We start from the raw sequence: 57,671 nt of genomic DNA, 5'->3' as shown, positions 1-57,671 counted from the left end.
CTCCCTTTGCCTCATCAGCCCTATCTGATGTAAGTCTAACAATCGAGGATGGTTCTTACACGGCTGTGATTGGGCATACAGGAAGTGGAAAATCAACTATTCTTCAACTCTTAAATGGTTTGTTGGTTCCTACTGAGGGTAGTGTGAAGGTCTTTAATACCCTTATCACTCCAACATCTGTCAATAAAGAAATTCGCCAAATTCGTAAACAAGTTGGATTGGTATTTCAGTTTGCAGAAAATCAAATTTTTGAAGAAACTGTCCTAAAAGATGTGGCTTTTGGTCCTCAGAATTTTGGTATCTCTTCGGAAGAAGCAGAAGCGATCGCTCGTGAAAAACTAGCCATGGTAGGCATTGATTCTTCATTGTTTGAACGTAGCCCCTTTGAATTATCTGGTGGTCAGATGAGACGGGTAGCTATTGCAGGGATTTTAGCCATGGAACCAAGCATTTTGGTCTTAGATGAGCCAACAGCAGGGCTTGATCCGGTTGGTAGAAAAGAGTTGATGGCTCTGTTTAAAAAACTTCATCAAGATGGGATAACGATTGTCTTGGTGACACATCTTATGGACGATGTAGCTGAATTTGCAGACCAGGTCTATGTGATGGAAAAAGGGAAACTAGTCAAGAGCGGGAAGCCAAGTCTGGTTTTTCAAGATATTGAGTTTATGGAAAACGTTCAATTAGGTGTTCCTAGAATTACAAGATTTGCCTACAAATTAGTCAAACGAGGTCTTTCATTTAAACAATTGCCAATAAGAATAGAGGAGTTTAAGGAGTTCATAAATGGATAACATGATTTTAGGTCGTTATATACCTGGGGACTCTATTATCCATAGATTGGATCCTCGAAGTAAATTATTAGGCATGATTTTGTTGATTGTTATCAGTTTTTGGGCTAATAATCCTCTCACAAATGTCATTCTTTTTACTGTATCAGGGGTTTTTATCCTCTTATCTAAAATACCTCTGACCTTTTTTATAAAAGGTTTGCAGTCCATGTTCTTTTTGATTGCTTTTACGACTATTTTTCAGCTCTTCTTTATAACTGGTGGAGAGGTCTTGTATGAAATTGGTTTTATTAAAATTACGACCTACGGACTGGAGCAAGCAGGGATTATTTTCTGTCGTTTTGTATTGATTATTATTTTCTCAACTCTCCTAACCTTGACAACTATGCCACTTAGTTTGGCGACAGCTGTCGAATCATTGCTGGGACCTCTGAAAAGATTTAAAGTCCCCGTTCATGAAATCGGACTTATGCTGTCAATGAGTTTGCGTTTTGTACCAACCTTGATGGATGATACTATTCGAATCATGAATGCCCAAAAGGCGCGTGGTGTTGATTTTGGAGAAGGCAATATTGTGCAGAAGGTCAAAGCTATGATTCCAATCTTGATACCTCTATTCGCAACTAGTTTGAAAAGAGCAGATTCCTTGGCGACAGCCATGGAAGCTAGAGGCTATCAAGGTGGTCATGGGCGTAGTCAGTATCGACAATTAAGTTGGATGAGGAAAGATAGCGTTGCCCTGGTGCTAGTTGGTATTTTGGGTCTGGTCCTATTTTTATTGAAATCCTAAAGTCTAGTAGATAAAGAAAAGGAAAGGGTATGAACCGTTTTAAAAAATCAAAATACTTCATTGTTTTATTTGTTGTCATATTAGTCGTGTCAGTCTTTTTATTAACGACAAAATCAAATGCAATTGTGACAAAAGCGGGAGACAGTATTTCTCTTTTAGATAGGATAGTCCAAAAACCTTTTCAATGGCTGTCTTCCACAAAATCTGATTTAGGACATTTAACTAGAGCTTACAATGAAAATGAGACTTTAAAACAAGGACTTTATAAGTTGAAGAAAGAATCTAACCAGGCTGATAGTCTCAAAGAAGAAAATGAACAATTACGCCAATTACTAGATATGAAGTCAAAATTGAATGCCAATAAGCTCATTGCCACAGACGTCATTATGCGAACACCAGCAACTTGGAAACAAGAATTAACAGTAGACGCTGGCTCTGCAAAAGGGGTGACAACTGGTATGTTGGCGGTAGCTGGTGGTGGCTTGGTTGGAAGTGTTGAAAAAGTGGAAGATAACTCGACAGTGATCACCTTATTGACTAACACCGAAAACACTGAAAAAATCTCTGTTAAAATCCAGCATGATTCTACCACAATTTATGGAATTATCATTGGCTATGATAAGGAAAAAGGTTTACTAAAGATTAGTCAGCTAAATAGCAATAGCGACATTAGTCAAGGGGATAAAGTTGTGACTGGAGGTTTGGGTACTTTCAATGCTGCGGATATTCCAGTTGGAGAGGTTGTGTCTGTAACACATAGCAATGACTATCTGACTATAGAAGTGTTGGTCAAACTGGATGTTGATTCAACTAATCTTAGAGTCGTAGAGTTAGTGGGGAATCCATCATGAGACTATTTAAGCAGATAGGGATGTTTATACTCTTGCCTTTAATTGTACTCATAGATAGTCACCTAGGGCAATTTGTCACTAGCTTTTTCCCTCATTTCCAACTAATTAGCCATTTTATTTTCATAGTTCTCTTGTTTGAAACGATTGAGGTATCAGAGTATCTATTCTTGGCTTATTGTCTTGTTGCAGGACTCTTGTATGATATCTATTTCTTCCATTTGATTGGTATTGCTAGTCTTCTTTTTGTTATTATTGGTGCAATTGTTTATAAAATTAATTCGATTATACTCACTAATAGATGGACAAGATTGCTAGCAATCGTAATGATGACTTTCTTATTTGAATTTGGGTGTTTTGTCATTGTACAAGCAGTTGGTTTAACACATGAAAATCTGGCAGTCTTTATGGTTTATAGCCTTGTTCCTTCAATGATCTTAAATTTTTTATGGATGCTTGTATTTCAATTTGTTTTTGAAAAAATTTATCTATAAGAAAGAAACAAAAATGTAATAAAGGCGTAATATTTATTATGTCTTTTTTTGATATACTAGTATTGTTCTAAAAGAAGGAGTATATACCAATATGAAGAAAAAAATCCTAGCATCGCTTTTATTAAGTACAATCTTAGTTTCACAAGGAGCAGTCCTTTCTACAGTTAAAGCTAATAGTACAGATGACAAAATTGCTGCTCAAGATAATAAAATTAATGAATTGACAGCGCAACAAGCAGATGCTCAAAAACAAGTTGATGCGATCCAAAAGCAAGTTTCAGCAATTCAAACAGAGCAAGAAAAATTACAAGCTGAAAACGAAAGACTTCAAGTTGAATCAAAACAACTCGAAGGAGAAATTACAGAGCTTTCAAAAAATATTGTAGCTCGTAACACATCTCTTGAAAATCAAGCTCGTAGTGCGCAAACTAATGGAGCTGCGACAAGCTATATCAATACGATTATCAATTCGAAATCAATCACAGAAGCTATTTCTCGTGTAGCAGCTATGAGTGAAATCGTATCAGCCAATAATAAAATGTTGGCACAACAAAAAGAAGATAAAAAAGCAATTGCTGAAAAACAAGTTGCTAATAATGAAGCAATTAACACAGTTATTGCTAATCAACAAACACTTGCTGATGATGCTCAAGTTTTGACAACAAAACAAGCAGAGTTGAAAGTTGCTGAATTGAACCTTGCTGCTGAGAAAGCTACAGCTGAAGGAGAAAAAGCTAATTTGTTGGAACAAAAAGCAGCGGCAGAAGCAGAAGCGCGTGCAGCAGCTGAAGCAGAAGCTGCATACAAAGCTCAACAAGCTAGCCAACGTCAAACACTTGCTGCATCGGCAAATACAAGTTTTGTATCACAAGTACAAGCAACATCTACATCTTCATCATCTGACACAGAAGAATCAAGCTATACACCAACACCAACTGTATCGAAACCACGTCCAACTTATAACACAAGTGCTTCAACTTATCCTGTTGGACAGTGTACTTGGGGGGCTAAAACACTATGCCCTTGGGCTGGAGATTTCTGGGGTAATGGTGGACAATGGGCAACAAGTGCAGCAGCAGCCGGATTCCGCACAGGATCAACTCCACAAGTTGGAGCAATTATTTGTTGGAATGATGGTGGATATGGACACGTAGCGGTTGTTACAGCTGTTGAATCAGCAACTCGTATTCAAGTTTCAGAGGCAAATTATGATGGTAGCGGTACTCAACCAATTGGTAATTATCGTGGTTGGTTCAATCCACATGCTTCTCGAGGATCAGTAAGCTATATTTATCCTAATTAATATATATGACTTTATTTTTAATATTTTAAGGTGAGATTGATTCAATCTCACCTTTTCTATAGCATTGTTAAAAGCAAACATAGTGACAAATTTATTTAGACTTGTGACTGATGAATGACTAAAAATAAAACTCTGGAAGCATGTGATAAAAATTGTATCAAAGTTATTATATGTTGTAAGAGAGTGAAAATTGTAGTAAACTAAAGTATAGACTACTTTTTGAAATAGTGAGAAGGGGAGTTATGTATAATTATAAAATTGCTGTTGATACTACAGAATGGGATTCTTTTTTAAAAAATAATTCTAAAGGAAGCTTATTGCAGAGTAGTGACTGGGCTAAAATAAAAGAAACTTGGGACAATGAGCGAATTGGATTTTATAAAGATAACCAATTGGTTGGAGTAGCAAATGTTTTAATTCAACCTCTTCCGTTGGGGTTTTCTATTTTTTATATTCCAAGAGGTCCGGTTATTGATTTTGAAGATAAAGAACTGCTGAAATTTGTACTGGTAACGTTGAAAAAACTTGCTAAAAAGCGACATGCAATAATGGTTAAATTTGATCCAAATCTATTTATAAGTCAGAATCTTATTGGACAAGAAATGATCCAAAATTCCAAGACCTTAGAGATTATTGAGGAATTGCAAACAAATAAGGTTCATTGGACTGGCTTAACAAAGGATATGGCAGAAAATATACAACCACGTTTTCAAGCTAATATTTATAAAGAGAATTTCTCGTTGGATCAACTTTCCAAGTCTACTAGACAGGCAATACGAACTGCAAGAAATAAAGGGTTGGAAGTGAAATTTGGTGGACTTGATTTATTAGATGAATTTTCATTCCTAATGAAGAAAACAGAGTCCCGTAAGCATATCAGTTTACGAGGAAAAGATTATTATCAGAAGTTATTGACTACTTATCCTGATCATTCCTTTATCACACTGAGCTATTTAGATTTACCTAATAGACTGAAAGAAGTTGAGCAGCAACTGGAAAAAAATCTTAAAATAGCGCAGAAGTTTACAGATCAAACAAGAGAAGGTAAAGTAAAGGATAATCAGCAAGAGAGGAAACGATTAGAGGAAGAGATTTCTTTTCTTAAGAGCCGTATTGATAGAGGGGACAGTGTTGTTCCCTTGTCTGGGACTTTAACTATTGAATTTGGGAAAACTTCTGAAAATTTATATGCCGGAATGAATGAGGAATTTAGACACTATCAACCTGCGATTCCTACATGGTTTGAGACTGCACAACATTCATTTGAACGTGGTGCAGAAACTCACAATATGGGAGGAATTGAAAATAACTTAAAAGGTGGATTGTTTAATTTTAAATCTAAGTTTAATCCAACTATTGAAGAATTTGCTGGAGAATTTAACTATCCAACTAGTTCATTGTATTACTTATTTAACATAGCCTATAAACTTCGTAAGAAACTTCGTAGTAGGAAGTAGATAGGTAAAAGACTTATTGGCAAGTTTAATCTTCAAGAATTGTTTTTTTGCTAACACAAAGTATGAGGATATGATATTTACTATAAAAAATATAATTGACTCTTTTACATCTAAATTTTTAAGTTATTAAATAGAAATATTTTGACATTAACTTGAAAATTTTTATATTTGTGTGGATCTCAACATAAGCTATTATTGCATATTTAGCAGTAACAATTTATGTTGAGATGTTTTTTTATTTAAAGTTAAGAATTTGGTTTAAAAATTTCAGTTGGGAAATTACGTTATGAAGGAAAAACTAGCAAAATTGCTTGAAAAAAAAACTCAACTATGGTACAATTTAATTTGTCGTGTAAACGATAATACTCATTCTTGATGAATTGTGAAACTGTTGCCTTTGGGTTGTTTTGCAAGCTGAAATCAAGAAGAGGAAAAAACAAAAAAGGAGAAATACTCATGGCAGTAATTTCAATGAAACAACTTCTTGAGGCTGGTGTACACTTCGGTCACCAAACTCGTCGCTGGAACCCTAAGATGGCTAAGTACATCTTCACTGAGCGTAACGGAATCCACGTTATCGACTTACAACAAACTGTAAAATACGCTGACCAAGCATACGACTTTATGCGTGATGCTGCAGCTAACGATGCAGTTGTATTGTTCGTTGGTACTAAGAAACAAGCTGCTGACGCTGTTAAAGAAGAAGCAGAACGTTCAGGTCAATACTTCATCAACCACCGTTGGTTGGGTGGTACCCTTACTAACTGGGGAACAATCCAAAAACGTATCGCTCGTTTGAAAGAAATCAAACGCATGGAAGAAGAAGGAATCTTCGACGTTCTTCCTAAGAAAGAAGTTGCACTTCTTAACAAACAACGCGCTCGTCTTGAGAAATTCTTGGGTGGTATCGAAGACATGCCTCGCATCCCGGATGTAATGTACGTAGTTGATCCACATAAAGAGCAAATCGCTGTTAAAGAAGCTAAAAAATTGGGTATCCCAGTTGTAGCGATGGTTGACACAAACACTGATCCAGATGATATCGATGTAATCATCCCAGCTAACGATGACGCTATCCGCGCAGTTAAACTGATTACAGCTAAATTGGCAGACGCTATCATTGAAGGTCGCCAAGGTGAAGATGCTGTAGCAGCAGTTGAAGCAGAATTTGCAGCTTCAGAAGCTCAAGCAGATTCAATCGAAGAAATCGTTGAAGTTGTTGAAGGCGACAACGCTTAATTCGTATAAATAGTAATTACCTAGGAGGGCGGGGCTTAGCCCGGCTCTCCTTTTTTAAAAAATATAGGAGAATCAAAATGGCAGAAATTACAGCTAAACTTGTTAAAGAGTTGCGTGAAAAATCTGGTGCTGGTGTTATGGACGCTAAAAAAGCATTGGTTGAAGTGGAAGGCGATATCGAAAAAGCGATTGAATTGCTTCGCGAAAAAGGTATGGCAAAAGCAGCTAAGAAAGCTGACCGTGTTGCTGCAGAAGGTTTGACTGGTGTTTATGTTGACGGTAACGTTGCAGCAGTTGTTGAAGTAAATGCTGAAACTGACTTCGTTGCGAAAAATGCTCAATTTGTTGAGTTGGTAAACGCAACAGCTAAAGCAATCGCTGAAGGAAAACCAGCCAATAACGAAGAAGCTCTTGCTTTGACAATGCCTTCAGGTGAAACTCTTGAAGCAGCTTATGTGTCTGCAACAGCGACTATCGGAGAAAAAATCTCATTCCGTCGCTTTGCTTTGATTGAAAAAACAGATGCACAACACTTCGGAGCATACCAACACAACGGTGGACGTATCGGTGTTATCTCTGTAATCGAAGGTGGAGACGAAGCACTTGCTAAACAAATTTCAATGCACATCGCTGCTATGAAACCAACAGTTCTTTCATACAAAGAATTGGATGAGCAATTTGTTAAAGATGAGTTGGCTCAATTGAACCACGTAATCGACCAAGATAACGAAAGCCGTGCAATGGTTGGTAAACCAGCTCTTCCACACTTGGCATACGGATCTAAAGCTCAATTGACTGATGAAGTAATCGCTCAAGCTGAAGAAGCTATCAAAGCTGAATTGGCTGCAGAAGGTAAACCAGAAAAAATCTGGGATAAAATCATCCCAGGTAAAATGGATCGCTTCATGCTTGACAACACTAAAGTTGACCAAGCTTACACACTTCTTGCACAAGTTTACATCATGGATGACAGCAAGACAGTTGAAGCATACCTTGAATCAGTTAACGCTTCAGTAGTTGAGTTCGCTCGCTTTGAAGTTGGTGAAGGTATCGAAAAAGCTGCAAATGATTTTGAAGCTGAAGTTGCAGCTACAATGGCAGCAGCTTTGAATAACTAATAATATAAAGAGGAAGCAGGTTTGCTTCCTTTTTTCTTTTGTAGAAAATTAAAAAGCCCTTTAACAAGGACTTTGTGTATTTAGGAGACTAGACTTCAAACTCATAGAGTGCTGTAGATAGGTAACGTTCTCCATTATCTGGTGCAAGTGCTAGAACTTTTTTACCAGTTCCTAGTTCTTTTGCAACTTTGATAGCAGCAAAGATAGCTGCTGCAGAAGAAATACCTACCAAGAAGCCTTCTTTTCCACCGATTTCACGGCCGAGTGCAAGAGCATTGTCTGATGTCACACGAACGATACCATCGTAAGCTTGAGTATCAAGTGTATCTGGAATGAATCCAGCAGAGATACCTTGAATTTTGTGAGGACCTGGTTTTTCACCTGACAAGATAGCTGACTCGTCTGCCTCAACTGCAAAAACTTGAATGTTTGAGTTAGCAGTTTTAAGAGTATGAGAAACACCAGAAATAGTTCCTCCAGTACCAACACCAGCAACAAAGGCATCTAAACCATCAGCTCCGAAATCAGCTAGAATTTCAGCTCCTGTTGTTCTTTCGTGAACTTCTGGGTTAGCTTGGTTATTAAACTGTAATGGTAGGAAACCATCGCGTTCAGCAGCAATTTCTTGCGCTTTTGCAATCGCACCTTTCATTCCTTCACTACCAGGAGTGAGGACTAGTTCAGCTCCATAAGCTTGGATAATTTTACGACGTTCAACACTCATGGTTTCAGGCATAACGATAACAACTTTATAGCCTTTAGCAGCACCCACCCATGAAAGTCCGATACCAGTATTTCCACTTGTTGCTTCCACAATAGTAGAACCTGGTTTAAGTTTACCTTCTTGTTCTGCTTTTTCAATCATACTTAGGGCGATGCGGTCTTTAACGGATGAACCTGGGTTAAAAGCTTCTAGTTTTACGTAAACGTCTGCTGCACCTTCTGGTACAATGTTATTCAATTTAACAATCGGTGTTTTTCCGATAAGTTCTGTGATATTGTTATAAATAGCCATGTGAATACCTCTTTTTGTAAGTTATACCTAGTATAACCCTATTCAGATTGTTTGTAAAATATAGAAATCCTATCGAAGCGATAGGATTTTTTTATATCAATGATCCCAACCGTTAATGTGTAAACGATTATGATAAGCCAATTCTAGTAAATAGGTGTAGAGAGGAGCGATATCTACTTTCTTTGGAAATTCAAATTTGAGAGAGTTCGAGTGCTCACGATGAGCCTTTAAGAAGGCGTTCTCTAGATAGGTAATGGTCATTTCACTATCATCAATCCCTAGACCAGCAGTTTCCAGTTCAACATTGACAATGTTCATGAGGAAAATTGATTTTACAGACATCTTAAGGCCAGTTGCCCCTTGTTTGTCTGTAAAGATGATACGAATATTGGTAAAGATGATTGAGTCTCGAATAAGCTTATAACCAGACTGAATTTCTTCGTTTTCGAGTAAATATTGACCATACTCTTTCGTTAGAGTTTCTTTGTTTTGTTCGCTAAAATTTCCAGCGAGTCCATTGATTAATTTTCCGAATACCATATTTTTCTCCTTTTTAAGCTAAGTCAACAGGAACTTCAACTTCTCGTAAACCTTTATCTACTAAAATTACCTTTCCATTATAAAATTCTATGAGTTCTGATTTTATATGTTCTTTATTTTCTTTATCTACAAAAATCATGGTTTCAACTTGATCCGTAAAGTTGGTTTCAAGCTCCACAAGATTATGTTCTTTAAGAAAGTTCCCATATTCTTGATATTGAGCATAAGTCATTTGAATCTGGATACCAGCTTGTTCTTTGATTTCAACTATTCCGATTTCTTTGACAGCCAAGACAACACTTCCAGCGTAAGCGCGAATGAGGCCTCCGGCACCCAGCTTAATACCGCCAAAGTAACGAGTAACAACTACGCAGACATTGGTAAGGTTGTGATTTTCCAGAACGCCTAGCATAGGAACACCGGCAGTACCACTTGGTTCTCCGTCGTCACTGGTTCGTTTGATTTCACTACGTTCACCGATAATAAAGGCAGAGCAGTTGTGGGTTGCTTTATAGTGTTCCTTTTTGATAGCAGTGATAAAGTCACGCGCTTCTTCCTCGCCATAGACACGTTTTGTATGGCAGATGAAGCGAGATTTTTTGATTTCTTCTTGGACCTGTCCGTCTTCTTTAATTGTTCTAAATTCCATGGTTTAATTGTACTAAAAAATAGAATAAAGCGCTAGTTTTTCCGAATATATAAGTATGAAAGTAAATCCAAATTATCTCGGTCGTTTGTTTACCGAGCATGAATTGACCGAGGAAGAAAGGCAGTTAGCCCAAAGAATTCCTACTATGAAAGAGGACAAGGGCCAGCTATTCTGTCAGCGATGCAACAGTCCTGTTTTAGAAGAATGGTCTTTGCCAATCGGTGCTTACTACTGTCGGGAATGCTTGGTATTAAAGCGGGTTAGAAGTGATCAAGACTTGTATTATTTCCCACAAGAGAGATTTCCTCAGCAAGAAGTGCTTAAATGGTCTGGACAATTAACTCCTTTTCAAGAGAAGGTATCAAGGGGATTGATCCAAGCTGTCGAAAAGAAAGAACCAACCTTGGTCCATGCTGTAACTGGAGCTGGTAAGACAGAGATGATCTATCAAGTTGTTGCTAAGGTGATTGATGTTGGAGGTGCTGTGTGTTTAGCCAGTCCTCGTATTGATGTTTGCTTGGAGCTATATAAGCGACTGCAAAATGATTTTGCTTGCCAGATATCGCTCTTACACGGAGAATCCGAATCGTATTTTCGAACGCCACTAGTAGTTGCGACAACTCATCAGCTGCTGAAGTTCTACCAGGCTTTTGATTTATTGATAGTCGATGAAGTGGACGCTTTTCCCTATGTTGACAATCCCATGCTTTATCATGCAGTAGACAACTGTGTTAAAGAAAGTGGTCTACAGATTTTCTTGACTGCGACCTCTACAGATGAACTGGATAAGAAGGTCAAAGGTGGTCAGCTAAAGCGTTTAAGCCTACCCCGGCGTTTTCACGGCAATCCCCTCATTATCCCAAGTCCTGTTTGGTTGTCTGGATTTGATAAGGCCTTAGAGAAACATAGTCTACCTTATAAATTAAGGCAGTATATCGAAAAGCAGAGAAAAACGAAGTACCCCTTACTTTTATTTGTTTCAGAAATTCAGAAAGGAGAAAGACTAAAGGATATCTTACAGCATACTTTTCCCAATGAGAAAATTGGCTTTGTATCCTCGATATCAGAAGATAGATTGGACCAGGTTCAAGCCTTTCGAGATAGAGATTTGACCATATTAATCAGCACAACAATCTTAGAACGTGGAGTTACCTTTCCTTGTGTAGATGTTTTTGTCGTTGATGCCAATCATCGCCTCTTCACCAAGTCTAGTCTGGTTCAGATTGGAGGTCGAGTCGGTAGAAGTATGGAGCGGCCGACAGGTCAACTGATTTTCTTTCATGATGGACTAAACTCTTCTATAAGGAAGGCTATAAAGGAAATCAAACAGATGAATCAGGAGGCTGGTTTATGAAATGTTATTTGTGTAGCCAAGAGTTACAAATGGACTTGACCTTCACCAGCTTGTTACTCTTAAAAAGAGATGAGCCCTCGACTTGTCCGACTTGCTTTGCTTCTTTTGAAAAAATCAGGGAGCACCATTGTCAAACTTGCTTTAAAGAAGGAGAAGAAGCTTTTTGTCAAGATTGCCACTTTTGGTATAAAGAAGGGATTCAAGTAGATCATGAAGCCATTTTTACCTATAATGATGCTATGAAAGACTACTTTAGTCGTTACAAATTTGATGGAGATTATCTATTAAGAAAGGTATTTGCAAAGATTCTCCGTCAGGCATTGCAAAAATACAGTGAATATCAGATTGTCATTATTCCTCTTAGCCAAGAACGCCTTAAGAGTAGAGGCTTCAATCAAGTAGAAGGTTTGATAAAGGAGACAGGTTTACCTTATCAAGATATTTTGATAAAAAAAGAAGTAGATGCTAGCTCTAACAAGAATCGTTCTGAACGATTACTAACTGAATTTCCCTTTGTCGTAAGAGACGGGGCCATCATTCCCAAATGCATCCTGCTAGTTGATGATATCTACACTACTGGTACTACCGTAAATCGTACTAAGAAGCTTTTGCTGGAATCTGGTTGTCAGAAAATTAAAACATTTTCCCTCGTAAGATGAGGAAAAGTTTGCAAAAAGATTATGAAAGCGTTATAATAAATATAGAAAAACAAATACGTTTAGAAAGAAGGTACTTATATGATTAAATATAGTATCCGTGGTGAAAACCTAGAAGTAACAGAAGCAATTCGTAATTATGTAGTTTCTAAACTCGAAAAGATCGAAAAGTACTTCCAAGCAGACCAAGAACTAGATGCACGTGTCAACTTAAAAGTCTATCGTGAAAAAACTGCTAAGGTCGAAGTGACGATTCCACTTGGGTCTATTACGCTTCGCGCAGAAGATATTTCTCAAGATATGTATGGTTCGATCGATCTTGTAACAGATAAAATTGAACGTCAGATCCGTAAAAACAAGACAAAAATCGAACGTAAGAATAAAAATAAGGTTGCAACTAGCCAGCTCTTTACAGATGTTCTAGTTGAAGATTTAAATGTGGTTCAACCTAAAGTTGTCCGTTCAAAACAAATTGATTTGAAACCAATGGATTTAGAAGAGGCGCTTCTTCAAATGGATTTATTGGGTCATGATTTCTTCATCTATGTGGATGTAGAAGATCAAACAACTAATGTTTTGTATCGTCGCGAAGATGGAGATGTCGGTCTTCTCGAAGTCAAAGAATCTTAAAATGATATTAATTAATATAAAAGTAAGATAAAACGGCTATAGATTTGATATGTACCCTCTTTACTAGATAACTAGTAAGGAGGGTACTTTTTATGTTAGAAAAAACTGTAGGAGAGATTGATGGAATGTTTCGGTCGTCTGCTACTATTCCAAGGCTATATAGAATTAAATTTAAGAGAGATATTTTTAAGGACTTGTCAAGGTTAGAGAAAATATTAAAAATAAACGAGGAGGTTTTTGAAATCAATAAACTTGAGATATTTTCTATTGATAAGATCATGCCTGTATGTCTTGAACTTTGGGGAGCAAGTCGAGAAACAGACGTTCAGTCTAAAAAGTAATAAGGAGATGACAACGGACCTATTTTTTCTAAGGTAGGTAGAAATAGGAATAATCATCTTTGAACTTGATTTATTAACCATAGGGATAGTACTTGATATTTGGATTGAAAAATTAAATGATGGAGTAAAATACAGTAAGGTAGCAGGTCAGGTCGAATTTGATAAATTCAAGAGTTTTTGAAAGTTTGAATCAATGGTATAATTAATGCAACATAATGTTAATTTAAGTTGCTTGTTGCAACGAAGATATAAATGATAAAATGTCAGTGAAAGGAGGTTTCCGATAATGCTAAATGAAAATATAAAATTAATGCGAAAATCAAAAGGGCTTTCACAAGATGAACTTGCAGTAAAGTTAAATGTAGTACGACAAACAGTATCAAAGTGGGAAAGAGGTCTATCTGTTCCTGATTCGGAAATGTTGCTTACTCTATCAGAAATACTTGAAACCCCTGTAAGTAACTTATTAGGGGAAAATATTATTGAAAATAAGAGTGATGATTTAAAAATTATTTCTGAAAAACTTGAGGTGATTAATCTTCAGTTTGCAAGAAGGGAAGAGTCGAAAAGAAAAATTGCCCATTGGACTTTTGTTACAATAGCTTGTGTAATAATATTTACTTTCATAGGACTTAGTTTGGGAAATAGTTCATATTTAAATTGGGACTATAGAAATCCTGAAACAGCTGTTATGGGAGTGGCGTTTCATGCAATAGAATGGGTATTTGTTAGAGTGGCACCTATTATGTTAGTAGGACTGATTATCGGTATTGTTGTAACAAGACGAAAATCAAAATAAAAAGGCATAAGGTATGTTAAATAACAAAAAAATAAGACATGTACTCTATGAAAGTCCGCTTTTTTACTCCTAAGAAAGATATAAGTTATAGCATTAACTAAACTTATAGGGGCGTTTACTTTAATTAAGTAGACAAAGATAGCGTTTTCAAGTTAAAATAGTCTTGTCAACAAATACTGAGCGTAAAAATGTAAGCGCTCTAAAAAAATAATTTATTACAAAGGAGTCCACAGATGGCAACTAAAGAAGAAATCTTGCGCGAATTATATCCAGAGGATCTTTTCCACTATGCAGATGGTTTAACATTGGGAGAAGCAGAAGTTTTACAAGAAACTCGTCGTTTGATTGAAAAACACCTTCGTCCAGTAATTAATGAATATTGGGAAGCACCTGATTTCCCATTCGAACAGTTTTACGCTGTAGCAAAAGGCGCACAAATCATGAACAACCCTAAATTGTTCGAAGGAAGAGAAGGAAACTATAAACCATCAGAACTTTACATCGCATTCTTGTACCTTGAATTAGGTCGTTTCGATGCTTCTATGGCAACATTCTTCACAGTACATGGTGGACTTTGCTACAACACAATCTTGCTTGGTGGTGATGAGCGTCAACAAAAAGAATTCCTTCCTAAATTGGCTGCATTTGACTGGCAAGGATGTTTCGCTTTGACTGAGCCATTGTCAGGTTCTGACATCGCTGGTGGTCTTGCTACAACAGCTGAGCGCGTTGGAGACAAATGGATCTTGAACGGTGAAAAACGTTGGATCGGTGGATCAGACACAGCTGACGTTGTTCCAGTATTCGCTCGCGACGTTGAAGATGGACGCGTGAAATGTTTCATCGTTCGTAAAGGTGCACCAGGATACCACGCTGAGCCAATCCCTCACAAAACTGCTCTTCGTTGCGTACGTAATGGTCACATTACTATGAAGAACGTTGAAGTTCCAGATTCAGACCGTTTGGTAAACATCAACGGATTTGCTGATGTAGCTCGTATCTTGACATTTACTCGTGCTGACGTTGCTCACATTGCAACTGCAATCACTTGTGGTTCATTTGTTGCAGCTCTTAAATATGCTAAAGACCGTCAACAATTCAAACGTCCAATTGCTTCATTCCAGATCGTTCAAGAAAAATTGGCTAGAATGCAAGCTAACGCAGTAGCAGCACTTTCTTACTCAGCTCGTATCGCAGAAATGCAAGAAGCTGGTAACGAATTGATGCTTAACTCTGCACTTGCTAAAATGCATAACTCATTGGTAATGCGTGAAACAGTTGCCCTTGCACGTGAAACATGTGGTGGTAACGGAATCACTCTTGAAACTGACGTAGCTCGCTTCTTCGCAGATGCTGAAGCAATCTACACTTACGAAGGTTCTCACGAAGTGAACGCATTGATCGTTGGTCGTGAACTTACTGGTATCGGTGCATTCGTATAATAATGAATTTGGAACGGTTGCTTAGCATTTGCTGAAAGACCGTTCCGATTCTTTCTTTATAAACTTTATATATTAAAATGAAGAGGAGAAAATAATGAGTATTTCTAAAGTAATGATCATTGGATCTGGTCAAATGGGTAGCGGTATTGCGCAAGTCTTTGCTCAATCAGGATTCACAGTATATCTTAATGACATTAAAGAAGAATTCGTACAAAGAGGGATTGATAACATCTCTAAACAATTGGCTCGTGCAGTTGAAAAAGGACGTTTGTCTGAAGAAGAAAAAGGAAAAATCTTGGGTAACTTGATTCCTTCAACTTCTTACGAAGATGCTAAACACGTTCAATTGGTTATTGAAGCAGCTACAGAAAACAGAGATATCAAACTCAGTATCTTCAAACAATTGGATGAAATCACTGCTCCTGAAACAATTTTGGCTTCTAACACTTCATCTCTATCTATTACTGATATTGCTGCGGCTACAGTTCATCAAGAACGTGTAATTGGTATGCACTTCTTCAACCCAGCACCAGTTATGAAGTTAGTTGAAGTTATTCGTGCTCTTCAAACTTCAGATGAAGTTGTAAAAGCAGTCCGTGAATTGACTGAAAAAATTGGAAAAACTGCAGTTGACGTTAAAGACTCTTATGGATTTGTTGTTAACCGTGTGTTGATTCCAATGATTAATGAAGCTATCTTTATCCTTGGTGAAGGTGTTGCTTCTGCAGAAGAAATTGATGAAGCTATGAAATTGGGTGCAAACCATCCAATTGGACCATTGGCACTTGCTGACTTGATCGGATTGGATGTATGTTTGGCAATCATGGGAGTATTGAATAACGGCTTCGGTGATCCTAAATACCGTCCAGCACCTCTATTGAAGAAAATGGTTGAAGCTGGTAAACTAGGTCGTAAGACTAAAGAAGGATTCTTTAAATACTAAGATAATAAGGAGCAAATAATGAAAGAAGCAGTTATTGTTGCAGCGGTTCGTACACCTCTAGGTGCCTTCGGTGGAAGTTTGAAAGATGTTTCAGCTGTTGATTTAGGTAGTCTAGTTATTAAGAGCGCTATTGAAAGAGCTAACTTGAAACCAGAACAAGTTGATGAAGTTATCATGGGTAACGTTCTTGGTGCTGGTCTAGGACAAAACGTAGCTCGTCAAATGAGCGTTAACGCAGGTATTCCAGTTGCATCTCCAGCTTTCACAATTAACAAAGTTTGTGGATCTGGTTTGAAAGCAGTTCAATTGGCAGCTCAAGCAGTTCTTTGTGGAGATGCTGACATTGTTGTTGCTGGTGGTGCTGAAAACATGAGCCAAGCTCCATATGTTCTTCAAAACCAACGTTGGGGATCTCGTATGGGAGACTCTAAAGTAGTTGATACTATGCTTCGTGATGGTTTGACAGACGGTTTTGAAGGATTCCACATGGGAATTACAGCTGAAAACGTTGCTGAACAATACGGAATCACTCGTGAAGACCAAGATAACTTTGCTGTACAATCTCAAAAACGTGCAGTTGCCGCAATCGAAGCTGGTCGCTTTAAAGAAGAGATTGTTCCAGTTGAAATCCCACAACGTCGTGGGGAGCCTGTTGTATTTGATACAGATGAGTTCCCAAGAAAAGACGCTTCATTTGAAGGACTTTCTAAACTTCGTCCAGTATTCAAGAAAGACGGTACTGTAACAGCTGGGAATGCTTCAGGTATCAATGATGGTGCTGCAGCAGTTGTAGTTATGAGTGCTGAAAAAGCTAAAGAATTGGGAGTTCCAGTATTGGCAACTATCAAATCTTACGCAAGCGCTGGTCTTGATCCAAAAGTGATGGGTTGCGGTCCAATCTACGCATCTCGTAAAGCACTTGAAAAAGGTGGATTTACAGTTGCAGATCTTGACTTGGTAGAATCAAACGAAGCATTTGCGGCTCAAGCGTGTGCAGTTGGTAAAGAACTAGGTCTTGACCCAGAAAAAGTAAACGTTAACGGTGGAGCTATCGCTCTTGGACACCCAATCGGTGCTTCAGGATGCCGTATCTTAGTTACACTTCTTCACGAAATGGAAAAACGTGATGCAAAACGTGGTCTTGCTACGCTTTGTATCGGTGGAGGAATGGGTACAGCGGTTATCGTAGAACGTTAATCTACTACCAAATTTAGTTATTAAAACATAGGAATATCCTAGCAGGAGTCTCTTCTGAGCCTTTCTGTTAGGATATTTTTTTATAAAAAAACTATAAGAAAAACAAACTTGACACCTAGATCTATAAGTTGAGCTAATAGTTGAGACCATAAATACTAAGTGGACTGATAGCTATAAATAGGTTATCATTATTATGTAAGCACTTACATAACGTATTGGTATTTGTTGACGCTATACTCAATACTCAAAAAAAACTTAAAGTAGGAGGAGAATAATGAGTAATACAGTTTTATTAGAGGTTAAAGAAGGTATCGGTTACCTCACAATTAACCGTCCAGCAGCTTTGAACGCATTAAGTTCAGAAGTTTTAACGGATTTGAATCTTGTTTTAGAGCAAATTGAAAAGAGTGAAGATATCCGTGTCGTTATTGTGAGTGGCCAAGGTGAAAAAGCATTTGTTGCTGGAGCTGATATCAAAGAAATGGACCAAATGTCTCCAATTCAAGCCCATGAATACATGACTTATGCCAATGATACATTTACCCGTCTGTCTGAACTTACTCAACCGACTATTGCAGTTCTTAATGGATATGCTTTGGGAGGCGGATTAGAGCTCGCTCTTTCAACAGATATTAGAATTGGCTTTGAAAAGACAATGGTAGGATTCCCTGAAGTTGGCTTGGGTATTATTCCTGGATTTGCAGGAACACAAAGAATGTCTCGCTTGATCGGAACTAGCAGAACTAAAGAATTGATTTACACTGCTAGAATTGTCAAAGGAAATGAAGCCTATGACCTAGGAATTTTGAATAAACTTGTTCCTGCTGAAGAATTGATGTCTGCTGCTGAAGAATTGGCTAAGAGCATCATGAAAAACGCTCCATTGGCTGTTGAAAAAGCTAAACATGTCATTCAAGTTGGTTCAGAACTTCCACTACAAAACGCAATTCGTTTGGAGACAGAAGCAGAAGCTCTTCTCTTCTCTACAGAAGATAAAGTTGAAGGAATGCGCGCATTTGTTGAAAAACGTAAAGCCGTATTCAATCGTAAATAAAAGTTGAGGTGTTAGTATGAAAGCTGTTTTATCATTACAAGAAGCTATTTCTAAAGTTAAACCAGGTAATATCGTTGGGATTTCAGGGTTCCTTGCAGTTGGTGAACCTTTGGAATTGATCGAAGAATTGGTTAGACAAAATCAACAAGATTTGACTTTGGTTTCAGTTGTTACTTCACATCCAGGTAAAGAAGTGGGTGTTGGACGCCTTTGTGAAAACCACCAAGTTAAAAAATATGTTGCTGCCCACATTGGTACATCTCCAGCTGCTCAAAAAGCATACTTTAGTGGAGAAATGGAAGTAGAATTCACTCCAATGGGTACTGTTGTTGAACGTCTTCACGCTGCTGGAGCAGGTCTTGGAGGAGTTTTGACACCTACAGGAGTTGGTACTATTTTAGAAAATGAACATGAAAAAGTTGTTCGAAATGGTCGCGAGTACCTCATCTATGATCCTCTAAAACTTGACGTGGCATTGATTAAAGCTACAAAAGCTGACAAGTATGGAAACTTGTACATTGATGGTACAACTAAGAACATTTCATTGCAACTAGCTCTTGCAGCAGATACAGTTATCGTTGAAACAAACGAAATTGTTGAAGTTGGTGAAATTAAACCAGATGATATTTATATTCCAGGTATCCTTGTTGACTATGTAGTCCAAGGCTTAACTCCAGAAGAACACCACAAGATGATGGGTGACCTCTGGACAGAGACTAATAAATTAGCGGGGGTAAAATAATATGAAACCAAAAGAAATTATTGCAAGACGTGTTGCTCTTGAATTTAAAGATGGTGATGTTGTAAACCTTGGATTTGGGATTCCAAATGCTTCTGCAGACTTCATCCCAGAAGGTGTTAACGTAATTCTTCAAGCTGAAAATGGTGCCCTTCGCTTTGGTGAAACACCAACTAAAGATAACTACAATCCAAACCTAGCAAACTCAGGTGGTGCACCAATCACTCTTCTTCCAGGAGCTGCTTTGTTTGATTTGCAAACATCATTTGCAATTATTCGTGGTGGTCACGTTGATGCGACTGTACTTGGAGCTCTTGAAGTAAGCCAAGACGGAAGCATTGCGAACTGGATTATCCCAGGAAAATTTGCACCAGGTATGGGTGGAGCGATGGACCTCTTGGTGGGGGCTAAACGCGTAATTGGAGCAATCCAACATACTACAGGTGGCGAATCTAAACTTTTGAAAGAGTGCACATTGCCTCTATCAGCTAAAGGAGTATTGGATCTTGTCATTACAGAACTAGCTGTTTTTGGATTCAAAGATGGTAAATTCTTGTTGAAAGAAGTGGCACCAGGTGTAACTGTAGAAGAAGTTCTTGAAAAAACAGCCGGTGACGTTATTGTTGCAGAAGATGTGAAGACTATGCCTATTTAAGGTAATACTGGCTATTTTCTTCTGAGCATGATATTATATATGTAAATGATACTATCGCCTTTTTAGGCGGTAGTATCAATTGGTATCTAAACGTAAAAAAACAATAGAAAGTAAGGTGATAACTAAGTGGATATTATACAAATGAACTATTTCATTAACATAGTAGAATGCGGTTGCAATCTTTCGATTGCAGCAAAGAAAATCCATATTAGTCAATCGGCCTTAAGTCAGTTTGTAACAAATTTTGAAGTAGCTGAGGGCATTCAATTATTTAATCGGAAAAATGGTCGATTGGAAAGCTTGACTGAAGCAGGTAGAAAAATTTATCGTTTTGCAACGGAAATTGTCAATCGTCATGAAGAAATGCTATCTATGATTCATATTGAATCTCAAAAGCAGAAGGGAACTATCAATCTAGGGATTCCTTCTTTGATATTAAGAACTTTCTTTTCAAATACTCTACCACATTTCTTGAGACAAAATCCTCATATCTACATTCAAGTTACAGAGGGTGGAGGAAAAGAGATTTACCAAAAAATGATTGAAGGTGATTTAAACCTTGCCTTTTTGATTGAACCAACAAATTTAGATGCACAGAAATTTGAACAACATATTATTCATTTAGACGAGTATGTTGCTTATATGGATAAAGACCATCCATTAGCACAGAAAGAAGCGTTAGATTGGTCTGATCTTGCTGATTATGACTTGGCAACATTTAACAAAACATTTACGACTTATGATTTAGTGACGGAAAAACTTCGTTCACAACGGATAAATATGAAGTTTGCTTATTTATCATCTACTTGGGACTTTTTAATTGAGTCTACTTATCAATCAGATTTGATTACAATTTTACCGAAGTCTGTTGAAACTCTTGTAGATAGTGGTCGCTTCCAAATGGTTCGTTTTCATGATCCGATTCCTTTTAATGTTTGGTTCTGTAGACCGTACAAGGATTCCTACAACGAGGTCGAATCCTATGTGTATGAAGAATTGTTAAAAGGGTATTATCAACCTTTGTCTGAAAATTAGCTTGGGGTGAAGAGTAATGGTCTACAATGATAACCTTGCTAAAAGGTATAATGCAGAGATAAGCAGTCTAATTGCAAGCTATTTTGAGTATAGAAAAGATAAAAATCATTTTCCAAGAGAATTATTCGATCAATTTATCGAATCTTTCGATATTTTTTCATTGATTGTAAGAGAAGAAGATTCGATCTTAAGTGAAGAATTCATGACCTTTATTCGTTTAATCTCAAAAGAATTTGCTGCTTTTTCGACAGTTTTATTAACCCAGGCTTGCTATGGGATTTATCCCATTAACCGCTATGGGAGTCCCAAACAAAAAAGTCTATATCTTGAAAAATTAATAAAAGGAGAGATACTTGCTGGTCTGGGTTTTTCTGAGGGAAGTCTTGGAGAAAATCTAGAATTAATAATGACAACTGCGACTAAAACAAGTAATGGATGGCGTCTTTCAGGTAAGAAATCGATTGTTTCAAATTGCCGTTTTACGGATATACTGTTTATATTTGCCAAAGTAGAAAATGATGAAAAGAAACCGTCGTTTGGATTTTTTATCGTAGACACTAAGGACCCAGGTGTTTACTTTGGAGAAGATATCCCTAAACAAGGACTAAAAGGTTTACCAGTATGTTCAGTTTCTTTTGATGATATTGAATTATCAGAGGATAGTTTATTAGGGATGACTTTAGCTGGTCAAGAACAGTTAAATGACTTTGTTCGAAAGCTTCAATTAGGTTTAAGCGCAGTTTCTATTGGAATTTCCGAAGGAGCTTTTGAAAAAGGTTTATCTTTTCTAAAGGTGAAACGTGGTTTTGGTAAGAGATTGATTGATGCGACGATTTATCAACATCAATTTGCTGATTTATATACAAAACTATGTGCAGCAGAAGCTTATTTTAACTCATATAAGGATCAAGTGTTAGATGATTCTTTGTATGTTTCACAAATAAAACTATATACTACCAAAGTAGCTATTGAAATCTCTGAAGAGATTATCAGATTAATAGGTCCGCTACAAGCACAGGATAAAACTCCGATTGATCGTTATTTAAAAGATGCTAAAACTATTGAAAGTTACGGGAAATCTGGAGACTCAATTCGAAAAAGAATAGCACACCAGTGGCTAAAGGAGTAATAAAATGACAGAACTCAAGTTGCAAGAGTATCAATTTCATGATATGATATTGACATGGCTACGAGGAGCTGATAAATTAACGGATGCAGGTACTTTATTTGGACCTGTTCCAAAAGTTGTTTGGTCTCGTTACTACCCAACCAACGATGCCAATATGATGTCAGAGTTGACAGATCCAATCCTCATTCAATATCAAGGGAAAAATTACCTGATTGATGCTAGTTTTGATACGGATAAATTGTCTGATAAACAAAGACGCAATCTGGGAATCCTATCTGACAGTAGGATAGAGGAAAGCTTAGAACTTTTGGGCTTAACTCCAGAAAAGATTGACTATGTATTGATGACCCATATGCACCATGACCACTCAGGTGGTTTGACAAGAGTTGATTCTACAGGTAACCTTGTTTCTAAGTTTCCCAATGCCAAGATTATTGTCAATGATGTGGAGTGGTATGAAATGAGAAATCCTAATAATCGCACTCGAGGAACTTACCTCAAAGAGAATTGGGAACCGATTCAAGATCAAGTTACAACCTTCTCAGATTCGATTGATATCATTCCAGAAATTCAAATGATTCATACTAGCGGTCATAGTAATGGGCATTGTATCATCTTGCTTAAACAGGGTGAAGACACAATGATCCATATGGGCGACCTCATGCTAACACACGTTCACCGCAATCCGCTTTGGGTTCCAGCTGTAGATGACTACCCTATGAAATCTATTTCAGCTAAAGATAAGTGGCTTCGCCAGGCCTTTGAAAACAACTATAAATTCTTCTTCTATCACGATCAATTCTTTGCAGTTGCAGAGTTTGATAAGGAAGGAAAAGAATTTGTAAACTATGTATTGCGTTCACGTCCACCAGTGATTCCATTTACTGAACAGCAAGATCGTAGACCAGACTTTTTATAATAGTTATGTATAAGGAGACAAATGACTAAATTCTCTTGTTTGTCAGGTACAGGTAAATAATGCCTGCTACATTTCAAACACCAGCTGACATAAAAATAAAGGAGTAAACATATGTCTATTACTAAACTTTTACAAATCAAATACCCTATTTTCCAAGGGGCTATGGCTCAAATTTCTCACTATCAACTAGCTGCTGCTGTATCAGAAGCTGGAGGCCTTGGAATCATCGCTTCTGGTGGCATGACTGGTGAACAACTTCGTGAAGAAATTCGTGAATTGAGAAAATTAACTGACAAACCTTTTGGTGTTAACATCATGTTGATGATGAAAAACATCAAAGATATCGTAACAGTTATTATCGAAGAAAAAGTTCCAGTGGTTACTACTGGTGCAGGAACTCCAAAACACATCATGCCATACTTGAAAGAAGCTGGTGTTAAAGTTATTCCTGTTGTTGCTAGTGTTAAACATGCTCAAAAGATGCAAGAATTAGGGGTTGATGCAGTTGTTGCTGAAGGTTCAGAAGCTGGTGGACACATCGGAGAAACTAACACAATGGCTTTGATTCCACAAATCGTGGATGCAGTTGACATCCCTGTTATCGCTGCTGGTGGTATTGCTGACGGCCGTGGATTGGCTGCAGCTTTCACACTTGGAGCTCAAGGTGTACAAATGGGTACTGTATTCCTTGCTTCAGACGAATGTCCAATTGCAGAAGCATATAAAGAAGCTGTTCTTGCAGCAACTGACACGGCAACTGCTGTTACTGGTCGTATTGCTGGTGCTCCAGTTCGTTGTATCCGTAACGAAATGACAGACCACTATATTGAACTTGAACAAAAAGGTACAAACCGTGAAGAGCTTGAAGAAATTACTATCGGATCACTTTCTAAAGCTGTATACGACGGAGACACTGTACATGGTTCAATGATGAGTGGACAAATTGCAGGTATGGTCAAAGAAATCAAACCATGTAAAGAAATTATTGAAACAATTGTTGCTGAAGCTCAAGAACGACTTAAACATGTTGAAATTGAAGTAGGTTAATAACCGATTTAGAAATATATTCTTTAAGGCAAATATAAAAGTGTATTTTAGGAGGACGAGCCATTCGTCCTCCTTTTCGATTGAAAAATTTTAGAAATACCAACTTCGGTATCCTAGATATCCTTGCTAAAGTTCGCTTTTTGAGTGCATTTGTGGTATAATAATGCGCAAGAGGTTTAGAATGAAAAAAAATGAAATAAATCCTTTTTTAATATACTTGTTTGCTATGGTGGCCTTTATCATCATGTCGATCTTGGTGATTTTCGTGAAAGATAAATTTGTCATACTAGCAAGCCTATTTTTCTTTATCGCAGCTTTTTTACTAGTGTTTTATTTCCTGAAAAAATTCTACCAAAAAACGGAGCTTGAGCAAATTCAGTATGTCAATAATCAGGCTGAAGATAGTCTGAACTCTTTGTTGGAACAAATGCCTGTCGGGGTTATCAAACTCAACATGGCCAATATGGAGATTGAATGGTTTAATCCCTATGCAGAGTTAATCTTAACAACTGAAGATGGAGAAATCAATCCTACTCAGATTCAAGAAATTATCAAAGCTGCCTTTTCTTCTCTTGGAATTTATGCCAATATTGGAGAGAAGCGCTATGCTGTTCATCTGGATAAAACTTCTGGAGTTGTCTACTTTTTTGATGTTTCAGGAGAGTACGAAGCAACGGTTGAGTTGGTTACTAGTCGTCCTGCTATAGGGATTATCTCAGTAGATAATTACGATGATTTGGAAAATGAAACATCCGAGTCAGACATTAGTAATATCAATTCTTTTGTTGCCAACTTTGTTGCTGAATTTGCAGGGCGTTATAAAATGTTTTCTCGCCGCGTAGGTATGGATCGATTTTATTTGTTCACAGATTACACTGTATTGGAACATCTGATGCAGGATAAGTTCTCCATGATTGATTCCTTTCGTGAAGAAGCTAAACAACGCAATCTTCCTCTGACCATGAGTATGGGCTTGTCCTATGGGGACGGAGATCACGAGAGTATTGGTAAGGTTGCCTTGTCTAACCTAAACCTAGCTGAAGTTCGAGGAGGAGACCAAGTCGTTGTTAGAGAGAACGATGAAACTAAGGATCCAATCTACTTTGGTGGTGGTTCAGCAGCTTCGGTTAAACGTACGAGAACCCGAACAAGGGCAATGATGACCGCAATTTCTGAAAAGCTTAAGAGCGTGGACCGTGTATTTATTGTGGGTCACAAGAATTTAGACATGGATGCTTTGGGGTCTGCAGTTGGAATGCAGTTGTTTTCTAGCAATGTCTTGGAAGAAAGCTATGTAGTCTATGATGCTAGTCAAATGTCTCCTGACATTCGTCGAGCTATTGAGCTTTTAGACAAGGAAGGAGTTTCCAGCCTTCTTACTTTAGAAGAGGCTTCAGAGATGGTAACGAGACGTTCTCTGCTTGTCATGGTAGACCACTCTAAGACAGTTTTAACCCTGTCAAAAGATTTTTATAACTTGTTTAATCAAACAATCGTTATTGATCACCACAGACGAGATCAAGACTTCCCAGAGAATGCGGTTATTACTTATATTGAAAGCGGAGCTAGTAGCGCCAGTGAGTTGGTGACTGAGTTGATTCAGTTCCAAAACTCTAAGAAAAAGCGCTTGAGCCGTATTCAAGCTAGCGTTCTAATGGGTGGTATGATGTTGGATACGAAAAACTTCACATCTCGCGTAACCAGCAGAACCTTTGATGTGGCTAGTTATCTCAGAACACGTGGAAGTGATAGTGTTGTTATCCAAGATATCTCGGCAACTGATTTTGAAGAGTATCGCTTGGTCAATGAATTAATCCTCCAAGGACAGATGGTGCAACCGTCTATTCTTGTAGCACAAGCGTTAGAGACTAAGACCTATGATACAGTGGTGATTAGTAAAGCAGCAGATGCTCTGCTTGCCATGTCTGGCATAGAAGCTAGCTTTGTTTTGGCTAAGAACGATCAAGGAGATATTTCAATCTCTGCTCGTAGCCGAAGTAGGATTAACGTGCAACGAATCATGGAAGAATTGGGTGGTGGTGGCCACTTTAACTTGGCAGCAGCACGCTTGACTGGTATGAACCTGCAAGAAGCAGGAGATAAATTGAAAACAGTTATTGTTAATGAAACAGAAGAAAAGGAGACAGAAGAATGAAAGTAATCTTTTTAGCAGATGTAAAAGGTAAAGGTAAAAAAGGCGAAATTAAAGAAGTGCCTACAGGTTATGCACAAAACTTCTTGATCAAGAAAAATCTTGCCAAAGAAGCAACAGCCCAAGCTATTGGTGAATTACGAGGCAAGCAAAAATCTGAAGAAAAAGCACATGCTGAACTTCTGGCTGAAGCTAAAGAAATCAAAGCCAAGCTTGAAGCTGAAGAAACAATCGTTGAGTTTGTAGAGAAAGTTGGACCAGACGGCCGTACCTTTGGTTCAATCACCAACAAAAAAATTGCAGAGGAACTCCAAAAGCAATTTGGTATTAAAATTGATAAGCGTCATATTCAAGTAAAAGCTCCAATTCGAGCAGTTGGTTTAATCGATGTACCTGTTAAAATCTATCAGGATGTAACGAGTGTCATCAACCTTCGTGTAAAAGAAGCTTAAACTCAACTTGGGTAACAATTTTGTAAAAGGAAGGAAAGTCTGATGGCAGAGGTAGAAGAACTACGAGTTCAGCCCCAGGATATTTTGGCAGAACAATCTGTATTGGGAGCTATTTTTATCGATGAGAGTAAACTCGTGTTTGTTCGAGAATATATTGACTCTCGAGACTTCTTTAAGTATGCTCACCGGTTGATTTTTCAGGCTATGGTGGACTTGTCAGATCGTGGGGAGGCCATTGATGCGACAACGGTTCGAACCATTTTAGACAATCAAGGGGATTTGCAAAATATCGGTGGTCTATCCTACCTTGTTGAAATCATCAACTCTGTGCCAACTTCTGCTAATGCTGAGTACTATGCAAAAATTGTAGCAGAAAAGGCTATGCTCCGTCGCTTGATTGCTAAATTGACGGATTCTGTTAATCAAGCTTATGAGGCTTCTAGACCTGTAGATGAAATTATTGCTCAGGCAGAAAAGGGCTTGATTGATGTTAGCGAAAATGCTAATCGCAGTGGCTTTAGAAATATCCGTGATATCCTTAACCTTAACTTTGGTAACTTGGAAACTCGCTCTCAACAAACTTCTGACATCACGGGGATTGCGACTGGTTATCAAGACCTGGATCACATGACAACAGGTCTGCATGAGGAGGAGTTGATTATTCTTGCGGCTCGTCCTGCGGTCGGAAAGACAGCATTTGCCTTGAATATCGCTCAAAATATAGGAACTAAGTTAGATAAGACAGTTGCTATCTTCTCTCTAGAAATGGGGGCTGAGAGCTTGGTTGACCGTATGTTGGCTGCTGAAGGCTTGGTCGAATCTCACTCGATTCGTACAGGACAATTGACTGAGGAAGAGTGGCGTAAATATACGATTGCTCAGGGTAACCTTGCTAAGGCCAGCATCTATATCGATGATACACCAGGAATCCGGATCACAGAAATTCGTTCACGTGCGAGAAAATTAGCCCAAGAAACAGGCAATTTAGGCTTGATTTTGATTGACTACTTGCAGCTAATCACTGGGACTGGACGAGAAAACCGACAGCAAGAAGTTTCTGAGATTTCACGTCAGTTGAAGATTTTAGCCAAGGAGCTTAAAGTTCCAGTCATTGCCCTTAGTCAGTTATCCCGTGGAGTTGAGCAACGTCAAGATAAACGACCAGTTCTGTCTGATATTCGTGAGTCAGGATCTATTGAGCAGGATGCGGATATTGTAGCCTTTCTTTATCGTGAGGACTACTATGATCGAGCTGGTGGAGAAGAGGAAGATCTACCAAATAATAAGGTAGAAGTCATTATTGAAAAGAACCGTAGTGGAGCCCGTGGAACAGTAGAGTTGATTTTCCAGAAAGAATATAACAAGTTTTCAAGTATTTCAAAGAGGGAGGAACAAAGATGACAGATGCATTTACAGATGTAGCCAAGATGAAAAAAATCAAAGAAGAAATCAAGGCGCATGAAGGGCAAGTGGTGGAAATGACCTTAGAAAATGGTCGTAAACGCCAAAAAAATAAGTTAGGTAAATTGATAGAGGTGTATCCTTCACTCTTTATCGTTGAGTTTGGAGATGTTGAAGGCGATAAACAAGCTAATGTTTATGTAGAGTCCTTCACTTACTCAGATATCTTAACTGAAAAGAACTTGATTCGTTACTTGGATCAGGACTAATAGCTACAAAGTGAGATCTTTCTCACTTTTTTCTTTTTCTCCCGAATGAATAGTTGAGGGCGACCTCAAAAATCTATTGAAAAAGGAGATGACATGAACTTTAGTGAAACTAAAAGAAAGAAGGGGAGAACTGTTAGAAAGGGCCTAGTCAGAGCTATTGCACTCCTCACAGGAGGAAGTATTCTTTTTGGAAGCAGTACTGTCCAAGCACAACAGGCTTCCTCTGCTCGAGGAGATGACTATCCTCTTTATTATAAAGATGGAAGTCAAGAAATTGATAAGTGGCGGATGTATTCCAGACAGTGTACATCTTTCGCTGCTTTTCGATTAAGTAGCGTTAACGGGTTTGAGTTACCAGCAGCTTATGGCAATGCTAAAGAGTGGGGTTATCGTGCACGAAGGGAAGGCTATCATGTCGATAAAACTCCTAGCATCGGAGCAATTGCCTGGTATGATATAGGGGATTATGGGCATGTTGCTTGGGTTTCCAATGTCCTTGGAGATATGGTTGAGATTGAGGAATATAATTATGATTATACAGGGAAGTATCATCGTAGAACAGTAAAGGCAAATTCCATTACTGGATTTATCCATTTTAAGGATGCGGGGAGTTCCAGTGGAGGAACTACTCAGCCACAAGCTACAATAGCATCTAGCGGGACTCATCGCTTTACAGAAAAAGTAGCAATTATGGATCAGCCATCATTGGCATCTACTATTTTCGATTACTACGAACCCGGAATGAGTGTTCATTATGATCAAACTTTTGAAAAAGATGGTTTTAGATGGATTACTTATATTGCACGAAGTGGGAACAGACGGTATATCCCCTTAATTAAAACGGAAACCTCTAAGAATGGTTGGCAAAAACAAGGTTCGGTATGGTATTACTATGAAAATGGGAAAGTCGCACTTGGTTGGAAAAAGATAAATGGAAGTTGGTACTATTTCCAAACAAGTGGCGCCATGAGAACAGGTTGGCTAAAAGACGGTTCCAAGTGGTATTACCTGAAATCGTCTGGAGAAATGCAGACGGGTTGGTTGAAGGACAAAGGCATTTGGTATTACCTTGAAAACTCAGGAGCTATGAAAACAGATCAGTGGTTCCAGGTTTCAGGGAAGTACTATTATGTGAATACTTCTGGAGTATTAGCAGTAGATACGACAATCGATGATTTTCAAGTTGACAGCAATGGTGCGCGAATAGAAAAATCATCTCAATAAGCTTTCCCCGATAATCTAACTCTTAGCAATGGTATTTTTCCCTGCTTTCCTTTATAATGGGTGTATGGACAAGAAAAAATTATTATTGATTGATGGATCTTCAGTCGCTTTCCGAGCATTTTTTGCACTTTACCAGCAACTGGATCGTTTTAAAAATGACAATGGACTACATACCAATGCAATCTACGGTTTTCATCTGATGCTAAATCACCTATTGGAACGTGTCCAGCCGAGTCATATTTTGGTTGCTTTTGATGCGGGGAAAACGACCTTCCGTACAGAGATGTATGCTGACTATAAGGGTGGCCGTGCTAAGACTCCGGATGAGTTTCGGGAGCAATTCCCCTTCATTCGTGAGTTGCTAGACCATCTTGGGATTCGCCACTATGAATTAGCCCAGTATGAGGCGGATGATATCATTGGAACTCTTGGTCGCTTGGCTGAAAAGGATTCTTTTGATGTGACGATCGTTAGTGGAGACAAGGACTTGATTCAGTTGACGGATGAACATACAGTGGTTGAGATTTCTAAGAAAGGTGTCGCCGAGTTTGAGGCCTTTACACCAGAATATCTCATGGAAAAGATGGGAATCACACCAACTCAGTTTATTGATCTTAAGGCACTCATGGGGGATAAGTCAGATAATATCCCTGGTGTAACCAAGATTGGTGAAAAGACTGGTATTAAGCTCTTGTTAGAACATGGCTCGCTTGAAGGTATTTATGAAAATATTGACAGCATGAAGGCTTCAAAGATGAAGGAAAATCTTGTCAATGACAAGGAACAAGCCTTTCTGTCTAAAACACTAGCTACCATCGACACGAAAGCGCCAATCGAGATAGGTCTAGATGATTTGGTCTATAGTGGACCAAATGTGGAAAGTTTAAGTAAATTCTACGATGAGATGGGCTTTAAACAACTCAAGCAGGCTTTGAATGCTTCTCAGACTAACCAAGCTGAGACTTTGAATTTTACCATGGTGGACAAAGTGAGTGAAGATATGCTGAGTGCCGACTCTATCTTTCACTTTGAACTTTTTGGTGAAAACTACCATACAGATGACTTGGTTGGTTTTGCTTGGTCTTGTGGAGACAAGCTCTATGCTACAGATAAACTGGAACTTCTGCAAGATCAGATTCTTAAGGATTTTCTAGAAAAAACACCTCTGAAAGTCTATGATTTTAAGAAAGCTAAAGTTCTCTTAAATCGCTTTGGTTTGGACTTGCAGGCTCTTGCTTTTGACAGTCGCTTGGCCAAATACCTTCTATCTACTGTAGAGAATAATGAAATTTCAACCATTGCTAGTCTCTACGGCCAAACTTATTTGGTTGATGATGAGACCTTCTACGGTAAGGGGGTCAAGAAAGCTGTCCCTGAGAGAGAAACCTTCTTGGAGCACTTGGCTCGCAAGGTTGCTGTGCTGGTTGAGACAGAGCCTGTATTGCTTGAAAAGTTAAGTGAAAACGGACAATTAGACCTTCTCTATGACATGGAGCAACCTCTGGCCCTTGTTCTTGCTAAGATGGAAATCGCTGGGATCAAGGTTAAAAAAGAAACCCTACTTGAGATGCAGGCTGAAAATGAAGTTGTCATTGAAAAGCTGACTCAAGAGATTTATGCATTGGCTGGTGAGGAGTTTAACATCAACTCGCCTAAGCAGTTGGGCGAACTACTTTTTGAAAAGCTAGGTCTCCCTATAGAATACACCAAGAAAACCAAGACAGGTTACTCAACAGCAGTGGATGTGTTAGAGCGCTTAGCTCCTATTGCCCCAATCGTCAAGAAAATTTTAGATTATCGTCAGATTGCTAAAATTCAATCCACTTATGTGATTGGTTTACAGGACTGGATTTTAGCGGATGGCAAGATTCACACGCGCTATGTTCAAGATTTGACTCAGACAGGGCGTCTGTCTAGTGTGGATCCAAACTTGCAAAATATCCCTGTTCGTTTGGAACAAGGTCGCCTTATCCGTAAGACTTTCGTACCAGAATGGGAGGACAGTGTCCTCCTCAGCTCGGACTATTCACAGATTGAGTTGCGAGTTTTGGCACATATCTCTAAGGATGAGCACTTAATCAAGGCCTTCCAAGAGGGAGCTGATATCCATACCTCGACAGCCATGCGGGTCTTTGGAATTGAACGTCCTGAGGATGTGACTCCGAACGACCGTCGTAATGCCAAGGCTGTCAACTTTGGAGTGGTTTACGGAATTTCAGACTTTGGTTTATCCAATAACCTAGGTATCAGCCGTAAAGAGGCTAAAGCATACATCGACACTTACTTTGAACGCTTCCCTGGTATCAAAAATTACATGGATGAAGTCGTTCGTGAGGCGCGTGATAAGGGTTATGTAGAGACTCTTTTCAAACGTCGTCGTGAGTTGCCAGATATCAATTCGCGTAACTTTAACGTTCGTGGTTTTGCAGAGCGTACAGCGATCAACTCACCTATTCAAGGATCGGCTGCAGATATTCTCAAAATCGCCATGATTCAGCTAGATAAAGCCTTGCTAGCAGGTGGTTATCAAACTAAGATGCTGTTACAAGTACACGATGAAATTGTTCTTGAAGTGCCTAATTCAGAATTAGCAGCTATTAAAAAACTTGTCAAACAAACCATGGAAGAAGCCATTCAACTCAGTGTTCCCCTCGTCGCAGATGAGAACGAAGGGGTAACCTGGTATGAGGCCAAGTAAGAATTCGTAGTATTAAGAAAAAATTCCCTCAAACATGTTGGGGGAATTTTTTATGTATCTGATGGATAGAACTGATAGTTATCCACAGCTTGTGGAAAACTAATCTAGATAAATCTGCTTTTAATCGTGTTTTGGCAACCAGCTGAGGGTAAAGTTAAGAGTTTGGGCTTTGAGCAATTCCTTATGGCTGATGTTCTGTTTTTCATTTCCATCCAACTGGCAGTTTTGCACAAAGTGGAAGTGTTCATGATTTTGATGCGCGTGAATATCTAACCACTGTTCTTTTTCTGCCAGATAGACACGTAGATGATCAAAGAGTGGAATCCCAAGGTCGTAAGATGCTTTTCCTGGACAGGTTGGATAAAATCCGAGAGCAGACCAGACATACCAGGCGGAGAGACTACCGTTATCCTCATCACCTGGATAGGCATCCCAGCCAGCTCGAAAGGCTTTTTGACGGAGAGTCTTGATTAAGAGACTGGTGTACTGAGGATAATTACTGTAGCGGAAGAGATAAGGAATGTGGAAGCTTGGTTGGTTTGAAATGGCTAATTGACCAAATGGCACTGTTGCCATTTCGCTCATCTCGTGAATTTCATATCCATAACCCGTCGTTTCAAAGAGTGGGAGACTTTGACAAGCTTTTAAGAGATAGTTGCTAAAGGCTTCTTTTCCACCCATAAGTTGACTAAGGCCAGAAATATCATGTAAAACACCGAGACTGGCTTGAATAGCTGAACACTCAGCGTAGTCACGGCCCCAACTATAAGGAGAAAAGTCAGGACGGAAATTGCCATCTACATCACGCGCCCTCATATAGCCTGTTTCAGGATCAAATAGATTCTGATAGTTTTTAGAATAGTGAGCATAGGTTTTTGCTAGATCTTCTTGACCTAATTTTGCTGCACAAGTAGAGATGCAAAAATCACTGTAGGCATAGTCTAGCGTGTGACTGACACTTTCGTGATAGTCTGTGGATAGGTAGCCTAGCTCTTGGTATTGGGCCAGACCGTGTCGTCCGTTGATAGCTTTTGGATCAGCCTTAGTCGCAGTTTCAAGCATAGCTTTGAGAAATTCCTCCTCAAGTTCAGGCGCCATATCTTTACAAGCACTATCTGCAATCAGACCATCAATCAGGGTTCCAGGCATCATTCCTCTTTCGTCAGGTGCAAGCCACTTAGGCAGATATCCAGTATCACGATAGCTATTGAGGAAGCCTTCGAGAAATTGACGATAGTGCTCTGGAATGATCAAGGCAAAGAGTGGAAATGAAGTACGGAAGGTATCCCAAAAGCCATTGTTGGTAAAGAGTAGACCAGGCTTGATAGTTCCTGAAGCTAGGTCTATATGGATGTTTTCACGGTGCTCATTCACCTCATAAAAGGTTTGCGGGAAAAGGAAAAGTCTGTAGAGGCAGTGGTCAAAAAATGTTCGATCTACTGGCCCAGTTTCTACGACATCAAAACGACCTAGAAGATCTTCCCAACTCGCTTTGGCGTTTGTTTTCGTGTCTTCAAAATCTTGTTTAGGAAGATTAAAGAGGGCTTGTTCTTTGGAAATAAAGGAAGTCGCTAGTTGGACCTGAGTTTCCACTCCAGCCAAATCAATACGCCAGTCCTGTCCCTCTTGCTTGATAGATAAGATTTCTACTGAAAATGTGAGGGCAGTGAACATGGCTAGGGGACTTTTGTTTGTTTCCGTTAATCCGCTTTGTCGAATGTCGATAGTACGATGATCCACTTGCTCTAATGTTAAATCATCAGCTGCATGAACATAGAGTGAGAGGTTCTTGCCTTGTGTTTGTCTTAGTTGAATAGAAGCTCCATAGCAAGTAGGACTTAACTGAGTTTCAATCTGGTAACGCTCTGAAAAAATCCTGAGGTAATGAGGATTGAAAATAGCACGCTCAAGATTATAGGAAGACTGACGATGGAAGAGCGAGTCGCCGCTGATTTCTCCTGTTACTGGTGTCAGCAAGAGCCAAGAGTAGTCGCCAATCCAAGGGCTAGGCTGGTGAGTTAGTCGAATACCCTGAAAGATAGGAAGATGGGGATCAAAAAACCAAGATCCTTCCTGGTCACTAGTTTGGGGGACAAAGTAATTCATCCCAAAAGGCACTCCAGTGTATGGTAGGGTATTTCCCCGAGAAAAGACATGCTTGCTCGCGGTGCCAAATCGGGTATCTATGGTTTCAAGTATAGGTTTCATAGCGATTTCCTTCTGTAGTTTTCTACATTATATCAGAAAAAGGATACTTTTAGAAAATGACTTCAAAATATAACAATTTTGTAGAATAATGACTAACATTTGTGTATATATTTTCTGGGCTAAAAGCTATATACTGAAAATGAAAATCTGTTTGAAAGAGGCAAAATAGTTTATGGTTTATTCTAAAGAAATCGTCAGAGAGTGGCTAGATGAGGTAGCGGAGAGAGCCAAGGAACATCCTGAATGGGTGGATGTCTTTGAACGTTGCTACACAGACACTTTAGACAATACAGTTGAAATCTTAGAAGACGGCTCGACCTTTGTACTAACTGGGGATATCCCAGCTATGTGGCTTCGGGACTCGACTGCTCAGCTTAGACCATACCTTCATGTGGCAAAAAGAGACCCTAGTTTGCGCCAGACCATTGCTGGTTTGGTTAAACGCCAGATGACTTTGATTCTCAAGGATCCCTATGCCAACTCTTTCAATATTGAGGAGAACTGGAAGGGTCATCACGAGACAGACCATACAGACCTCAATGGCTGGATTTGGGAACGCAAGTATGAAGTAGATTCGCTTTGCTATCCCTTGCAATTGGCTTACCTTCTTTGGAAGGAAACTGGTGAGACTAGCCAGTTTGATGAAACTTTTGTTACGGCGACTAAGGAGATTCTCCATCTCTGGACGGTGGAGCAAGATCACAATAACTCACCATACCGTTTCGTTCGTGATACTGATCGTAAGGAAGATACCTTGGTAAATGATGGTTTTGGTCCTAATTTTGCCGTGACAGGGATGACCTGGTCAGCCTTTCGTCCGAGTGATGACTGCTGTCAGTATAGCTACTTGATTCCATCAAATATGTTTGCGGTGGTTGTTTTGGGATATGTCCAGGAAATTTTTGCTACATTGAATCTAGCTGATAGTGAGAGTATCATTGCAGATGCAAAACGCCTGCAAGCTGAAATACAAGAAGGGATCGAAAATTACGCCTACACGACTAACAGCAAGGGCGAGAAGATCTATGCCTTTGAAGTAGACGGTTTAGGAAATGCCAGCATCATGGACGACCCTAACGTACCAAGTTTGTTAGCTGCTCCATATCTTGGTTACTGTGATGTCAATGACGAAGTGTATCAAGCAACTCGTCGCACCATTCTCAGCCCTGAAAATCCCTACTTCTACCAAGGAGAATACGCTAGCGGTCTCGGAAGCTCTCATACCTTCTATCGTTATATCTGGCCGATTGCCCTATCTATCCAAGGCTTAACAGCTACAGATAAAGCTGAGAAAAAATACTTGCTAGACCAACTAGTTGCCTGTGATGGCGGAACAGGGGTTATGCACGAAAGCTTCCACGTAGATGATCCGACTCTCTACTCTCGTGAATGGTTCTCTTGGGCCAACATGATGTTCTGCGAATTGGTCTTGGATTACCTAGATATTCGCTAATACTCTTCGAAAATCAAATTCAAACCACGTCAGCTTCACCTTGCCGTACTCAAGTACAGCCTGCGGCTAGCTTCCTAGTTTGCTCTTTGATTTTCATTGAGTATAAGGAGCACGTTTTCGCTCAACTGATTCTAGGAAAGAATCACAAATATATTTTTAAATTTAAGTTAGAATGAGGTTTTACTCATGGAAAATGTTGTTGTACATATCATCTCTCACAGTCACTGGGATCGTGAGTGGTATCTACCTTTTGAAAGTCACCGTATGCAATTGGTGGAACTTTTTGACAATCTGTTTGATCTGTTTGAAAATGATCCTGAGTTCAAGAGCTTCCACCTAGATGGACAAACCATTGTCCTCGATGACTATTTAGAAATTCGCCCTGAAAACCGTGACAAGGTGCAGCGTTATATCGACGAAGGCAAATTGAAGATTGGACCATTCTATATCTTGCAGGATGATTACTTGATTTCCAGTGAAGCTAACGTCCGCAATACCTTGATTGGACAAGCGGAATGTGCTAAATGGGGCAAATCTACTCAAATTGGTTACTTCCCAGACACCTTTGGAAATATGGGGCAGGCTCCTCAAATCCTTCAAAAATCAGGTATTCACGTAGCAGCCTTTGGTCGCGGTGTCAAGCCAATCGGATTTGATAACCAAGTCCTTGAAGATGAACAGTTTACCTCTCAATTTTCTGAGATGTACTGGCAAGGGGCTGATGGTAGCCGTGTCCTCGGTATTCTCTTTGCTAACTGGTACAGTAACGGGAATGAAATTCCAGTGGATAAAGACGAAGCCTTGGCTTTCTGGAAGCAAAAATTAGCAGACGTTCGTGACTATGCATCGACCAACCAATGGTTGATGATGAACGGCTGTGACCACCAGCCTGTTCAGAGAAATCTGAGTGAAGCCATTCGCGTGGCCAACGAACTCTTCCCTGACGTGACCTTTATTCATAGCTCATTTGACGAATATGTCCAAGCAGTGGAAAGTGCCCTTCCTGAACAATTATCAACGGTCACAGGTGAGTTGACTAGCCAGGAAACGGATGGCTGGTACACCCTTGCCAATACCTCTTCTTCACGTGTTTATCTCAAACAAGCCTTCCAAGAAAATAGCAACTTGCTGGAGCAAGTAGTGGAACCATTAACCATTATCACTGGTGGACACAACCACAAGGATCAATTGACCTACGCTTGGAAAGTACTTCTGCAAAATGCACCGCACGATAGTATCTGTGGTTGTAGTATTGACGAAGTTCACCGTGAAATGGAAACTCGTTTTGCCAAGGTTAATCAAGTTGGGAATTTTGTTAAGACTAACCTTCTTAACGAATGGAAGGGTAAATTAGCTACTCAAAATGCGCAAAGCGACCACCTCTTTACCGTTGTCAACACAACCTTACATGACAAGGTTGATACAGTTAGTGTTGTAGTGGATGTTGTGACTTGTGATTTTAAAGAATTGCATCCGACTGAAGGTTACAAGAAGATGGCAGCCGTGACCTTGCCAGATTACCATGTTGAAGATTTGGATGGCCATGTCCTTGAAGCCAAGATTGAAGACTTGGGAGCAAGTTTTGGCTATACTTTGCCTAAGGATAAATTCCGCCAACCATATATTGCACGCCAAGTGCGCGTGACAATCCCAGTCCACCTTGCTCCGCTTTCTTGGGCAAGCTTCCAATTGGTCGAAGGTCAAGTAGAATACAGAGATGGTATTTACCAAAATGGAGTCATTGATACACCATTCGTAACAGTGAGTGTAGATGAAGGAATTACACTCTACGACAAGACTACTAACGAAGCCTACGAAGATTTCATCCAATTCGAGGACCGTGGAGATATTGGTAACGAGTACATTTACTTCCAACCAAAAGGAACTGATCCAATCTATGCTCAACTGAAAGGTTATGAAGTCTTAGAAAATAATGCTCGCTATGCCAAAATCTTGCTCAAACATGACTTGACTATTCCAGTTAGCGCAGATGAAAAATTGGATGCAGAACAAAGAGGTATCATCGAGTTCATGAAACGAGATGCAGGTCGTTCAGAAGAGTTGACAACCATTCCTCTTGAAACAGAAATGACTGTCTTTGTGGACAATCCACAGATTCGCTTTAAAACTCGCTTTACCAACACAGCCAAGGATCATCGCATCCGTCTCTTGGTGAAAACTCATAACACTCGTCCAAGCAATGATTCTGAAAGCATCTATGAAGTTGTGACAAGACCAAATAAACCGGCAGCTTCTTGGGAAAATCCTGAAAATCCACAACACCAACAAGCCTTTGTCAGCTTGTATGATGATGTAAAAGGAGTGACCGTATCCAATAAAGGATTGCACGAATACGAAATCCTTGGAGACGACACCATGGCTGTAACCCTTCTCCGTGCTTCAGGTGAACTCGGTGACTGGGGCTACTTCCCAACGCCGGAAGCTCAGTGCTTGCGTGATATCGAAGTTGAATTTGCAGTAGAATGTCACCAAGCAGGGGAACGCTTCTCAGCCTTCCGTCGTGCCAAAGCCTTCCAGGTGCCATTTACAGCTCTTCAAGTTGCAAAACAAGAGGGTAGCGTTGCAGCAACGGGTAGCCTCTTTAACCATCCGGCACTGAACTTGCCACAAGTCTGCCCAACAGCCTTTAAGGTAGCTGAGAATGAAGAAGGTTATGTCCTCCGTTACTACAATATGAGTCAAGAAAATATCCGTGTGTCTGAAAAACAACAAACCATTCTTGACTTGTTGGAACGCCCATACCCAGTCCATTCAGGACTATTGGCACCACTTGAAATTCGTACAGAATTAATTAAAAAAGAAGAAATTTAATCTATTTTGAATTATACTAGAGAGAACGAGACCTTCTCCTAGGAAGCTTTCAAAGAAAGAATAAAAAGAAAGGAGGGGCGACAAGTGAGAAGAATTGCGGGATCGCCCCTTTTTTGGTGATAATATGACAATCGCAACGATTGATATCGGGGGGACTGGGATTAAGTTTGCTAGTCTGACTCCTGACGGAAAGATTTTGGATAAGGCAAGCGCGCCGACTCCGGAAACGCTAGAAGATTTACTAGTTTGGCTAGACCAACGCTTGTCAGAACAAAACTACCAAGGTATTGCCATGAGCGTTCCAGGTGCGGTCAATCAAGAGACAGGTATTATCGAGGGAATTAGTGCGGTACCTTACATCCATGGTTTTTCTTGGTATGAGGCCCTTAGCTCTTACCAGATTCCAGTCCACCTAGAAAATGATGCCAACTGTGTTGGACTTAGTGAACTGCTAGCTCATCCCGAGATTGAAAATGCAGCCTGTGTTGTGATTGGTACAGGAATCGGTGGAGCTATGATCATCAATGGCAAACTGCATCGTGGTCGCCATGGCTTGGGAGGTGAGTTCGGCTATATGACAACTATTGAACCAGCAGAAAAGCTCAACAACTGGTCGCAACTAGCTTCTACAGGAAACATGGTTCGCTACGTAATTGAAAAATCTGGTCAGACTGACTGGGATGGCCGTAAGGTTTACCAAGAAGCTACAGCAGGCAATACCCTTTGCCAAGAAGCTATTGAACGTATGAACCGCAATCTAGCCCAAGGGCTTCTTAATATCCAGTATCTAATCGACCCAGATGTGATCAGCCTAGGTGGTTCCATCAGTCAAAATCCAAATTTTATCAAAGGTGTGCAAAAAGCGGTAGATACTTTTGTAGAAACTTACGAAGAATATACAATTACTCCAGTTATCCAAGCTTGCACCTATCATGCAGATGCCAATCTCTACGGTGCCCTTGTCAACTGGTTGCAGGAGGAAAATCAATGGTAATTTTTACAGGACTTAGTTCCAAACAAGAGCAAGCTATAGACTTGCTTCAAAAACACATTTCCCTACCAGATGTAGAAGTGGCAGTCGCTCAGTCTGACCAAGCTTCCATCTCTATCAAGGGTGAGGGCGGAGAATATCAATTGACTTATCGCAAACCTCACCAACTCTACCGTGCCTTGTCCGTGCTAGCAACAGCTTTAACAGAAGGTGATCGAGTAGAGATTGAGGAGCAAGCGGCTTATGAAGATTTAGCCTACATGGCGGATTGTTCCCGTAATGCGGTTCTAAATGTTGCATCTGCCAAGCATATGATTGAAGTCTTAGCTCTGATGGGTTATTCAACCTTTGAGCTCTACATGGAAGACACCTATCAGATTGAGGGACAACCTTACTTTGGCTATTTCCGTGGGGCTTATTCAGCTGAAGAATTACAGGAAATCGAAGCCTATGCCCAGCAGTTTGACATGACTTTTGTTCCTTGTATCCAGACCTTGGCCCACTTATCAGCCTTTGTCAAATGGGGTGTCAAAGAAGTCCAGCAACTTCGTGATGTAGAGGACATTCTCCTCATCGGCGAAGAAAAAGTTTACGACCTAATCGACGGCATGTTTGCTACTCTGTCTAAACTGCAGACACGCAAGGTCAATATCGGCATGGACGAAGCCCACTTGGTTGGTTTGGGTCGCTATTTGATTCTCAATGGTGTTGTGGATCGTAGTCTCCTTATGTGCCAACACTTGGAGCGCGTGCTGGATATTGCAGACAAGTATGGTTTCCACTGCCAGATGTGGAGCGATATGTTCTTCAAACTCATGTCAGCAGATGGCCAGTACGACCGTGATGTCGAAATTCCAGAGGAAACACGAGTTTTTCTTGACCGTCTAAAAGACCGTGTGACCTTGGTTTACTGGGATTATTACCAAGACAGCGAAGAAAAATACAACCGTAACTTTAACAACCACCACAAGATTAGTCAGGACATCGCCTTTGCAGGTGGTGCTTGGAAGTGGATTGGCTTTGCCCCTAACAACCATTTTAGCCGACTAATCGCTATCGAGGCTAACAAAGCCTGCCGTGCTAATCAGATCAAAGAAGTTATTGTGACTGGTTGGGGAGATAATGGTGGTGAAACAGCTCAGTTCTCTATTCTGCCAAGTCTACAAATCTGGGCAGAACTCAGCTACAGAAATGATTTGGGACGTTTGTCAGCCCACTTCAAGACCAATACCGGTCTCTTAGCGGAAGATTTCATGCAAATCGACCTAGCCAATCTCTTGCCAGACCTACCAGATAATCTCAGTGGTATCAATCCTAACCGCTATACCTTTTATCAGGACGTGCTTTGTCCGATCCTTGACAAGCACATGACACCTGAACAGGACAAACCACACTTTGCCCAGGCAGCTGAGACTCTTGCTGCCATTAAAGAAAAAGCTGGCATCTACACTTATCTCTTTGAAACTCAGGCTCAGTTGAATGCCATTTTAAGTAGCAAGGTTGATGTGGGACGACGTATCCGTCAAGCCTATCAAGCAGATGATAAAGACAGCTTGCAACAAATCGCCAGAGAAGAATTGCCAAAACTCAGAAGTGCTATCGAAACTTTCCATGCCCTCTTTAGCCAACAATGGTTGAAAGAAAACAAGGTCTTTGGTCTGGATACTGTAGATATCCGTATTGGAGGGCTTTTGCAACGGATTAAGCGCGCTGAAAGCCGTATTGAGAACTACCTAGCAGGTGAAATTTCTCGTATCGACGAACTAGAGGTGGAAATTCTTCCGTTTACCGACTTTTACGCAGACAAGGATTTCGCAGCGACGACTGCTAACCAGTGGCATACTATTGCAACAGCTTCGACTATTTATACAACCTAGATCTAAATAGTGAACAGAATGAGTAGTATGTTTCTCGTGAAACCTACTTCTTACACAAAAAATTCTCCACATAAAATAATTTGTGGAGTTTTTTCTATAATTAGTAGTTTAAACTAACCTTAAAATAGGAGTATACTTATCCTGTAAACGTTATCAAGTCTAAAAAATCTGATATTATCAGTTTAAAAAAAAATAAAAAGGGAGGAAATTATGAACAAGTTTTCAAAAACCTTGAGAGATAACTGGATTTTTCTCTTAATGGTCTTACCAGGGACAGTTTGGTTGATTTTATTCTTCTATATCCCGGTATTTGGGAACGTGGTTGCCTTCAAAGACTACCGTATGACTGGTGAAGGATTTATTCACAGTATCATCAATAGTAAATGGGTCGGACTAGATAACTTCAAGTTCTTGTTTAGTTCACGAGATGCCTTTATCATCACTCGAAATACTATTCTTTACAACCTTGGATTTATCTTCATCGGTTTGATTGTATCTGTTGGTATTGCCATCATCCTCAGTGAGCTTCGCTCTAAGAGAATGGTTAAGATTTATCAAACAACTATGTTGTTCCCTTACTTTTTGTCATGGGTTATCATCAGTTTCTTTACAGACGCTTTCCTTAACATTGACAAAGGGGTTATCAATCGTTTCCTAGAAGCTATTGGTATGAAAGGTATTAACTTCTATGCCGACTTGGGTATCTGGCCTTATCTCTTGCTTTTCCTAGGAATCTGGAAAGGTTTTGGATATAGTAGTATCATGTACTATGCAACTATCATGGGAATTGACCCAACTTACTACGAAGCAGCGACAGTGGATGGAGCTAGCAAGTGGCAACGTATCCGTAACGTAACCATTCCTCAGTTGGCACCGCTCGTGACAGTATTGACCATCCTTGCAGTCGGAAATATCTTCCGTGCAGACTTTGGTCTCTTCTACCAAATTCCTCACAATGCTGGTCAGCTTTACAACGTAACAAACGTATTGGACGTCTACGTCTTCAATGGCTTGACTCAGACGGCAGACATCGGTATGGCATCAGCAGCCGGTCTCTATCAGTCAGTCGTTGGTTTGATTCTTGTTATTCTATCAAACTTGCTAGCAAGACGTGTGGATCCTAATTCGGCACTATTCTAGAAAGGAGGAGTAAATGGCAAAAAATATTCAAAAAGAAAAAATTGATAATGTCGGCATCCACTCCTTCAGTAAAAAAACAGATATCTTCTTTAGTATCTTAACTGGATTAGTTGCCCTTTCTTGTATCTTGCCTTTCATCTTTGTTATCATGATCTCAGTTACAGATGAAACAAGTCTTGTTCAACACGGATATAGTTTCTTCCCATCAAAATTCGGGTTCGATGGATTTGAGTTCTTAACCCAATTTAAGGATAAGATTCTACAATCACTCTTTATCTCAACTTTTGTAACAGTTGTTGGTACTTTTACAAACGTATTTATCACAACAACTTATGCTTACGCTATCTCAAGAACGACTTTCAAGTACCGTAAATTCTTTACAGTATTTGCACTCCTTAGTATGTTGTTCAACGCCGGTTTGGTACCAGGCTATATCGTAGTAACTCAATTGCTACACCTTGGTGATACAATTTGGGCCTTGATTGTTCCAATGCTTCTATCACCATTCAACATCATGTTGATGCGTTCCTTCTTCAAGAAGACAATCCCAGAAGCGATTCTTGAGTCTGCTCGTATCGATGGTGCTAGTGAAGCGCGGATCTTCTTCCAGATCTGTTTGCCTCTATCTCTACCAGGTATTGCAACCATTACGCTGCTAACAGCCCTAGGATTCTGGAACGACTGGTTTAACGCCCTCCTCTACATCAAGAGTGACAACTTGTATCCATTACAATATTTGCTCATGCAAATCCAAAACAACATGGATTACATTGCCAAGTCAGTTGGTATGTCAGGACAACTTGCAGTTGCCCTACCTAAAGAAACTGGACGTATGGCCATGGTTGTTGTTGCAACTATTCCAATCGCAACAGTATTCCCATTCTTCCAACGCTACTTTGTAAAAGGGTTGACTATCGGTGGTGTTAAAGAATAAAAAGAGCCGAGAAACATAGTTTCTCACACCTATGAGCTTCTCGTTTGATGAGAGGTTCATCCTAACTATTGTTTAAAATAAAAATAAATAAAGGAGTTTTTATCATGAAAAACTGGAAAAAATATGCTTTCGCTTCAGCTAGTCTTGTAGCTTTGGCAGCTAGCCTTGCAGCTTGTGGAAACCTTAAAGGGAACAACCAAAAAGCTGCTGACTCAGCTTCAGGTGACAAAACTGTTATCAAAATGTACCAAATCGGTGACAAACCAGATAACTTGGATGAATTGCTAGAAAATGCAAACAAAATCATCGGAGAAAAAGTTGGTGCTAAATTAGACATCCAATACCTTGGATGGGGTGACTATGGTAAGAAAATGTCAGTTATCACTTCTTCAGGTGAAAACTACGATATCGCATTTGCAGATAACTATGTTGTAAACGCTCAAAAAGGTGCTTATGCTGACTTGACAGAATTGTACAAGAAAGAAGGAGCTGAACTGTACAAAGCTCTTGACCCAGCTTACATCAAAGGTAACACTGTAAACGGTAAGATTTATTCTGTTCCAGTTGCAGCTAACGTTGCATCTTCACAAAACTTTGCTTTCAATGGTCCACTTCTTGAAAAATATGGCATCGATATCTCAGGTGTAAATTCATACGAAACACTTGAACCAGTCTTGAAACAAATCAAAGAAAAAGCTCCAGATGTAATGCCATTCGCTGTTGGTAAAAACTTTATCCCATCAGAAAACTTTGACTACCCAGTTGCAAATGGTCTTCCGTTCGTCATCGACCTTGAAGGCGACACTACTAAGATCGTTAACCGTTACGAAGTTCCTCGTTTCGTAGAACACTTGAAGACTCTTCACAAATTCTATGAAGCAGGATACATTCCAAAAGACGTAGCAACAAGCGACACTTCATATGACCTTACTCAAGATACTTGGTTCGTTCGCGAAGAAACAGTAGGACCAGCTGACTACGGTAGCAGCTTGCTTTCACGTGTTGCTAACAGAGACATCCAAATCAAACCATTTACTAACTTCATCAAGAAAAACCAAACAACTCAAGTTGCTAACTTTGTAATCTCTAATAACTCTAAGAACAAAGAAAAAGCAATGGAAGTGTTGAACCTCTTGAACACTAACCCAGAACTCTTGAACGGACTTGTTTATGGACCAGAAGGCAAGAACTGGGAGAAAGTAGCAGGTAAAGAAAACCGCGTTCGCGTTCTTGATGGATACAAAGGAAACACTCACATGTCAGGATGGAACACTGGTAACAACTGGATCCTTTACATCAACGAAAATGTTACAGATGAACAAATTGCACAATCTAAGAAAGACTTGGAAACTGCAAAAGAATCTCCAGCGCTTGGATTCATCTTCAACACTGACAACGTGAAATCTGAAATCTCAGCTATCACTAACACTATGCAACAATTCGATACAGCTATCAACACTGGTACTGTAGACCCAGAAAAAGCTATTCCAGAATTGATGGAAAAACTTAAATCTGAAGGTGCTTACCAAAAAGTATTGGATGAAATGCAAAAACAATACGATGAATTCTTGAAAAATAAATAATTATTTAAATCATTGATTTCGTGTATTCATTCCTAAAAGAGCAATCACTATCTTGTCTGGTTTTTCCAGATGGGGTGGTGATTCTTTTTTGTTATTAAACATGAAGAATATCTCTTTAAAAGATAATAGGATAAGATATGAATAGGGCTTAATTGAGCTAATACCCCTATTAGTTTAATTAAGTAGATTTTTAAATGAATCTAGCTTATAATAATAGTGTAAGACAATGAAAGCGCTTAACATTGTGAAAATTACTTTAACTTCTGATTTAAGGAGATCTTAAAAGCTAGCTTTTAAATCAGTGTTCTCATATAAGCAATTTGCTTATATACTAGCTGATTTACGTAGACTTACTAGATAAATTTTCTAGGCTAGGTAGATAAGGAAATGACAACACTTGTCTAAGTTTCCCTTTAGGGATAAGAATTTTACATGAGGTTATTCATATGAAAAAAACACCCAATCGTTGGTTAATTTTGGCAGCAGCCATTTTAACGAATCTCTCTCTAGGTGCTGGGTACGCCTGGTCAGTCTTTCAAAAGGCACTGCTAGAAACCAATGCTAGTCAAGGATGGGTTCAAGCCCAAACTTCTTTGGCCTTTAGTATTTCTTTTGCAATGGTACCTGTTGGTATGATTATTTTTGGTCCTAAAGTCGATTCAGTAGGACCTAAGAAATTTGTATTCCTAGGTGGTATTCTCTTTGGTGCTGGTATGTTTGCTACTGGATTTGCTACCACTCTTCCTATTCTTTACCTCACTTACGGGGTTGTCTTAGGACTTGGTATTGGTTCAGCTTATGGAGCATCTACTTCAGTTGCTACTAAGTGGTTCCCAGACAAAAAAGGTCTAGCTGGTGGTTTGACAGCGGCAGGTTTCGGATTAGGTCCACTTATTATCGGTCCAGTTGCCAAAGCTTTGATTGCTTCTATGGGTGTATACTCAACATTTAAAGTATTAGGTATCATTCTTCTAATTGTTATTTGTACTTCTTCTTTGGTAATGGAGAAAGCTCCTGCGGCTGCGCCTGCAGCTGGGTCAGCCCAACCAGAAGGTAAAACTTACAAAGAAATGCTTCGTGATGGAAATTACTGGCTTCTATGGTTGATTTACGTTCTTGGTGCTACTGGTGGAATGATGATCATCGGTACTGCTGCATCAATCTCTGACCAGTATCAACTTGTAGGAGAAGCTACACTCTTCGTTATGTTAGTATCTATCGCTAATACATTTGGACGTATCTTCTGGGGTTCAGTATCTGATAAGATTGGTCGCTACCCTACAGTTATCGCTATGTTTGGAGCAATTGCTGTTGGATTATTGCTTACAGCCTTGTTTAAAGGCCCAGGTAGCATCTTAGCTATTCTTGGAGTTATGATGGTTGCCTTGTCATTCGGTGGATTCCTAGGTTCATTCCCAGGTATCACTGCTGAAAACTGGGGAGTAACTTATGTAGGAACAAACTACGGTTGGATGTTTACTGCATACGGTGTGGCTGCGATTGCTGGTCCACAGCTTGGTGCACGTCTTGCGCAAGCCAACAAAGGAGACTACACAATGGCCTTCTTCATCGTTATCGGTATGGCTATCGTTGGTATTCTTCTCCAACTCTTCTACATGTCTAAAGCTAAAAAAGCATAAACATTAATCCTTGGAATTATCCAAGGATTTTTTTATTGTTTTGAGTTTGATGTAGAATTGCAACTCAAAACTAGCCCTAGTTAGAGGAGGTTAAATTTCAGTCAAATAAATTGCAATCGCTTTTCTTTGTCGGTATACTAGTATAGTTAGATGAAAAATTCTGAAAATTTAAGAATAGAAAAGAGAATAAATCTTATGGCAAAAGATATTCGTGTCTTACTTTACTACCTCTATACTCCAATTGAAAATGCGGAACAATTTGCTGCAGATCATTTGGCCTTCTGTAAATCTATCGGCTTAAAAGGTCGTATCCTTGTCGCTGACGAAGGAATCAACGGAACTGTATCTGGTGATTACGAAACAACTCAAAAATATATGGACTATGTTCACTCTCTTCCAGGCATGGAAGACTTATGGTTTAAAATCGACGAAGAAAGCGAGCAAGCCTTCAAGAAGATGTTCGTTCGTTACAAAAAAGAAATTGTTCACCTAGGTCTTGAAGACAATGACTTTGACAATGACATTAATCCATTAGAAACAACTGGTGCTTACCTGTCTCCAAAAGAGTTCAAGGAAGCTTTACTTGATGAAGATACCGTTGTCTTAGATACACGTAATGACTACGAATATGATCTAGGTCATTTCCGAGGAGCTATCCGTCCTGAAATCCGTAACTTCCGTGAGTTGCCACAGTGGGTCCGTGACAACAAGGAAAAATTCATGGACAAACGTGTTGTGGTCTATTGTACAGGTGGAGTACGTTGTGAAAAATTCTCTGGTTGGATGGTTCGTGAAGGTTATAAAGATGTTGGTCAATTGCACGGAGGTATCGCAACATACGGTAAGGATCCAGAAGTTCAAGGTGAGCTTTGGGATGGTAAAATGTACGTCTTTGACGAGCGTATCGCGGTGGATGTTAACCATGTAAATCCAACAGTTGTTGGTAAGGACTGGTTTGATGGAACACCATGTGAGCGCTATGTCAACTGTGGAAATCCTTTCTGTAACCGTCGTATCTTGACGTCAGAAGAAAACGAAGACAAGTACCTTCGTGGTTGCTCACATGAATGCCGTGTTCACCCACGCAATCGCTATGTTTTGGAGCATGAACTAACACATGCAGATGTAGTAGAAAGACTTGCTGTGATTGGTGAAAGCCTAGACGAAGCTGCAGCAGTTTAAAAAGAAACAGTCCCAAGGGGCTGTTTTTCTATGCTTTTGACTCAAAAATCTTAAATTTGTTTCTGCATCTTTCAGGAAAATGGTGTATACTATATGTAAACGATTTCGAAGGAGGCCATTTATGGCGAAAACATTTTTGATTCCAAATAAACAAAGTATTATAGGACAACAGGAGATTTATACAGCCAAGTCTATCTTGAACTTGGTAGATGGTTTAGAGTCGCATAGTTATGATGCTGTCTACCTCCGTCAACCTCTCAATCGCCTTGAGTATATCGAGTGTGCTGTTGTGGGTAAGTCTCAATTTCTCTTTAAAGTTAGCTATGAAGATAGCAAGAAAGGCTATCAAGTTGTTATTCCTGATTTTATCACAAGAGCTGACTGGGAAATTGTAGAAGATCTTTTACGAGCATTGTCTAGTAAGATAGGAGAAGCAGTTGAAGGTTTAGAGGACTTCGACTTGAATCTTTATTTCCAAGAAACTGTTAAAAACTATTTAGCTGACAAGGCTGCTCGTCTATATTTCTGCCAAGGAATTCTTTCACCTATTTATTTTAATAAGACGGATTTGGAAGCTTTCTTAGAACAAGATGGTTTGACACGTTTTGAAACTCTGGCCAAAAAGGTTCAAGAGTCTGATGCTTATCTTGCAACCCTCAGATTTTACCCAGATGGCCAAGGCAAGATTCACGGCATCTACCATTTAGCCCAGGGAGTTAAGACTATCTTACCGAAGGGGCCTGTTGTTCCTGCTCCTTACATTGAGCAATTGGCAGGTAAAGATGTCATCTGGGAGATTGACTTGGTGAAAATATCTGGAGATGGTTCTAAGCCTGAAGACTATGAAGCAGTAGCCAGACTAGATTATGCAAGATTCTTAGAAGCTCTTCCAAAGGAACTTTGTCAGAATTTGGATGCCAATCAAATAGTGGTAGGACCTGTTTTAGGGGAAGATTTTGAAGCATTAGCAACTGAAAAATAAAACAAGCCGAACGGCTTGTTTTTGTGTACAAAAAATCCTGTCAAGAGCTGACAGGATTTTATCTTACATAAAAGCTAGGATTCGGAGATAATCAAAAACCAGTGCCATTTCTGCTAGGAAAAAGAGAAATAGGATGCTTCCGTTGACTAGGAAGGCCAAGAGAAGGCGATAGAAGGAGTCGGTTTGGCTATCTTTACTTGGTCTTGAGATGGTATAGAGGTTGGCAAGAAGTACCAGACCGATGCTAATGAGGCAAAGAAGAGCTGCAAAACGTAGACTATTAAAGAAGGCAAAGAAACTCGCAATACCCGTGAGCAGGATAGGAAGGGCGAAGAGTCTGCTATACTCTTGCAAGGCTTTTTCCAGTGTCCAGTTACGGTCTTGGTCGACAAAGCGTTTGACTACAAATCCACCCATGAGGATTGAAAAGAAGAAGAGACTTGTAGCTACCAAGATAGAGAAGATAGAAAAGAGATTCAGTGAAGGGAAATGCTGGAGAGCTTTAGAGTCGATGGCTGCCATATGGCCGTAGTAGGCTTGCTTGATGTGATAGATGCTAAAGAAGAAACTCGTAGCAGAAAAGATAGATAGGAGCGCAAAGGCAGTATAACTGTGTTTTTTATCTGTGTAAACACTAGAGGTCGGTTCTTTAATAGCACCCTGTAACCAAGTCCAAAATTCAGCCATTTCTTCCCTGAAAATTGCAGTTTTTGTAGGGACAGGGTCTGGGACAAATGGACTTTCCAAAGATTTGCAAGGCTGAGGTGCTTCCTTAACTGGTTTTTCTGCTTGGTCTGTCTTTGTTGCCAGTTCTTCTTGTTCTTCAGTCTCTACAGGTTCTTCTGACCTGTCTATCTTTTCTGTATTTTCCACGATCTCTTCGTGTTCGTCATTCTCTACTTTTTCTAGGTCAGCTTCTTGTTCTTCAGGATTGACTTGAAGATTTTCTTCAACCACCGGCAACTCTTCTTTTTCTTTTATCTCTTCTTGGGGAATGACTGGGTTAGATGGGATATCTTTTTTATCATTGTTGGCTGTTTTCTCGAAATCAGCACTTTCAAACCATTCTTGAGTCATGATGGGACCTCCTTTTTATTTCTTGTTTGAGTAGTAATGATTAACTATGATTAATGATCTCTCGAATTGGGTGAGCGATCCGGTTCGTCTGGAATGTTGATATCTTGACCTGCCTTTGCGACGAGGAGATCTTGCGTATCTTTTTTCTCTACTTTGTAAGGATTGGAGAATTCTTCGTCATTATTTACATGATTCCCCTGGACAGGATTCACTCCTTCTCGAGTTCGATGATAGATAGCCCCGTATTCTGATGAGAGATTGAGATTGATTCGTTCAAGCTCTTTTCGGGACAACATGAGTATGATGTCATTTTCTGCCTCGAATTCTACCTTACCGTGCACTTGGATGTCGTCAGCAGAGATATGTTGATGTTCTGCTTGGATACGGCTATCTGTTAGACTGGTTTCAAATACATTGACAATTCCAGTTGTGGTCAGCTGGCTATTTTTGATCTCGCTATTAGTGATACGAAGAAGATAGCCATTTGACTGAATCTTGGCGTTGCTGAGTTTTACATCGGCAATCGAAAGGATACCATGGTCAACCTGGGCGGTTAGATTTTTTAATTCTCTTCCTTTTGGTAGTGATAGAACGACTTCATTATTGCGACTTGAGAATTCACTTGCGATAAATAGGATTCCCTCGATACTAGAACCTACAGAACGACGTGTCGTTGACTTGGTGTCAGAAATCTCAAGAGTTTTTTCTTTGATAGAATGCTGGAGGTTTTCTTTTTCAGAGATGGTCGGGTGATACTGAAGGTGAATCTTGTCATCGCTAGATTCTCTAATGACTAACGAATGTTCTGTCAGTGACATGTTAAGATTTTCAATATCTTGATCAAAAACGAGCTCTTCCATTCGGCTCTCAAAGACTGGTTTTTGTGACATTGCAAGGAGGCCTCTGACACCGTCTGTTTGGATGCCGATGATTATCATTGAAAAACCGATGATACTGGTAACAACACCAAAGATAAGAAATCCTTTTGTCCATTTACGCATGTCTTTCACCTCTCTTTCCTCTATTAAGAATCCATTGGATAAGTCGAAGGACTAGTAATCCAAAGAAACGGGTCACATAAGAAGTTGCTAGTAAGACTAGAGACGAAGCCCCAATCGCTAATAAACCTCCACCAAAAATCAGCACAAAAGCAGATGTCGATTCAGCCAGAACGTAGAAGCTTTCAAATAGGAGAACGCCTCCTAGGATTAGTCCAGCCACTGATACAGCAAAGAAGGCCATAAGTACGCTGACAGCAGCGATAAAAATCCCGATGATAGCCATGAGAAGAGCAATTCCGACTGGAATTCCGATAGGAGCTGCAAGAAGGGCTAGTAGAGCGATGCGTAAAATATGGCGGTCGTTCTTGCTGGAATTTTCTTCGTTTATTTTCTTATCAAGAAGTGTAGTCAGGACATCATGGGCAGCTTCTTTTGGACTTCCCAGGCTAGCGATAAGCTCCTCCTCACCTTCTGGACCCGCATCATCAAAGAGTTCTTTGAAGTAATCCATGGCTTCAATGCGATCAGATTGAGGAAGCTTCATCAGATAGGCTTCAAGCTGATTCAAATATTCAGTTCTTGTCATGGCGAATGCTCCCTTCTATGATGCCGTTGATAGTGTCAGTGTAGAGTGTCCACTCTTCTCTGAGTACAAATAGTTGCTCCTCCCCAATCTCTGTTAAGGAGTAGTACTTCCGCATCCGACCTTGGTATTCGCGAGAGTATGTAGTCAGATAGCGGTTGGTATCCAGTTTTTTCAAGATGGGGTAGAGGGTAGATTCCTTGATTTTGGCAATGAGTTTAATGGTTTGGCTAATTTCATAACCATAGGAATCCCCTTGTTCTAGGATGGCTAAGATGAGAAATTCAATCAAAGCCGCTGATGTCGGAAAATACATGGGGCACCTCCTTTTTAGTATATAAAAATTTTATATATAATTATTCTACACATACATCATACATCTAAATGGAAACGCTGTCAAGTAATATGTGTAAAATTTTTATATATAAAAAATCTTCTAGCAAAAACTAGAAGATTGGAGGCTGTTTTGCATTACTTTGAGGCAATGCTTATCTGTAATCCTCATCATAAATGGGCGGAAGATAAAAATACTTGTCTTCAATCTTGATTCTAGCACAGAGGATGCCGTTTTGATAGACATATCCATTAAATGGAGGATAGCTATCCAAGTTTTCTAGGATATTTTCAGGCAAAGAACTGAAATTGTAATCCCTCAAGGCACCAGAACCAATCAATCTTTCAGTCCGATAAACCTTGATTTCTTTGTCATATTTTTTGAGAAATTCTTCTCGTTTGCTTTCAAAGAGAGCCAAATCTCCGTCATCTAACTCGTAATAGCGTTCGTAACCAGCAATCCAAGAAATATAAACACACAGTAAAGATTTTTCTATCTCAGGAGAGTAGCCAATTGTAAAGTAATTCTCTTTGTCGACCTGCCGATTTTCGACTGTGATAGTCTGTATAAAGTTAGTCATGATAATCTCCGTTTCAAGAATGAACTAGAAAGGTTTCTCATTTAAAAATCTTTTAGCTCATCAAAGATTTCTATAAATTTTTCTTTGTCCATCCCTAAATCTTCAGGTAGTAAATCTAAGATCTCGACCAGGGCATCATAGATATCCTCTCTCTCGATTGTTTCAATAAAACAGTTACGCTTGTCCATTTTATTGAAACCTTGAGTATATTCTCTTATGAGGACTTCTATGTGTTTCATAGTGTCCTCGTTGGGGTTTTCTAGAAGCTTTATAAGACTTGCTCTAGTCTTTCTATATAGAGAGGCTGCTTTTTTTGCGTTTGCGGTTGAAATATTTTCTTGTCCATCCCATGAGCGAAATGGATTGTCTAGGTTTTGGGCTAGCCATTCAGCTTTTCTCGGTTTTGTTATCCAAAGATTCAGTCCCTTGTCTTGCTGTTTTTTATAATATTTTTTGGCTACTTTAGCGGCCTCTTCTGGTAAGCTGCTCATCCAAAACATGCTTAATCGAGGTAAATCTTCTGGTTTGGGAATATCCTCTGCAGTAAAGCCAAACAAATCAACAGTGGAAAACATGACTAACTCTTTGAACTCTGATAATTTATGGAAATTGAGAATATGACCAGGTTTCCCCCACAATCTTAATTCCCTAAGATTTGGATAGTTATTCAAGATTTGTGCAAAGTCTATTTCAAGAATATTCGAACAATGGATGGCTCCTAAATCTTTTAATCCCAGTATCTTAGGTAGAGAACGATCAAGTTGTAATCGTAAGCTGGCTCCATGGTCCTTTACAAGTATTTGACAATTGTCGCTCATGTCTCCTAATAAGACTAGCTCCTCCAAATCATCGTTCAATCTAAGTTCCTCTACGCCTGTCAAATCAATGGAAAGTCGATGTATGGATGTCTTAGAAAAATCCAGTTTTGTTTGTCCATGATTTTTAAGAACTAGTTCTGTAATAAAAGGAGTTGACTGCAAATACTCATATATATTTTTGTGCCATCTCGTTAATGTCAACTTAGATAAACAAGGAAAGACCTTTAATTCTAATGCGTCTTCAAAAGGCGTCCACTCGTCATTGATATTGTGTTTAGAGATACGGCACTCATTTCCTGTAAATGAAACTTTTTCCTTGCTTTTATCTGCTTTCTTAAATAAATCTCTTTTTTCTTTTGGTATTTCTTGCCATTTCAGTTGCCTATAAATATCGTAACCATTCCCCCAAAACATAGCATATGTGTTTGTGCTTTCGGTTGTTAATGGTGTTGTATTACCAATAAAAATATAATGTGACGGTACATGAATATCAACATTACTGAGATGTAAGTTTCTTTCCCAGTACATAAAATCTATATAGAGTGGCTTCAAAGAAGATAGTTCTTCTTCTCTAAGAGGTTGTTTTCCCGACCAGTCTAAAGACAGTAGGACAGCCTGCGGCTTTTTCTCCCCCTCTTCTATCTTGGTTATCTGACAAGCTGTGTATTTTTTTAGATGGAAATTGTAAACACAATAGACGTCCCCTGCTTTTGCTAGCATATAAATTTCTCCTTATATGATTCAATGGTCCTTGGTTAATCGAGATTTTTTATCTAATCAAAATTTCTTAATGGTGTTAAAACAATTATAAATGTAGACGTTTATAATTTCAACTTTAGCATCGCTTCAACTATCAATTCCCAAAGTAATAACCTTTTATGTACCCAAACAGTGCTACTCCTAATAAATTGTAACCGAAGTTTTCCTAGCTTTATTATATCATTTTTGCGCATAGTAAGAGTAGTATGCTTGGTAAATCTATACTTTGTAAAATGTTGTGAAGATCCAAAAAAACCAGACTCAGTCTGGCTTGAAAAGTGTGTTTATCTGTGGTAAATTCTAAAACCTTTTTAGAGGATTTTCTCAGTTTTATCCACCATAAAGAGGGAGATTGTCATGATGATATCAATGACGAGGAGGGCCAAAACAGCAGGGACCCAAGATTGGAACATGTCAAAACTATAACCAAACAAGGTAGGGCCGATGGCTGCCAAAATGTAGCCGCCGGTCTGGGCAAGTCCAGACAATTGGGCTGTCTTTTCAGGCGAGCTTGTTTTGATGGAGAAGCAAACCATGAGATAAGGGAAAAGAGCGCTACAGGCAGTACCAATCAAGAGATGCGCTACTAACCAGTAGAGGAAGCTGTTGCTCGGGTATAAGAGCATGGCAATTCCAAGCAATCCAGCGATAGAGATGACTGTCAGCATGATTTGACGGTGACGATTGGACAAACGAGTCGTTAAACTTGGAATAGTCATCGAAAAGGGGATACTAGTCAGAGAAAAGATCGAAGCTAAAAGACCGGCATCTGTGTGAGATAAGCCAGCACTGATTGCCATGGTAGGTAACCAGGTCATGCTGGTATAGAAGAGTAAGGACTGAAGTCCACCGAATACGATTATAGCCCAAACTTGCTTGTTTTTTAAGATATTCTCTTTCTTTTGTTTTTTCTCACTTCCTTTTAGAAAATGATTGTGACGATGGTTGGGCAACCAGACCACTAAAGTTAGTAGGCAGACCAAGGATAAACAGAGAATCAAGCCTTTCCAAGAGCTTGCTTGAGTAATGGGTACAGAGAGATAGGAAGCAAGAGCCGTTGTAATCCCCATAGAGGTCACATAGATGGTTGTCAGAAAGCCAATCTTTTGTGGGTGATTGACCTGAATGGCGCTAGGAAGGAGCACGTTAAAGATCGCAATACTTGCTCCGACAAGTAAAGTCCCTAGATAGAGTAGAGGAAGATTAAAGATACGAATCACTGAACCGATGGTCAATACGATAAGACTATAGGTAAAAAGGTGCTCGAGTCCAATTTTTTGAGCCAAACGAGTTGCAAAAGAGGAGAAGAGGGCAAACATCAAGAGAGGGAGACTGGTCAAAACACCAAGTGAACTAACTTCCACGCCTAGACCTTGGGCAATATCTCCCAAAACAGTTGGTAAAGCTGTGAAAGGAGCTCTTAAGACCGCTCCAATTAAGATAATTCCTAGAATAAAAAAGAGTGATCGTTTTTTCATGTGAACCTCGAATAGCTGATTTTAATAACAGCTTATTTTAAGTTTTTTTGTAGGAGATGTCAAGCTGGAACAAGGGAAGCTTTCTTTGGTAGTGGGAATTTGAAACTGAAAACACCTGAAACTGTTTACTAGATTTTTCCCAGGATTCAAATAAAGATAGGAAAGTAGAGAAATTTGTGATAAAATAGTGAAAGAAAATCTATAAATTGGAGAAAAACTGTGTCTGAAAATCGGAAATTTAGCGTCTTGATGTCAGTTTATATCAAAGAAAATCCCGTCTTTCTAGAAGAGGCGGTTGAGAGTATCTTAAATCAAACGCTTAAACCCAGTGAAGTGGTTCTTGTTGAAGACGGTCCCTTGACACCTGAACTCTATCAAGTTTTGGAAAAATTGACAGCACAGTCGACAATTCCAGTCAAGCGTTGTCCGCTTGAACAAAATCGTGGCTTGGGCTTGGCGCTTCAGTATGGTGTCTTACAGTGCCAGTATGATGTTATTGCTCGTATGGATACGGATGACATCGCCGTTGAAGACCGATTTGAGAAACAGTTCAATCTGATGGAAACAGAGAACTTGGATTTGTTGGGTGGTCACATTGCAGAATTTATCGACCGACCTGATGAGATTGTGTCTTACCGTCGTGTGCCGATTAAGCATGAGGATATCATTGCCTACCAACGTATGAGAAGTGCCTTTAATCATATGACTGTTATGTTCAAAAAAGAAATGGTGCTCAAGGCTGGTAACTACGAGGATGGCCTTTATATGGAAGATGATCTTCTCTGGCTCAATATGATTAGTGCTGGAGCTCGAACTGGAAATGTGGATCAAATCTTATGTAAGGTGCGCGTGGGAGCGGGGATGTTTGAACGCCGTGGAGGTCTTCGCTATCTCAAACTCTATCGCCAAGCACGTCAAAGAATGCAGGCGCGTGGACAGATTTCCTATGGAGAATATCTGAAAAGTGTCTTAATCCAGGTTGTCGTTGCCCTATGTCCAGGATTTGTGCGACAGTTTATATTTTTAAAACTTCTAAGAAAAAGCAAGTAATTGAAGCCAATTAGATTTTAAAAATTTATCCGAAGATTACTAGAAAATGTGATTTTGCGTAGGAGGATACCATTCACATGAATAAAAAAATGACAGATTATGTAATTGATCTGGTTGAAGTATTAAATAAACAACAAAAACAAGTATTCTGGGGATTTTTTGACATCACCAGTATGGTTTTATCAATCATTGTTTCCTATATTTTGTTTTATGGATTGATTAATCCCACACCAGCAGACTATGTGATTTACACGGGCTTGACTTTCCTTTTCTATCAAATTATGATTGGATTTTGGGGTCTAAATGCAAGTATTAGTCGTTATAGCAAGATTACGGACTACATGAAGATTTTCATCGGAGTGAGTATTAGTAGTATCTTGTCTTATGTGATCTGCTATGCCTTTCTCCCACTCTTTTCTGTCCGCTTTATCGTCCTCTTTATATTGCTAACAACCTTCTTGATTCTTTTTCCACGGATTACTTGGCAACTCATCTACTCTAGACGTAAGAAGGGGACTGGAGATGGAGAACACCGTCGGACCTTCTTAATTGGTGCGGGAGACGGTGGTGCCCTCTTCATGAATAGTTACCAACATCCTACTAGTGATTTGGAGTTGGTTGGTATTTTGGACAATGATGAAAAGAAAAAAGGGCAAAAACTTGGGAAAGTTCCAGTTCTCGGCTCTTATAACGAATTACCAGAACTTGCAAAACGTTACAGAGTTGAAAAAGTAATCGTTGCGATCCCTTCCCTAGATCCATCAGAGTACGAACGAATCTTGCAAATGT

At 39.4% G+C, this 57,671-nt stretch carries 52 protein-coding genes (2 of these 52 only partly in view); 41 read left to right on the top strand and 11 right to left on the bottom strand.

The annotated features are described in order from the left end of the window. From QM941_RS08630 to tsf, 8 genes are all read left to right on the top strand, one after another. Window positions 1-794 carry the 3' portion of an energy-coupling factor transporter ATPase gene (locus QM941_RS08630; protein WP_414340168.1) on the top strand. Its footprint begins 46 nt before the window's first position, so only the last 794 of its 840 coding nucleotides appear in the window; the start codon falls outside the window, past its left edge; its stop codon occupies window positions 792-794. Beyond that, window positions 787-1,581: an energy-coupling factor transporter transmembrane component T family protein gene (locus tag QM941_RS08625; protein WP_414340167.1), complete on the top strand. Its 795-nt coding sequence runs from the start codon at window positions 787-789 to the stop codon at window positions 1,579-1,581. The genes QM941_RS08630 and QM941_RS08625 overlap by 8 nt, the downstream gene beginning before the upstream one ends. Window positions 1,582-1,610: 29 nt before the next feature. Next, window positions 1,611-2,432, top strand: coding sequence for a rod shape-determining protein MreC (mreC, locus tag QM941_RS08620; RefSeq protein WP_414340166.1), 822 nt, complete (start codon window positions 1,611-1,613; stop codon window positions 2,430-2,432). Further along, window positions 2,429-2,923, top strand: coding sequence for a rod shape-determining protein MreD (gene mreD, locus QM941_RS08615; protein WP_414340165.1), 495 nt, complete (start codon window positions 2,429-2,431; stop codon window positions 2,921-2,923). The genes mreC and mreD overlap by 4 nt, the downstream gene beginning before the upstream one ends. Before the next feature lie 91 nt (window positions 2,924-3,014). Continuing rightward, window positions 3,015-4,226 (top strand): peptidoglycan hydrolase PcsB, encoded by a 1,212-nt coding sequence (pcsB, locus tag QM941_RS08610; protein ID WP_414340164.1) that lies wholly within the window; start codon window positions 3,015-3,017, stop codon window positions 4,224-4,226. Between the two features lie 242 nt (window positions 4,227-4,468). Continuing rightward, window positions 4,469-5,683, top strand: coding sequence for an aminoacyltransferase (locus QM941_RS08605; RefSeq protein WP_414340163.1), 1,215 nt, complete (start codon window positions 4,469-4,471; stop codon window positions 5,681-5,683). A gap of 456 nt (window positions 5,684-6,139) precedes the next feature. Continuing rightward, on the top strand, window positions 6,140-6,922 hold the full coding sequence (gene rpsB / locus QM941_RS08600; RefSeq protein WP_045613298.1) for a 30S ribosomal protein S2: 783 nt from the start codon (window positions 6,140-6,142) through the stop codon (window positions 6,920-6,922). Between the two features lie 77 nt (window positions 6,923-6,999). Continuing rightward, a complete protein-coding gene (tsf, locus tag QM941_RS08595) occupies window positions 7,000-8,040 on the top strand; it encodes a translation elongation factor Ts (RefSeq protein WP_000808093.1) in 1,041 nt (346 codons plus the stop codon). 88 nt (window positions 8,041-8,128) lie between these two features. Here the strand turns inward: tsf and cysK are convergent, their stop codons facing one another. The 3 genes from cysK to QM941_RS08580 form a co-directional block, all read right to left on the bottom strand. After that, complete coding sequence (gene cysK / locus QM941_RS08590; protein WP_414340162.1) at window positions 8,129-9,055, bottom strand: cysteine synthase A; 927 nt, start codon at window positions 9,053-9,055, stop codon at window positions 8,129-8,131. Between the two features lie 96 nt (window positions 9,056-9,151). Next, complete coding sequence (locus QM941_RS08585; RefSeq protein WP_414340161.1) at window positions 9,152-9,595, bottom strand: PH domain-containing protein; 444 nt, start codon at window positions 9,593-9,595, stop codon at window positions 9,152-9,154. A 13-nt stretch (window positions 9,596-9,608) separates the two neighbouring features. Further along, on the bottom strand, window positions 9,609-10,244 hold the full coding sequence (locus QM941_RS08580) for a YigZ family protein (protein ID WP_414340160.1): 636 nt from the start codon (window positions 10,242-10,244) through the stop codon (window positions 9,609-9,611). Between the two features lie 55 nt (window positions 10,245-10,299). Between QM941_RS08580 and QM941_RS08575 the strand changes: the two genes are divergently transcribed. The 21 genes from QM941_RS08575 (at window position 10,300) to polA (ending at window position 32,380) form a co-directional block, all read left to right on the top strand. Beyond that, entirely contained in the window at window positions 10,300-11,598 is a 1,299-nt protein-coding gene (locus tag QM941_RS08575) for a DEAD/DEAH box helicase (RefSeq protein ID WP_414340159.1), read from the top strand. Next, window positions 11,595-12,257 (top strand): ComF family protein, encoded by a 663-nt coding sequence (locus tag QM941_RS08570; protein ID WP_414340158.1) that lies wholly within the window; start codon window positions 11,595-11,597, stop codon window positions 12,255-12,257. Before QM941_RS08575 ends, QM941_RS08570 begins: the two co-directional genes overlap by 4 nt. A gap of 78 nt (window positions 12,258-12,335) precedes the next feature. After that, window positions 12,336-12,884: a ribosome hibernation-promoting factor, HPF/YfiA family gene (hpf, locus tag QM941_RS08565; protein ID WP_414340157.1), complete on the top strand. Its 549-nt coding sequence runs from the start codon at window positions 12,336-12,338 to the stop codon at window positions 12,882-12,884. Window positions 12,885-12,976: 92 nt separating this feature from the next. Next, window positions 12,977-13,225: a hypothetical protein gene (locus tag QM941_RS08560; RefSeq protein WP_414340156.1), complete on the top strand. Its 249-nt coding sequence runs from the start codon at window positions 12,977-12,979 to the stop codon at window positions 13,223-13,225. Window positions 13,226-13,511: 286 nt separating this feature from the next. Further along, complete coding sequence (locus QM941_RS08555) at window positions 13,512-14,024, top strand: helix-turn-helix domain-containing protein (RefSeq protein WP_414340155.1); 513 nt, start codon at window positions 13,512-13,514, stop codon at window positions 14,022-14,024. A gap of 233 nt (window positions 14,025-14,257) precedes the next feature. Further along, complete coding sequence (locus QM941_RS08550) at window positions 14,258-15,466, top strand: acyl-CoA dehydrogenase family protein (RefSeq protein WP_075565164.1); 1,209 nt, start codon at window positions 14,258-14,260, stop codon at window positions 15,464-15,466. Between the two features lie 94 nt (window positions 15,467-15,560). Continuing rightward, window positions 15,561-16,409, top strand: coding sequence for a 3-hydroxybutyryl-CoA dehydrogenase (locus QM941_RS08545; RefSeq protein WP_414340154.1), 849 nt, complete (start codon window positions 15,561-15,563; stop codon window positions 16,407-16,409). Between the two features lie 18 nt (window positions 16,410-16,427). Beyond that, window positions 16,428-17,606 carry an acetyl-CoA C-acetyltransferase gene (locus QM941_RS08540; protein ID WP_414340153.1) on the top strand — a complete coding sequence of 393 codons (1,179 nt, stop codon included), beginning with the start codon at window positions 16,428-16,430 and terminating at the stop codon, window positions 17,604-17,606. A 274-nt stretch (window positions 17,607-17,880) separates the two neighbouring features. Further along, window positions 17,881-18,660 (top strand): enoyl-CoA hydratase/isomerase family protein, encoded by a 780-nt coding sequence (locus tag QM941_RS08535; protein ID WP_414340152.1) that lies wholly within the window; start codon window positions 17,881-17,883, stop codon window positions 18,658-18,660. A gap of 16 nt (window positions 18,661-18,676) precedes the next feature. Then, window positions 18,677-19,402 carry a CoA transferase subunit A gene (locus QM941_RS08530; protein WP_414340151.1) on the top strand — a complete coding sequence of 242 codons (726 nt, stop codon included), beginning with the start codon at window positions 18,677-18,679 and terminating at the stop codon, window positions 19,400-19,402. A 1-nt stretch (window position 19,403) separates the two neighbouring features. After that, window positions 19,404-20,054 (top strand): 3-oxoacid CoA-transferase subunit B, encoded by a 651-nt coding sequence (locus tag QM941_RS08525; protein WP_075565155.1) that lies wholly within the window; start codon window positions 19,404-19,406, stop codon window positions 20,052-20,054. A 126-nt stretch (window positions 20,055-20,180) separates the two neighbouring features. Then, window positions 20,181-21,089: a LysR substrate-binding domain-containing protein gene (locus QM941_RS08520; RefSeq protein WP_414340150.1), complete on the top strand. Its 909-nt coding sequence runs from the start codon at window positions 20,181-20,183 to the stop codon at window positions 21,087-21,089. Between the two features lie 16 nt (window positions 21,090-21,105). Further along, window positions 21,106-22,218, top strand: coding sequence for an acyl-CoA dehydrogenase (locus QM941_RS08515; RefSeq protein ID WP_414340149.1), 1,113 nt, complete (start codon window positions 21,106-21,108; stop codon window positions 22,216-22,218). Window positions 22,219-22,222: 4 nt separating this feature from the next. Continuing rightward, window positions 22,223-23,137, top strand: coding sequence for an MBL fold metallo-hydrolase (locus tag QM941_RS08510; protein WP_414340148.1), 915 nt, complete (start codon window positions 22,223-22,225; stop codon window positions 23,135-23,137). A 111-nt stretch (window positions 23,138-23,248) separates the two neighbouring features. Beyond that, complete coding sequence (locus QM941_RS08505; RefSeq protein ID WP_414340147.1) at window positions 23,249-24,184, top strand: DUF561 domain-containing protein; 936 nt, start codon at window positions 23,249-23,251, stop codon at window positions 24,182-24,184. A gap of 181 nt (window positions 24,185-24,365) precedes the next feature. After that, a complete protein-coding gene (locus tag QM941_RS08500) occupies window positions 24,366-26,339 on the top strand; it encodes a DHH family phosphoesterase (protein WP_414340146.1) in 1,974 nt (657 codons plus the stop codon). Next, window positions 26,336-26,788 (top strand): 50S ribosomal protein L9, encoded by a 453-nt coding sequence (gene rplI / locus QM941_RS08495; RefSeq protein ID WP_414340145.1) that lies wholly within the window; start codon window positions 26,336-26,338, stop codon window positions 26,786-26,788. Before QM941_RS08500 ends, rplI begins: the two co-directional genes overlap by 4 nt. A gap of 42 nt (window positions 26,789-26,830) precedes the next feature. Then, on the top strand, window positions 26,831-28,189 hold the full coding sequence (gene dnaB / locus QM941_RS08490) for a replicative DNA helicase (protein ID WP_414340144.1): 1,359 nt from the start codon (window positions 26,831-26,833) through the stop codon (window positions 28,187-28,189). After that, window positions 28,186-28,458 (top strand): Veg family protein, encoded by a 273-nt coding sequence (locus tag QM941_RS08485; protein ID WP_414340143.1) that lies wholly within the window; start codon window positions 28,186-28,188, stop codon window positions 28,456-28,458. The genes dnaB and QM941_RS08485 overlap by 4 nt, the downstream gene beginning before the upstream one ends. Before the next feature lie 93 nt (window positions 28,459-28,551). Next, complete coding sequence (locus tag QM941_RS08480) at window positions 28,552-29,682, top strand: CHAP domain-containing protein (RefSeq protein WP_414340142.1); 1,131 nt, start codon at window positions 28,552-28,554, stop codon at window positions 29,680-29,682. Window positions 29,683-29,746: 64 nt separating this feature from the next. Continuing rightward, on the top strand, window positions 29,747-32,380 hold the full coding sequence (gene polA, locus QM941_RS08475) for a DNA polymerase I (RefSeq protein WP_414340141.1): 2,634 nt from the start codon (window positions 29,747-29,749) through the stop codon (window positions 32,378-32,380). 120 nt (window positions 32,381-32,500) lie between these two features. On the opposite strand, the gene QM941_RS08470 is transcribed toward polA, so the two are convergent. Beyond that, the gene (locus QM941_RS08470; RefSeq protein ID WP_414340140.1) at window positions 32,501-34,588 is read right to left on the bottom strand and encodes a GH92 family glycosyl hydrolase; all 2,088 of its coding nucleotides are present in this window, start codon (window positions 34,586-34,588) and stop codon (window positions 32,501-32,503) included. A gap of 172 nt (window positions 34,589-34,760) precedes the next feature. Between QM941_RS08470 and QM941_RS08465 the strand changes: the two genes are divergently transcribed. From QM941_RS08465 to QM941_RS08420, 10 genes are all read left to right on the top strand, one after another. Further along, window positions 34,761-36,041, top strand: a complete 1,281-nt coding sequence (locus tag QM941_RS08465; protein ID WP_414340139.1) for a glycoside hydrolase family 125 protein — start codon at window positions 34,761-34,763, stop codon at window positions 36,039-36,041. A gap of 186 nt (window positions 36,042-36,227) precedes the next feature. Then, on the top strand, window positions 36,228-38,873 hold the full coding sequence (locus QM941_RS08460) for an alpha-mannosidase (protein WP_414340138.1): 2,646 nt from the start codon (window positions 36,228-36,230) through the stop codon (window positions 38,871-38,873). Between the two features lie 124 nt (window positions 38,874-38,997). Beyond that, window positions 38,998-39,867, top strand: coding sequence for an ROK family protein (locus QM941_RS08455; RefSeq protein ID WP_414340137.1), 870 nt, complete (start codon window positions 38,998-39,000; stop codon window positions 39,865-39,867). Continuing rightward, window positions 39,861-41,741, top strand: a complete 1,881-nt coding sequence (locus QM941_RS08450) for a beta-N-acetylhexosaminidase (RefSeq protein ID WP_414340136.1) — start codon at window positions 39,861-39,863, stop codon at window positions 41,739-41,741. Before QM941_RS08455 ends, QM941_RS08450 begins: the two co-directional genes overlap by 7 nt. 210 nt (window positions 41,742-41,951) lie before the next feature. Further along, window positions 41,952-42,881: an ABC transporter permease gene (locus tag QM941_RS08445; protein WP_414340135.1), complete on the top strand. Its 930-nt coding sequence runs from the start codon at window positions 41,952-41,954 to the stop codon at window positions 42,879-42,881. 13 nt (window positions 42,882-42,894) lie between these two features. Next, window positions 42,895-43,815, top strand: a complete 921-nt coding sequence (locus tag QM941_RS08440; protein WP_414340134.1) for a carbohydrate ABC transporter permease — start codon at window positions 42,895-42,897, stop codon at window positions 43,813-43,815. Window positions 43,816-43,919: 104 nt separating this feature from the next. Beyond that, complete coding sequence (locus tag QM941_RS08435) at window positions 43,920-45,398, top strand: ABC transporter substrate-binding protein (RefSeq protein WP_414340133.1); 1,479 nt, start codon at window positions 43,920-43,922, stop codon at window positions 45,396-45,398. A 446-nt stretch (window positions 45,399-45,844) separates the two neighbouring features. Continuing rightward, window positions 45,845-47,038 (top strand): OFA family MFS transporter, encoded by a 1,194-nt coding sequence (locus tag QM941_RS08430; protein WP_414340132.1) that lies wholly within the window; start codon window positions 45,845-45,847, stop codon window positions 47,036-47,038. 195 nt (window positions 47,039-47,233) lie between these two features. Next, on the top strand, window positions 47,234-48,220 hold the full coding sequence (locus tag QM941_RS08425; RefSeq protein ID WP_414340131.1) for a rhodanese-related sulfurtransferase: 987 nt from the start codon (window positions 47,234-47,236) through the stop codon (window positions 48,218-48,220). 121 nt (window positions 48,221-48,341) lie between these two features. Further along, a complete protein-coding gene (locus tag QM941_RS08420; protein WP_414340130.1) occupies window positions 48,342-49,202 on the top strand; it encodes a DUF4299 family protein in 861 nt (286 codons plus the stop codon). A 63-nt stretch (window positions 49,203-49,265) separates the two neighbouring features. Here QM941_RS08420 and QM941_RS08415 read toward each other — a convergent pair whose 3' ends face one another. From QM941_RS08415 to QM941_RS08385, 7 genes are all read right to left on the bottom strand, one after another. Beyond that, window positions 49,266-50,279: a DUF6574 domain-containing protein gene (locus QM941_RS08415; RefSeq protein ID WP_414340129.1), complete on the bottom strand. Its 1,014-nt coding sequence runs from the start codon at window positions 50,277-50,279 to the stop codon at window positions 49,266-49,268. A 50-nt stretch (window positions 50,280-50,329) separates the two neighbouring features. Continuing rightward, window positions 50,330-51,280, bottom strand: coding sequence for a DUF4097 family beta strand repeat-containing protein (locus tag QM941_RS08410; RefSeq protein WP_414340128.1), 951 nt, complete (start codon window positions 51,278-51,280; stop codon window positions 50,330-50,332). Beyond that, complete coding sequence (locus QM941_RS08405) at window positions 51,273-51,866, bottom strand: DUF1700 domain-containing protein (RefSeq protein ID WP_414340127.1); 594 nt, start codon at window positions 51,864-51,866, stop codon at window positions 51,273-51,275. Before QM941_RS08405 ends, QM941_RS08410 begins: the two co-directional genes overlap by 8 nt. Beyond that, window positions 51,853-52,179: a PadR family transcriptional regulator gene (locus QM941_RS08400; protein WP_006149048.1), complete on the bottom strand. Its 327-nt coding sequence runs from the start codon at window positions 52,177-52,179 to the stop codon at window positions 51,853-51,855. Before QM941_RS08400 ends, QM941_RS08405 begins: the two co-directional genes overlap by 14 nt. 172 nt (window positions 52,180-52,351) lie before the next feature. Beyond that, window positions 52,352-52,777 (bottom strand): hypothetical protein, encoded by a 426-nt coding sequence (locus tag QM941_RS08395; RefSeq protein ID WP_414340126.1) that lies wholly within the window; start codon window positions 52,775-52,777, stop codon window positions 52,352-52,354. 41 nt (window positions 52,778-52,818) lie between these two features. Continuing rightward, window positions 52,819-54,315 carry a gliding motility protein gene (locus tag QM941_RS08390; RefSeq protein ID WP_414340125.1) on the bottom strand — a complete coding sequence of 499 codons (1,497 nt, stop codon included), beginning with the start codon at window positions 54,313-54,315 and terminating at the stop codon, window positions 52,819-52,821. Window positions 54,316-54,665: 350 nt separating this feature from the next. Continuing rightward, window positions 54,666-55,832 (bottom strand): CynX/NimT family MFS transporter, encoded by a 1,167-nt coding sequence (locus QM941_RS08385; protein WP_414340124.1) that lies wholly within the window; start codon window positions 55,830-55,832, stop codon window positions 54,666-54,668. 219 nt (window positions 55,833-56,051) lie between these two features. Between QM941_RS08385 and QM941_RS08380 the strand changes: the two genes are divergently transcribed. Continuing rightward, window positions 56,052-56,882: a glycosyltransferase gene (locus tag QM941_RS08380; protein ID WP_414340123.1), complete on the top strand. Its 831-nt coding sequence runs from the start codon at window positions 56,052-56,054 to the stop codon at window positions 56,880-56,882. A gap of 77 nt (window positions 56,883-56,959) precedes the next feature. Continuing rightward, window positions 56,960-57,671: the 5' end (the start) of a polysaccharide biosynthesis protein gene (locus QM941_RS08375; protein WP_414340122.1), read on the top strand. It continues 1,139 nt past the right edge of the window; only the first 712 of its 1,851 coding nucleotides appear in the window; its start codon is at window positions 56,960-56,962; its stop codon lies off the right edge, out of view.

The organism is Streptococcus timonensis, assembly GCF_047460355.1.
GTDB classification, from domain to species: Bacteria; Bacillota; Bacilli; order Lactobacillales; family Streptococcaceae; genus Streptococcus; species Streptococcus timonensis_A.
The sequence above is the reverse complement of the archived record's forward strand: the minus strand, read 5'-3'. Positions and strand labels throughout refer to the sequence as shown.

Coding starts and splice junctions, on each gene's coding strand:
- QM941_RS08400 (WP_006149048.1), bottom strand. CDS start 52,179: ATGTATTTTCCGACATCAGCGGCTTTGATTGAATTTCTCATCTTAGCC.
- QM941_RS08470 (WP_414340140.1), bottom strand. CDS start 34,588: ATGAAACCTATACTTGAAACCATAGATACCCGATTTGGCACCGCGAGC.
- QM941_RS08420 (WP_414340130.1), top strand. CDS start 48,342: ATGGCGAAAACATTTTTGATTCCAAATAAACAAAGTATTATAGGACAA.
- QM941_RS08540 (WP_414340153.1), top strand. CDS start 16,428: ATGAAAGAAGCAGTTATTGTTGCAGCGGTTCGTACACCTCTAGGTGCC.
- QM941_RS08450 (WP_414340136.1), top strand. CDS start 39,861: ATGGTAATTTTTACAGGACTTAGTTCCAAACAAGAGCAAGCTATAGAC.
- QM941_RS08410 (WP_414340128.1), bottom strand. CDS start 51,280: ATGCGTAAATGGACAAAAGGATTTCTTATCTTTGGTGTTGTTACCAGT.
- QM941_RS08460 (WP_414340138.1), top strand. CDS start 36,228: ATGGAAAATGTTGTTGTACATATCATCTCTCACAGTCACTGGGATCGT.
- QM941_RS08405 (WP_414340127.1), bottom strand. CDS start 51,866: ATGACAAGAACTGAATATTTGAATCAGCTTGAAGCCTATCTGATGAAG.
- mreC (WP_414340166.1), top strand. CDS start 1,611: ATGAACCGTTTTAAAAAATCAAAATACTTCATTGTTTTATTTGTTGTC.
- QM941_RS08570 (WP_414340158.1), top strand. CDS start 11,595: ATGAAATGTTATTTGTGTAGCCAAGAGTTACAAATGGACTTGACCTTC.
- rplI (WP_414340145.1), top strand. CDS start 26,336: ATGAAAGTAATCTTTTTAGCAGATGTAAAAGGTAAAGGTAAAAAAGGC.
- QM941_RS08575 (WP_414340159.1), top strand. CDS start 10,300: ATGAAAGTAAATCCAAATTATCTCGGTCGTTTGTTTACCGAGCATGAA.
- QM941_RS08390 (WP_414340125.1), bottom strand. CDS start 54,315: ATGCTAGCAAAAGCAGGGGACGTCTATTGTGTTTACAATTTCCATCTA.
- QM941_RS08555 (WP_414340155.1), top strand. CDS start 13,512: ATGCTAAATGAAAATATAAAATTAATGCGAAAATCAAAAGGGCTTTCA.
- QM941_RS08605 (WP_414340163.1), top strand. CDS start 4,469: ATGTATAATTATAAAATTGCTGTTGATACTACAGAATGGGATTCTTTT.
- QM941_RS08425 (WP_414340131.1), top strand. CDS start 47,234: ATGGCAAAAGATATTCGTGTCTTACTTTACTACCTCTATACTCCAATT.
- QM941_RS08585 (WP_414340161.1), bottom strand. CDS start 9,595: ATGGTATTCGGAAAATTAATCAATGGACTCGCTGGAAATTTTAGCGAA.
- QM941_RS08625 (WP_414340167.1), top strand. CDS start 787: ATGGATAACATGATTTTAGGTCGTTATATACCTGGGGACTCTATTATC.
- QM941_RS08395 (WP_414340126.1), bottom strand. CDS start 52,777: ATGACTAACTTTATACAGACTATCACAGTCGAAAATCGGCAGGTCGAC.
- polA (WP_414340141.1), top strand. CDS start 29,747: ATGGACAAGAAAAAATTATTATTGATTGATGGATCTTCAGTCGCTTTC.
- dnaB (WP_414340144.1), top strand. CDS start 26,831: ATGGCAGAGGTAGAAGAACTACGAGTTCAGCCCCAGGATATTTTGGCA.
- QM941_RS08510 (WP_414340148.1), top strand. CDS start 22,223: ATGACAGAACTCAAGTTGCAAGAGTATCAATTTCATGATATGATATTG.
- QM941_RS08580 (WP_414340160.1), bottom strand. CDS start 10,244: ATGGAATTTAGAACAATTAAAGAAGACGGACAGGTCCAAGAAGAAATC.
- cysK (WP_414340162.1), bottom strand. CDS start 9,055: ATGGCTATTTATAACAATATCACAGAACTTATCGGAAAAACACCGATT.
- QM941_RS08505 (WP_414340147.1), top strand. CDS start 23,249: ATGTCTATTACTAAACTTTTACAAATCAAATACCCTATTTTCCAAGGG.
- QM941_RS08435 (WP_414340133.1), top strand. CDS start 43,920: ATGAAAAACTGGAAAAAATATGCTTTCGCTTCAGCTAGTCTTGTAGCT.
- rpsB (WP_045613298.1), top strand. CDS start 6,140: ATGGCAGTAATTTCAATGAAACAACTTCTTGAGGCTGGTGTACACTTC.
- QM941_RS08415 (WP_414340129.1), bottom strand. CDS start 50,279: ATGACTCAAGAATGGTTTGAAAGTGCTGATTTCGAGAAAACAGCCAAC.
- QM941_RS08480 (WP_414340142.1), top strand. CDS start 28,552: ATGAACTTTAGTGAAACTAAAAGAAAGAAGGGGAGAACTGTTAGAAAG.
- QM941_RS08440 (WP_414340134.1), top strand. CDS start 42,895: ATGGCAAAAAATATTCAAAAAGAAAAAATTGATAATGTCGGCATCCAC.
- QM941_RS08550 (WP_075565164.1), top strand. CDS start 14,258: ATGGCAACTAAAGAAGAAATCTTGCGCGAATTATATCCAGAGGATCTT.
- QM941_RS08545 (WP_414340154.1), top strand. CDS start 15,561: ATGAGTATTTCTAAAGTAATGATCATTGGATCTGGTCAAATGGGTAGC.
- QM941_RS08485 (WP_414340143.1), top strand. CDS start 28,186: ATGACAGATGCATTTACAGATGTAGCCAAGATGAAAAAAATCAAAGAA.
- tsf (WP_000808093.1), top strand. CDS start 7,000: ATGGCAGAAATTACAGCTAAACTTGTTAAAGAGTTGCGTGAAAAATCT.
- QM941_RS08465 (WP_414340139.1), top strand. CDS start 34,761: ATGGTTTATTCTAAAGAAATCGTCAGAGAGTGGCTAGATGAGGTAGCG.
- QM941_RS08530 (WP_414340151.1), top strand. CDS start 18,677: ATGAAAGCTGTTTTATCATTACAAGAAGCTATTTCTAAAGTTAAACCA.
- QM941_RS08515 (WP_414340149.1), top strand. CDS start 21,106: ATGGTCTACAATGATAACCTTGCTAAAAGGTATAATGCAGAGATAAGC.
- QM941_RS08525 (WP_075565155.1), top strand. CDS start 19,404: ATGAAACCAAAAGAAATTATTGCAAGACGTGTTGCTCTTGAATTTAAA.
- QM941_RS08500 (WP_414340146.1), top strand. CDS start 24,366: ATGAAAAAAAATGAAATAAATCCTTTTTTAATATACTTGTTTGCTATG.
- QM941_RS08560 (WP_414340156.1), top strand. CDS start 12,977: ATGTTAGAAAAAACTGTAGGAGAGATTGATGGAATGTTTCGGTCGTCT.
- pcsB (WP_414340164.1), top strand. CDS start 3,015: ATGAAGAAAAAAATCCTAGCATCGCTTTTATTAAGTACAATCTTAGTT.
- mreD (WP_414340165.1), top strand. CDS start 2,429: ATGAGACTATTTAAGCAGATAGGGATGTTTATACTCTTGCCTTTAATT.
- QM941_RS08455 (WP_414340137.1), top strand. CDS start 38,998: ATGACAATCGCAACGATTGATATCGGGGGGACTGGGATTAAGTTTGCT.
- QM941_RS08430 (WP_414340132.1), top strand. CDS start 45,845: ATGAAAAAAACACCCAATCGTTGGTTAATTTTGGCAGCAGCCATTTTA.
- QM941_RS08445 (WP_414340135.1), top strand. CDS start 41,952: ATGAACAAGTTTTCAAAAACCTTGAGAGATAACTGGATTTTTCTCTTA.
- QM941_RS08385 (WP_414340124.1), bottom strand. CDS start 55,832: ATGAAAAAACGATCACTCTTTTTTATTCTAGGAATTATCTTAATTGGA.
- hpf (WP_414340157.1), top strand. CDS start 12,336: ATGATTAAATATAGTATCCGTGGTGAAAACCTAGAAGTAACAGAAGCA.
- QM941_RS08535 (WP_414340152.1), top strand. CDS start 17,881: ATGAGTAATACAGTTTTATTAGAGGTTAAAGAAGGTATCGGTTACCTC.